The following is a 57,035-nucleotide window of genomic DNA, read 5'->3' on the forward strand; positions in this document are numbered from 1 at the left end:
GGGCGATCATGAAGCCCGAATTCACCCCGCCGTTGTTGACCAGGAAGGCCGGCAGACCGGACATGCGCGAGTCGATCAGCAGCGCCATGCGCCGCTCGGACAGCGACCCGATCTCGGCGATGGCCAGCGCCAGGTTGTCCGCGGCGAAGGCCACGGGTTCTGCGTGGAAGTTGCCGCCGGAGAGGATCTCTTCATCCTCGGCAAACACCAGCGGGTTGTCGGAGACCGCGTTGGCCTCGCTCGCCAATACCTCGGCAGCCTGACGGATCTGGGTCAGACAGGCGCCCATCACCTGTGGCTGGCAGCGCAGGGAGTAGGGATCCTGCACTTTCTCGCAGTTGTGATGAGACATGCCGATCTCGCTGCCATCCACCAGCAGGTGACGGTAGCAGGCGGCCGCGTCGATCTGGCCGCGCTGACCGCGCACCGCGTGGATGCGGGCATCGAACGGCCGGCGGCTGCCAAGGGCGGCCTCCACGCTCATGGCGCCGATGGTGATGGCACCAGCAAACAGATCCTCGGCGTGGAACAGCCCTTCCAGCGCGAAGGCGGTGCTCGCCTGAGTGCCGTTGAGCAGCGCCAGCCCCTCTTTCGGTGCTAGCGCGATGGGCTCCAGCCCGGCAATCTTCAGGGCAGTGGCGGCGTCGATCAGCTCGCCCTTGTGGCGAGCCTTGCCTTCACCGATCAGCAGACAGCTCATATGAGCCAGCGGCGCCAGATCGCCGGAGGCACCGACGGAGCCCTTCTTCGGTACCACCGGATAGACTTCGGCGTTGATGAGGGTCATCAGGGCCTCAAGCACCGCCAGCCGGATGCCGGAGAAGCCGCGCGCCAGCGAGTTGAGCTTGAGCACCATCATCAGCCGCACGGTGGCGTCATTCATGTACTCGCCAATCCCTGCCGCATGAGAGAGCACGATGGAGCGCTGCAACTCGTCCAGCTGCTCCACCGGAATGCGGGTGTTGGCCAGCAAGCCAAAGCCGGTGTTGATGCCGTACACCACCCGGTTTTGCTCGATCACCTTGGTGACTACGGCGGCGGAGGCGTGGATCCCCGCCAGAGCGACGGGATCCAGTGAAATGTGTACCGGCTCGCGGCTGACGCGACGCAGGGTGGCAAGATCCAGCTCGCCCGGGGTAATAGTCAATTCAAACATGGTGTTACACCTTTCCTTTGACACCGTTGGCGCCGTCAATCATCGGCAGATCCAGTTTCGCCTCGTGGGCGCAGTTGATGGCAATCTCGTAGCCGGCATCGGCGTGACGCATCACCCCGGTGGCCGGGTCGTTGCGCAGCACCCGACCGACCCGCTTGGCGGCATCATTGGAGCCATCACAGACGATCACCACGCCGGAGTGCTGGGAGAAGCCCATGCCGACCCCGCCGCCGTGGTGCAGGGAGACCCAGGTCGCGCCGCTGGCAGTGTTGAGCAGGGCGTTGAGCAGCGGCCAGTCGGAGACGGCATCGGAGCCATCCATCATCGACTCGGTCTCGCGGTTCGGGCTCGCCACCGAGCCGGAATCCAGGTGATCGCGGCCGATGACGATGGGGGCTTTCAGCTCGCCATTCTTGACCATCTCGTTGAAGGCCAGGCCGAGGCGTACCCGATCCTTGACCCCGACCCAGCAGATCCGCGCCGGCAGGCCCTGGAAGGCGATGCGCTCGCGAGCCATGTCGAGCCAGTTGTGCAGGTGAGGATCATCGGGGATCAACTCCTTCACCTTCTGGTCGGTCTTGTAGATGTCTTCCGGATCGCCGGAGAGCGCCACCCAGCGGAACGGGCCAATGCCCTCGCAGAACAGCGGGCGAATGTAGGCCGGGACGAAGCCGGGGAAGTCGAAGGCGTTTTTCACCCCCTCCTCCAGCGCCATCTGGCGAATGTTGTTGCCATAATCCAGCGTGGCCGCACCGCGGGCTTGCAGGGTCAGCATGGCTTCGACCTGACGGGCCATGGAGTGGCGAGCGGCCTGGTTCACTTCCTGGGGCGCGGATTTTTGCAGCGCGCGCCACTGGGCCACGCTCCAGCCCTGCGGCAGGTAGCCGTGCACCGGGTCATGAGCCGAGGTCTGGTCGGTCACCACGTCCGGGGTGATGCCACGGGCCACCAGCTCGGCGAACACATCGGCGGCGTTGCCGAGCAGGCCGACGGAGACGGCGCTGCCGCTCTGCTTGGCCTCTTCGATCATGGCCAGCGCCTCATCCAGGCTGTGGGCCTTCTTGTCCACGTAGCGGGTACGCAGACGAAAATCGATGCGGGTCTCGTCGCACTCCACCGCGATCATCGAGAAGCCGGCCATGGTAGCGGCCAGCGGCTGGGCGCCACCCATGCCACCCAGACCGCCGGTCAGGATCCAGCGCCCCTTGGGCTCGCCGTTGAAGTGCTGGTTGGCCACCGCGAAGAAGGTTTCGTAGGTGCCCTGCACGATCCCCTGAGTACCTATGTAGATCCAGGAGCCGGCGGTCATCTGGCCGTACATCATCAGGCCCTTTTTATCGAGCTCGTTGAAGTGCTCCCAGTTGGCCCAGTGCGGCACCAGGTTGGAGTTGGCGATCAGCACCCGCGGTGCGTCCTTGTGGGTCTGGAACACCCCGACCGGCTTGCCGGACTGCACCAGCAGAGTCTGATCCTCCTCCAGCCGGGTCAGCACCTCGACGATCTTGTCGAAGCAGGCCCAGTTGCGGGCGGCGCGGCCGATGCCGCCATACACCACCAGCGACTGGGGATGCTCGGCCACCTCGGGATCCAGGTTGTTCATCAGCATCCGCAGCGGCGCTTCGGTGAGCCAGCTCTTGGCGGTCAGCGTGGTGCCGCGCGGGGCGCGGATCACGCGATTGGGATCGTGACGGGGATCCTGGTGTTGCTGGGACATATACACTCCTTGTTTATCGATGCAGCAGGGTGGCGGCCGGCCGGTGGCAGGCCGCTACTTGGTTAACTGATGGACCAGCCGAGCGGCCACGCGGGCACTGCGGTTGTCCTGATCCAGACTCGGGTTGTATTCGGCCAGATCGGCGAGCAGCAGCTTGCCGCTGGCCCGGATATGGGCAATCAGGGGTTCGATGACCGCCAGCTCCACGCCGCGGGCGGCGGGGGCGCTCACTCCCGGCATCACGGCTGCCGGCAGCACGTCGAGATCGATGGTCAGATAGAGGTGATCGCAGCGGGCGATGAAGGCATCCAGCCCGCTGAGCAAGACCGGTAGCTCGGCCGGCGTCATCGCCTCGTCCAGCTCGTGCCACACTCCCAGCGCCTCGGCGCGCGCGAACAGCGCCCGGGTATTGGCGGTCTCGGCCACCCCGAGGCAGGCGTAGGTAAAGGGCGTGCCCTGGGCGGCGCACTGCTCGGCAATCTGGAAGAAGGGAGTGCCGGAGCTCGCCTGCTCCGGCTTCATGCGCAGGTCGAAGTGGGCATCGAAGTTGATAATGCCGACCCGGCCACGGCCAGCCAGATGACGATTGAGGCCGCTCCAGCTGCCAAAGGCCACCTCGTGGCCACCGCCCAATACCAGCGGGAAGTGCCCCTCGTCCAGCAAGCGGGCCACCCGTTCGGCCAGACGGCCGTGGGCGGCATCAAGATCCCCATCCTCGCAGTTCACGTCACCGCTGTCATAGACGGGTCGGCTCAGATGCCAGGCGCTGTTGGCCAGCAGTTTGCGCACCGCCAGCGGCGCACCGGCGGCCCCTACCCGCCCCTTGTTGCGGCGCACCCCCTCGTCACAGGCAAAGCCCACCAGGGCTACACCCGGGGCGGCGCTGCCGGCTTGTGACCAGGGTTGTACCTTGTCGTGCCAGCGCAGGGCCAGCTCGCCATCTTCCGGATCCTGGCGCCCCTGCCAGACCGACATGTCGACCGGGTTGAACTTATCCATGGAGGGTCTCCTCGCCGTTGAAGATGCGGCCTGCCAACTGATCGACGCCGATGAGGTAGCTGAGCTCGGCCGGATGGGCGCAGTGCCAGATCAGGAAATCGGCAGCCATCCCCACCCTAAGCTGGCCAAGGCGCTCCTGCTCGCCAAGCGCTTTGGCGGCGTGGCGGGTCACCCCTGCCATGGCCTCCACCGGGGTCAGGCCGAACAGGGTGCAAGCCATGTTCATGGCCATCCGCAGCGAGACGATGGGGGCCGTGCCGGGGTTGATGTCGGAGGAGACCGCCATCGGCACCCCCGCCTTGCGCAGCGCGGCGACCGGCGGCAGCTTGGTCTCCTTGAGGAAGTAGAAGGCGGTAGGCAGCAGGGTGGCCACCACGCCGCGATGGGCCAGCGCCTGGATCCCCTCCGGATCCAGGTACTCCAGGTGATCCACCGAGAGGGCGCCGAAGTTGGCGGCCAGCGTGCTGCCGCCCAGGTTGGAGAGCTGATCCATGTGCCCTTTCACCGCCAGACCGTATTGATCCGCCGCCAGATAGACCTGCTCGGTCTGGGCCAACGAAAAACCGATGTGTTCACAGAAAACGTCCACCGCATCGGCCAGGCCCGCATCGGCGGCGGCCGGGATGATCTCCTGACAGATGGTCTCGACCCAGGAGTCGGGATCGTCGCGATACTCCGGCGGCACCGCATGAGCTGCCAGCAGGGTGGTCTTGACCCGGATCGGCAGCACCTCCCCCAGTCGGCGGGCGACCCGCAGCATCTTGAGCTCGTCTTCCAGGGTGAGGCCGTAACCGGACTTGATCTCCACCGTGGTGACCCCTTCCCGGATCAGGGATTTCACCCTCGGCAGCGCCAGATCGAACAGCTGATCCTCGCTGGCGGCACGGGTGGCGCGTACCGTGCTGATGATGCCGCCGCCCTTGCGGGCGATCTCCGCATAGGGCACCCCCTTCTGGCGCAGTTCGAACTCTTCGGCGCGGCTGCCGGCGAAGATGAGGTGGGTGTGGCAATCGATGAGGCCGGGAGTGACCAGCTTGCCCTTCATATCCTGCCAATGGGCGGGATAGGGGCCCTTGAGATCCTGCATCGGCACTAGGGCGTGGATCCGCCCCTCGTGAACGCCGAGGGCATGGGGCTCCAGCAGACCGTAGTCGACCAGATCGGAGCGCAGGGTGGCGGGTGTCACGTTGAGCCAGACCCTCTCGCAGTTCAACAGTTCCTTGTTCATACCGACCTCTAAATGTATATACATTAACTTATATCCGATCTCTGACGGGAAAGAAAGGATCAAGTTCACATCTTGATAACATCGTGTTCATTAGAGCTTAAACACAAAAAAGCCCGCCAGAGGCGGGCTTTTTCAAAAATGATATGTATATACAATTAACTAAGGCTGGTCTTGGAGCTCAACTTGTAACGGGAGCCAGGCGACAGCAAACGGGCATAGGAGACCAGATAACCGTCGGACCAGGTACGCCGATGCAACAGCAGGCAGGGGGTGTCGACCCGCACCTGCAACAAGCCGGCCTCGCCGGCGCTCGGCAGCACCGCCTCTACCACGTGCTCCATCTCGGAGAGGGGGCAGACCTCCATCAGATAGCGGTTGGGGGTCTGGCTGGCAAAGTCCTGCTCACCGTACTGTGGCAACCGCTCGGCATCGACGAAGCGCTCTTCCAGCTGCAGCGGCTCGCCATCGGCCTGATGGACGATGAGACTGTGGAAGATGGGAGCGCCGACCCGCAAGCCCAGCTGCACCGCCACCTTCTCGTCGGCAGCCTGGCGTTGCAGCCGGATCACCCGGCCGCTGTACTCGCTGCCCCGTTCGGCGATCTCGTCGGCGATGTTGCGAATGGCCAGCAGCGGCGACTCGGTGCGCCTGTCCGCCACGAAGCTGCCGGAACCGGCGGTGCGCACCAGCCACCCCTCGGCCACCAGTTCGCGCAGCGCCTTGTTGACCGTCATCCGGCTCACGGCGAACTGCTCGCACAGGGCGGCCTCGGTCGGGATCCGGTCGCCCGCCTGATAGTGGCGTTCGCGGATCCCGTCCAGGATGTGCTGCTTGATTTGCATATAGAGGGCCGGTGCCAACGGGATGCTCCTCAGCGACGGCGGTGGGGCGGACGCATATCCGGCCAGGCGCGGTAGACGTCGGGGATCTGATCCGGCCCGCTGATACAAAGATCAAGGTCATGCAGCAGACCGTCCTTGATGCCGTAGATCCAGCCGTGTACCGCCAGCTCCTGCCCCTTGCGCCAGGCATTCTGGATGATGGTGGTGTGGCAGACGTTGGCGACCTGCTCGGCCACGTTCAGCTCGCACAGGTAGTCGAAGCGCTCGTGCTCATCCTCGATGGCATCCAGCTGCTCGCGATACTTGAAGTAGACATCCTTGATGTTGCGCAGCCAGTTGTCGATGAGCCCCAGCTCTTGGTTCTGCATCGCCGCCTTGACGCCGCCGCAGCCGTAGTGGCCGCAGACGATGATGTGCTTCACCTTGAGCACCTCGACCGCATATTGCAGCACCGAGAGGCAGTTGAAGTCGGTGTGTACCACCAGGTTGGCGACGTTGCGGTGGACAAACACATCCCCCGGCAGCAACCCCATCAGCTGGTTGGCAGGGACCCGGCTGTCGGAGCAGCCAATCCAGAGGTATTCGGGGGCCTGCTGGGCAGAGAGGGTAGCAAAGAATTCGGGATCCTCGGCCTTGATCTGCTCCGCCCACTCGCGGTTGTTGGTAAACAGGTCGTTCAACAGTTTCACTATCTGCTCTCCCTACAGTGGCAGTGGCGGCAACATACCATACACAAGGGTAACCAAGGCAAGGCCGACCAGCCCCCTGCAAAACAAAAACAGGGCCATTAGGCCCTGTTTTTATGAGAGGAAGCATCAGGCTTCCATGGCATCTTTCAGCTTCTTGAGCGCATTCTTCTCAAGCTGGCGCACTCGCTCGGCAGAAACGCCGTAGGTATCGGCCAGCTCCTGCAGAGTGGTCTTGCTCTCATCGTCGAGCCAGCGGGCTCGGATGATGTGCTGGCTGCGCTCGTCCAAAGTAGCCAGAGCCGAGCTCAGGCGACGGGTCGCATGGTCGTCCCAGTTGTCGTTCTCGATGGTCGCAGCCAGATCGGAGGATTTGTCCTCCAGATAGTGGACCGGTGCGAAACCACCCTCTTCGTCATCATCACCGACCAGGTCGAAGGCTTGATCATAGTTGCTCATGCGCGCTTCCATCTCGGTCACGTCAGCGGCAGAAACGCCTAGATCGGCCGCCACTGCCTGAACCTCTTCGTGGTTCAGCCAGCCCAGACGTTTTTTGGATTTGCGCAGGTTGAAGAAGAGCTTGCGCTGGGCCTTGGTGGTCGCCACCTTGACCATGCGCCAGTTGCGCAGAACATATTCGTGGATTTCGGCCTTGATCCAGTGCACGGCAAAGGAGACCAGGCGCACGCCGACACTCGGGTCGAAGCGCTTGACCGCCTTCATCAGGCCGATGTTGCCTTCCTGCACCAGGTCGGCCTGGGGCAGACCGTAACCGGCATAACTTTTGGCGACATGAACGACAAAGCGCAGGTGCGACATGACCAGCTGACGAGCAGCCTCAAGGTCGCCATCCTGCTGCAAACGCTCAGCCAGCTCACGCTCTTCCTCTGCGCTCAGCACCGGAATCGAGTTGACTGCCTGGATATAGCCTTCCAAACTACCTTGCGGAATCAAAGCCATAGTGCGCTGCAATGAAGTTCCCATCTGTTACCTCTTACTTTTCAATCGAATCAGTCTAACACCCAGATTGGGTCTGTCTACTGACCTGATGTCATTCTGCGGCGTCTATCAAAGAACATGTCCAGCTTTAGACCGGCTTATCTTATGCCTGCAGGATGAATCATGAATGAACAGTCAAAAAAAAGGGGTCACAATGAAGGACCCCCGAAAAGTAGCATGCTAAGTCCATTGTTGCGGAGCTCGCAACCTTCACATGCTTGCCAAGTCTGACGAGCAAGGCAGAGGGGCCACACTCGTATAAATGCTTCAGCCTAATAGACTGCTTATAAATCAGAAGGTTCCGTGGATCCATAAAAGATCCGAGAGATCTTATTTAATTCAGAATACTCTGACTAAGGGGGTCAAGCCAGAAACGGACCTTCTTTTACTTGATCCACCTCTCAAAATCCAGCGATTTACTTTGATAATAAATTAATCAGGATGGCTCTATATCGCGAATGTGACGATGAACTGAAAACCATGATGCGATCAGCCCCAGCAGAGCCCCCAGCAGGATCAGGTTCACCCCGTCCACCAGACCCATGCCAACCAACCGGAAGTTACTGTTATACAAGCCCGCAAGCTCCTTAACTACCCCTTCGCTCCAGATTACCATCACCTCGGTCAACCACCAGGCCAACATGCCACCAATCACCCCGAACCAGATGCCGGTATAGAGGAAAGGGCGATGGATGAAGGCATCAGTTGCCCCCACCAGCTTGAGCACCTCAATCTCTGAGCGCTGGTTGAGGATGTTGAGACGCAGGGTATTGCCGACGATCAGCAGCACGGCGGAGAGCAGCAGCACCGCGATGCCGGTAATGGTGTGGCGCAGCAGGTTCATGATCCCCTGCAGGCGAGTCAGCCACTGCAGATCCAGCTTGCCCTGCTCGACCCCATCCTCATTGTTTAGCTTGCCGAGCAACTCGGCGGCCCCTTCCGGATTCTGCCAGCGCGGATCCGGAATGACGCTCAACACTGGCGGCAGCGGGTTGCTGTCGAGGTAGTCGAGAGCATCGCCGAAGCCGGAGATCTCGCGAAACTCCCGCAACGCATCGTCACGGCTCAGGTAGGTGACCGAATCCACCTCGGGATAAAGCAGGATCCTGTGCTGCAGATCGAGAATGCTCTGCTCCGGCAGATCCTTGCGTAGGTAAAGGGAGATCTGGGAGCTGTTCTGCCAGCTCCCCTCCACCACCTCGGCGTTTTTCAACAATACGTGGAAGCAGGAGGGCAACGCCAGACTGACACCGAGCACCGCCAGCGTCATCAGGGAGGCGAGCGGATTTCGCCACAGCTCCCCGAGACTGGCAAACGCCTGCCGCACGTGGTCAACCCCGTACATCATCAGACGACGCAGCGGTGGTTGTTTATGACGAACAATAGCCATCAGAGCTCCTCCCCGGCCGAATACATGCGACCCGCCTTGAGGGTTAGAGTGCGATAGCGCATGCGGGCGATCAGCCCCAGATCGTGGGTAGCAATCAGTACAGAGACCCCAAAATTGTTGAACTCCTGAAATAGCCGCATGATATCCATGGAGAGCTGGGGGTCCAGGTTGCCGGTCGGTTCATCCGCCAGCAGCAGCGGCGGCTTGTTGACGATGGCACGGGCGATGCCTACCCGCTGCTGTTCACCACCGGAGAGCATCCGCGGCTGGTAACGCTCCTTGCCTAGCAGCCCCACCTTGTCCAGCGCCGCCGCCACGCGCTTGTTGATATCGGCGTGGCAGTAGCCATCGATCACCAGCGGCAGCGCCACGTTGTCAAACACAGTGCGATCCATCAACAGCCGGTGATCCTGGAAGATCATCCCGATCTGGCGGCGCACATAGGGGATCTGGCTACGCTGGATATGGCTGACATCGTCGCCATGAAAGAAGACGCGACCATCGGTCGGTCGCTCCATCACGCTGATCAGTTTGAGGAGGGTACTCTTGCCCGCTCCCGAGTGTCCGGTCAGAAAGGCCATCTCTCCCTTGCGCAGGTGAAAGCTGACCTTCTGCAGCGCCTGATGGCCGCCGCTGTATACCTTGCTGACCTTGTCAAAACGAATCATAACGGTTCCCTGACATTGACAAACCCCGACCGAAGTCGGGGCATGGGGTGTTTACTCATCGCGACTAAACAGGGCCTCGATAAAGTCATTGGCGACAAAGGGACGCAAATCATCGATCCCCTCGCCCACCCCGATATAGCGGATCGGGATCTGGAACTTGTCGGCCACCGCGAAGATGACACCGCCTTTGGCCGTGCCATCCAGCTTGGTCAGGGTGATGCCGGTCAGGCCTACCGCCTCGCTGAACAGCTTGGCCTGGCTCAGGGCGTTCTGGCCGGTGCCAGCATCCAGAGTCAACATGATCTCGTGGGGTGCCTCTTCATCCAGCTTCTTCATCACCCGCACTACCTTCTTGAGCTCCTCCATCAGGTTGCTCTTGTTCTGCAGGCGACCGGCAGTATCGGCGATCAGCACATCAGCCCCGCGGGAACGGGCAGCCTCGATGGCGTCATAAATGACGGAAGCGGAGTCGGCACCGGTATGCTGGGCAATCACCGGAATGTTATTGCGCTGACCCCACACCTGCAGCTGCTCGACCGCAGCGGCGCGGAAGGTATCGCCAGCTGCCAGCATCACACTCTTGCCTTCAGCCTGGAACTGCTTGGCCAGCTTGCCGATGGTGGTGGTCTTGCCGACGCCATTAACGCCGACCATCAGGATCACGTAAGGCTTCTTGCTGGTGTCGATCACCAGCGGCTGCTCGACTTTGGCCAGCATCTCGCCCATGTCCTGCTTGAGCAAACCGTAGAGCACCTCGGCATCCTTCAACTGCTTGCGATCCGCGTGCTGCACCAGCCCCTCGATGATGCGGGTGGTGGTGTCGACGCCGAGATCGGCGGTCAACAGCTGGGTCTCCAGCTCTTCAAACAGCTCATCATCGATCTTCTTGCCACGGAACAGGCCGAAGAAACCGGATCCGATATTCTCCTTGGTGCGCACCAGACTGCGCTTGAGGCGAGCAAAGAAGCCCTCCCGCTGCGGCTTGTCCTGGGTGTCATCGTCCACCTTGGCGGCCAGCGGCAGAGCGGCCAAGGCAGCAGCCTCAGCCTCCATCGCGGCGACCAGGCGCATATCTTCCGCTCGCTGGGCCTCTTTGGCGATACGGGCTTCTTCCGCAGCCTGAGCTTCGGCAACGATGCGAGCCTCCTCCGCAGCGCGAGCTTCGGCAGCAACACGAGCCTCTTCCGCAGCGCGAGCTTCGGCAGCAATACGAGCCTCTTCCGCAGCGCGAGCTTCGGCAGCAATACGAGCCCCTTCCGCAGCACGAGCTTCAGCGGCAATGCGAGCCTCTTCCGCGGCGCGAGCTTCGGCAGCCATGCGAGCCTCTTCCGCAGCGCGAGCTTCGGCAGCCATGCGAGCCTCTTGCGCAGCACGAGCTTCGGCAGCAATGCGAGCCTCTTCGGCTGCCTTGACCTCTGCGGTGACACGAACTGCTTCAGCGGCTTGCGCCTCTGCGGCGGCACGCTCCTCCTCAGCCATCAGGGATTCGTTGACGATCACCGGCTCCAGATCGGAGGCGCACTCCTCCACCACCAGCGGGCCGTGGTCGTCCAGCTCGGTCGGCAGGCAGCAATCATCTTGCAAAACGGGATTCTGTGCGCTGGCAGGCACTTCGGGGGCAACAGCCGGCGTACTATCGGAAACAGGAGCGGGGGTAGCAGTGACCTCAGGCCCAGCGGTAATCGGGGTGGCTTGGGGTGTCTGTGGTTGGACAGCCTCAGCCTCTTCTTTCTTGCGGCCGAAACCCAGCCAGGAAAACAAACCTTTTGCCATCTAAAAATACTCACATCAAAGGCTGACTGCTAAGATAGCCGTCCCTTGGCGGGTCGGCATAAAAATGAACCGCCTTATACTACCACTTTATTTTCTGACGATGAAACGCGATGCCCAGAGTGAAATCCAGCCGTAGCAACCCGAGCAAGAGTCCCGCCCCGCAAGGAAAATCGGGCTTTGTAAGAATCATCAGCGGCCAGTGGCGAGGCCGCAAATTGCCGGTCAAGGATGTGGAAGGGCTCAGACCCACCACGGATCGCGTCAAGGAGACCATCTTCAACTGGCTGGCTCCCCATATACGCGGCACCCGCTGCCTCGACCTGTTTGCCGGTAGTGGCGGGTTGGGACTGGAGGCGCTGTCGCGCTATGCCGAGCAGGTGACCCTGATCGAGATGGACAAAGGGGCCGCTGATCAGATCAAGAAGAATCTGACCGCCCTCGGTAGTAATCAGGGTCAGGTGATCCAGTCAGATGCAGTGAGCTGGCTGCAAGGCCCAGCCACGCCGTTTGATCTGGTGTTCCTCGATCCGCCGTTTCGCCGCGAGCTGCTGCCGCAAGTGTGCGAACTGCTGGAGCAGCGCGGCTGGCTGGCACCGGACGCCCTGATCTATCTGGAGCGGGAAAAAGAGATGGCCGATCTGACGCTGCCCGCCAGCTGGCAACTACTCAAGGACAAACGGGCAGGTCAAGTCTGCTACCAACTCTATCTACGGGAGGTAAACAATGAAGCGAGTCTTTAATCTGTTGGCGATGGGGCTGATACTGTTCTTCTGGTTTGGCGTACTGGTGAGCCTGATTGCCCCGCTACCCGGCAAACTCAACGGCTTTCTGCCGGTCTGTGGCGTGATTGTCGCCCTGCTGCACTGGCTGCAGGCCAGCATGATCAAGGCAGCTTGCAAACGCTACTTCGAGGTCACCAAGACCGAGTTTGTCACTGTGCTGATATTTGGCGTGTTTGGCATGGTCGACATTCGTCAGCGCCTGCAAGAGATCGTCAACGCCGCCCAGCGCGGCAATCTCTCGGGCAAACCATAAAAGAAAAGGGGACGGCGGTAGCCGTCCCCTAGAGTCGTGTCGTCCTGTCCTTAGAACTGCAATGCTCCCTGCAATCCCTGACTTTATCCTAATCCTTTGGAATATCCCCTTTCCAATCCGTTGGCATGTCCTGCGGCGTTCCTGGCCTGGCAATTCATCCTGAACTGCTTCACTGTCTCCATCCTGGAGGTGTCCATTACCACGTCCTGTGGGGGTCCTTGCGTCTTCCTGACAGATAACCATCCGGGTTATCTCACTTCATCCTGAAGTATTCCTCTCGCATCCGGCGAGGTCCTGTTCATCCTGAAGAACGAGGTTCCGTTCGTTCTGCTCTCATCCCGAGAGTGTCCTGCCGCGTCCTGCGGTGTTCCTTATTCATCCGTGGCGATAATCATCCTGATTATCGAGCTCATCCTGAGGTGTCCCTTGTCCACATCCTGCGGACTATTCCATCTTTATGCGCTGCCCTGCATCCTGCCGGACCAGCTCCGTCCTTGTGAGACCCATAGTAAGGAAATGCGCACCCCGAACAAGGGCCATCCGATGATAAAGATCTGATGCCGCTCCCATTTCAAAAAACAAACTTAAAAACTAACCCTTCAATATCAGCAAGTTAATTAGTTTCACAGGAAAGCTCGATCATTCTGGCATGGCTTCGCGTACGGTTCAAAGCGCCAGCCTCTTACAGTGGCTATGGCAGATCTCTTACACGGGATTCGCCCCCAAAAACGGGGCAGGAAAACGGTTCAATCCTGTCGTTAAGACTTAAAAATTAGTTGAATAAATATGCTTAAAAAAACAGCAAAAAAAGAGCCGAGACCAGGCTCGACTCTTCACATGCAATTTCTTAATCAGCTCAAGCGGTTGGCCGGATTGAGATAGGCCTTGCGCAGCGATTCCGGCGCCAGCACCTCCAGTTCACCGCTGATATTGTTCAACCAGCTGCGAAACTCCGGGGTGTCCTGCACTTCGGTCTCCACCACCACGCTGCGCTTGTCATAGCGGGTCATGCGCGGATTGTTGCCGGGGATCTGGTTATCCAGCAGCGACTGGCTGTTAGCATCGATCCGGCCGACGAAACGGATCGGGCCGCTCACATCCTGATAACCCTGATCTCGGATCAGCTTCTGAATATTGAAATCCTTCGGCTGGGTGGCGCTGAAGTTGGTCAGCTCCACATTCTTGATATGGTCAAACGGGATGCCGTAGACCTTGGGATCCAGCTCTGAGAGAGTGCAGAGCAGGATCGGACCGTCCGGCTGATTGAGAATGCCGAGCGGGTTGATACGGTCGTAGCAGAGCCACACGGTGCGCTCTTTGATCACGCGCTGGATCTCGGCACTGAACTTGCGACCACGCCAGAGCGCATCGCGGATCAAGGTGCTGCGGCGGATCTCCGGGTTGCCGGCAAACGGACGCGGTGACTGGTGGACACTCTCCAGCCAGCGTTCGGCCAGTTCGCTCTGGCTGTCGCGGATCACCTGACTCGCTTTGTCGACCAGCGGGTTCAATTCGGTCAATACACTCGCCGGTAACAGTTGGCTCGCCTGATCACTCCAGGTTTTCAGGGCCACTGCCAGCGAGAGGGGCATGATATTGGCAAAGTCATTGAGGCCGTGGCGCTCGAAGCACCAGCCATGGGGTTTACTGCGCTCGTCCGAGGTGAGGTCGAACAGTCCCATGCCGGACATCTCCTCCAGGTCCCGTTGCACGGTACGCAGACTGACGTGGATGCCTTCCTCTTCCAGTTTTACCTGAAGTTGGCTGGCGGTCAGCTTGTAAGGGCGGTGCGGGATGCAACGCGCCAAGGTCAGTTGTCGTAACAGCTTCTTACTCATGGTGCATGCCTTCACTGGTTTAGCGTTGATCGTATCCTAGTCGCAACTTGCGACAGTCTATGTCGCAAGTTTTGCGGCGACAACTGTCGCCATTTTCATACAAAGCAACTCATGTACATGATTTATAATATAAAAATCACTTAGCACGGCAAACTTAACACTTTAAGACAAGCTAACCATCACGAAGAAAACTAAGTGGAGAGGCAGGCTAACATCAAGGGGAATAGGATTTTTCTGAATCTGTTCTTTTGAAATAGCCGGAGGGAGGCAATCCTCCCTCCAAGCTCAATCACATCAGCCACGACCAGGCTGACTTGGTGATGGCCGCACCGACCATGTAGCCAAACACCGCCAGCGCCGCCACACCGGCCACCAGCTTCTGACCGCGGGCCGGGCGCTTGAGTGCCATGACACCCAGACCGATATAGAGCACCAGTGCCATCAGCTTGGCCATCAGCCAGGGTTGTTGACCCGGGCTCAACTGCAAGGCCACCGCCAGCAACACACCAAACAGCAGCAGGAAGGTGTCGTTGATATGAGGCAGGATCTTCAGCCACTTCTGCTGCAACCGATCGCTGCCGGCCAGCGCCAGACTCCAGCGATAGATAAAGAGCAGCAGACTGACCAGCGCCAGCGTCATATGCAGGTGTTTGAACATGGGATAATAGGCAATCATTTTGCTTCCTTGTCGTCGTCGGGTAGCCCGCTATTCCAGTTGTGGGCATGGATACGCTCCTGCCCCTCCTCGTCGTCTTGCAACAGATCGGAGAGGATCTCCCGGTATTGCAGGCTCTTGTTGATATAAGTGTGTTCGTCGTCCAGATAGTTGACCTGCTCGCGCAACAGCCAGTTATCGTGCTGCTTGAAGGTCTGCCCCGCCCGCCAGGCCTGGTTGGCCCGAAAACCGAGCTGGGTCAGGGCTTCCACCCCCAGATCGACCGCCGAACCCAGGGTTTCCCGGTGCACGCTCTCGACCCCGTGGCGCAGGATCTCGTGGGCATGGGGTCGATCCAGCGCTCGCGCCAGGATCTTCAGGTGCGGGAAGTGCTTCTGCACCATCTCGATCACCGCCAGCGAGGTAGCCGGATCGTTGATGGAGAGCACCAGCAGCTTCGCCTTGTGCGCCCCTGCGGCATGGAGCAGATCGATCCGGCTGGCATCGCCATAGAAGACCTGATAGCCATACTTGCGCAGGGTCTCTATCTGGCTGGCATCCTGCTCGAGGATGGTGGTGCCGATGCCGTGACCATGCAGCAGACGCCCCACGATCTGACCGAAGCGGCCGAAGCCCGCGATGATCACCGGATGCTCCACCAGCTCAGGTTGCTCATGCTGCGGTGCGTCGCTCTGGTTACGGTAATCGAACCAGGGCTGGATCACCCGATCGTTGAGGATCAGCAGCAGTGGGGTGAGCGCCATGGAGAGTGCTACTACCAGCGTCAGCAGCGAGATGGTCTCACCGGGCAGCACCCGGTTCTGGGCGGCAAACGAGAAGAGCACGAAGGCAAACTCACCGCCCTGCGCCAACGCCAGCCCGAAGGTCCAGCGCTGACTCGGCGAGATACGGATGATGAAGCCGAGCGCCATCAACACCAGCCATTTGAGCACCATCAGGCCAACCACCAGAGTGGGTATCAGGAAGGGGTGCTCGGCAAACAGCCCAAAGTCGATCCCCGCCCCCACCGACATAAAGAACAGGCCGAGCAGCAAGCCCTTGAACGGCTCTATGTCGGCCTCCAGCTCATGGCGATATTCGCTGTCGGCCAGCACCACTCCGGCGAGGAAGGAGCCGAGAGCGGGCGAAAGCCCCACCGACTCCATCAACACGGCGATGGCGATCACCAGCAGCAGAGCGGCGGCGACGAAGATCTCCCGCATATGGGACTGGGCGATGGCACGAAACACCGGCCGCATCAGGTAGTGGCCACCCAGCACTATGCCTGAGATGGCCGCGACCACCAGCAGACCATGCTGCCAACCCGCCAGCTCGGAGCCACCATTGCTGGCGACCGGCGCCATGGCCAGCAACGGCAGGATCGCCAGGATCGGAATGACCGCAATATCCTGAAACAGCAGCACCGCAAAGGCGGAGCGACCGCTCTCGCTCTGCATCAGCTTGCGCTCCTGCAGGCTCTGCAGAACTATGGCGGTGGAGGAGAGCGCCAGAATGAGGCCGATGGCCAGCCCCTGTTGCAGCGGCAGACCGATCAGGTGCGCCACGCCGGTCAGTGCCGCCGTGGTAAGCAGCACCTGCAGGCCGCCGGTGCCGAGGATCGGCCCCTTCAGCTGCCACAAGAGGGCCGGACGCAATTCAAGGCCGACCAGAAACAGCATCAGCACCACGCCAAACTCGGCGAAGTGCATCACATCCTTCTGCTCCCCCACCAGCCCCAGCAGAAAGGGGCCTATGATAATCCCCGCCAGCAGGTAGCCGAGCACCGAGCCCAGCCCCCAGCGCTTGGCCAGCGGCACCGCGATAACGGCGGCGGAGAGGTAGATAAAGGCATCAAACAGGATCCCGTGGCCCATCAGTCAGCCCTCCGTGTGAACATCTGGTCCGGCTCATAAGCTCGGCCAACAAGCTGCCCATGTGTCATCAGAGCACCTCCAGCAAGTCGCGTAGATAGGGGCGCCCGGCCAGTTGCTCTGGAGTCAGCTGATCATCACGCAGGGCGCAAAGCAGCTGGCGGTAATCCTGTCCACAGCGGCGCAGGGCGGCGGGATCCTTGACCTTGTGAAAGGAGTGCAGCACGAAAGGGGGCAGCCAGTTCATGCCGCACAAGGTGGCTGCCTGCTGAAATGGCAGCAAAAAATCGAGCAGCGGTCGGCTGTTGTAACCCTCGCTGCAGTAGGACTCCGGCGCCCCGCCGGTGGTGATGGCGCTCAGCCACTGCTTGCCCTTGAGGGCGTGGGCTTCAGGGCCGTAGGCGTAGCCATACTCCAATACCAGATCCATCCACTCTTTCATGATGGCCGGGCAGGAGTACCAGTAAAACGGGTGCTGGAAGACGATGATATCGTGCTCACAGAGCAGCGCCTGCTCCCGCTTCACATCGATAAACATGTCGGGATAGTGCTGGTAAAGGTCGTGAACCGTGACCCCCTCCAGCCCCTCAATCGCCTGCAACAGCTGCTTGTTGGCCCGCGAGCTCTGCAGCGCGGGATGGGAAAAAATAACCAGAATGCGTTTCATGACCACATCACCCGAACAAAGCCTTGCTGTGCAAGGCGCGGTAAACAGAAAAGGGGAGTCTGGGGAGCTGCATCGTAAAGGTGCACAGGAGAGCGACCTTATCAGGAAGCGCCATAGCCTGCCAACTCGGGGATCAGCTCCCGCAGCGCCGGATTGAGGGTCTGGTGGGCGGGATAGCAGAGCCCGATCCGGCGAAACATCCGCGGTCCGCTCACCGGCAGGGTACAGAGCCCCGCCTCATCCTCGACCAGCCCGTCCGGCAGAAAACTGATGCCGACCCCCGCCAGCACCAGCGCCATCACCAGCCCCTTGCTCTCGGCCTTGGCCACCAGATTGAGAGTAAGGCGGTCACAGGCCAGCAAGCCGATAGTCTGCTGATGGGCTTCGCAGGGCGGGCACTCAATAAAATCATAATGTTGCAGCTCGGCCAGCTCGATCCTTTCGCGACTGGCCAGGGGGTGATCGACCGGCACGCAGAGCACGTAATCCTCCTCCCACAGCGGCAGGAAGATCTCGTCCTCCCGGCGCAAGGCATCCAGCGTCAAACGGCAGTCGGCGGGTGTGGTGTAGTCGGAGAGGGTGAGATCCAGTTGCGGCAACACGCGCTGTACTTGCTGCAACAGCCCGGCCACCCGACGGCGACTCAAGTCCGGCATGATGGCGATATTGAGCCTCGCACGCGTCGCTTTCTGGCGAAACAGCTCCGGCAGACGGCGCGCCTCCTCCACCAGCTTGACCGCGTGAGGATAGAGATAGTGGGCCGGATCTTTCGCCACCACCCCCTTCTTGCCCCGGACAAACAGGCTGTCACCGAGCGCCTCTTCCAGCTGGCGTAGCCCCGCCGAGAGGGAGGGCTGGCTGACGTGGCAGCGCTCGGCCGCCGCCGTGATGTTCTTCTCTTCATAGATGGCAATGAAGAAACGCAGCAATCTCAAGTCCAGCATAAACCAACCATAGTTTTTTCAGATGATAACCAGCGGAAAACAATATTTATCATTTATAGATGCAGTGACTATAGTGATTGGGTTCCGTGCTGGCCAGCCACCTGTTTGCTCAAACCGACTCTTGAATCAGAAGGAAAGACCCATGTCCAAATCTCTCGTCGTGATCACCGGTGCCTCCGCCGGGATCGGTGCCGCCATCGCCCGTGCCTTCTCTGCCGCCGGTCATCCGCTGCTACTGCTGGCCCGCCGGGTCGAGCCGATGCAGGCACTGAACCTGCCCGATACCCTCTGCATCGGGGTCGATGTGACCGACACCGCCGCCATGAAGGCCGCCGTCCAGCAGGCAGAAGCCAAATTTGGCCCGGTCGGCTGCATGGTCAACAACGCCGGAGTCATGCTGCTGGGTCAGGCCGATGTGCAGGATCCCGCCGAGTGGCAGCAGATGCTCAACATCAACGTGATGGGGGTGCTGAACGGCGTCCACGCAGTGCTGGCAGGTATGAAGGAGCGCCGCAGCGGTACCATCATCAACATCAGCTCCATCGCCGGTCGCAAGACCTTCCCGAACCATGCTGCCTACTGCGCCACCAAGTTCGCCGTGCACGCCCTGACCGAGAACATCCGGGAAGAGGTAGCCGATGTCGGCGTGCGGATGGTGACCATTGCCCCGGGTGCGGTCGAGACCGAGCTGCTCAGCCACACCACTGACGAGAGCATCAAGGCCGGTTACCACGACTGGAAAGATCAGATGGGCGGCGTCATTGCGCCGGAAGTGATCGCCAATGCCGTGCTCTACGCCTGGAACCAGCCTGCCAACGTCTGCGTGCGCGAGATCGTGCTGGCGGCGACCCGTCAGCAACCTTGAATCCAGCTGACTGACACCATGGGGAGAGCTTGACCCTCCCCCGGGGCACAGGGTTACCATGTGCCCCTTATTTTTTCCGAGTCATTCCATGGTTCTCACCCGTCGCCAACTCGCTCACGCCCGTCGCTGGCTCCCCTTGTGGAGTCTGGTGCTGGTGTTGATGTCGTTTGGCAGCCGGGCCGCAACCGACCTCTGTACCCTGACTACCCACTGCAGCCAGAGCGAGCGCACCCTAGAAAAGGCGATGCCCTGCGGCAGCTTTACCACCGCCCTCTCGATGACGCTGGTAGGCAGCGACAGCCTGACGGTCGCCGTACTGGAACCGGATACCCCCGACTTCGCCTCCCCCTCTCTCTTTATGCCGGACGCCCCGTGCGAGCGGCTCGAACGCCCCCCACGCACCCGGATCTGAAACGCATCCCGTATCGGGCATCTTTTCTTTCAATCTGAGGTGAGTGATGTACAAACCCCTGTTACTGGCCATGCTGGCCGGTACCGTCAGCTTTTCGGCTCTCGCGGCCGAGAAGATGACTGTCTACAAATCCAAATATTGTGGCTGCTGCCAAAGCTGGAACGAGCACATGGAGCAGAATGGCTTCGAACTGGAAGTCATCGAAACCGAACAGCTCGGCGCAGTGAAGCAGCAATACGGTATCGCGCCGGAACTGGCCTCTTGCCATACCGGCATCGTAAATGGCTATGTGATCGAGGGGCATGTACCGGCCGCCGATGTGCAGAAGCTGCTCAGGGAAAAACCGGCGATCCGTGGCCTGACCATTCCGGGCATGCCCCAGAGTGCGCCGGGCATGGATATTCCGGGCCATCCCTATGAGGTACTGAGTATCAGCAACGAGGGCGCGACCAACCGCTGGTCGAGCTACCCCGGCTGACGAAAACTGGCCATGAGAGGGCACTCCCATATCATGTGAGGCACACCTGAGCGGACTCTTGCCGCTCATGGCCAGAAAGAGGGCCGCTATCGCGAGATAGCGGCTTTTTTTGATTACATTTCCTGCAATAACAAGGGATTGCTTGCAACCACCGGCAACAAGGGGCAGATTTAACGCCAATTCATGGAGCCGATGCTCAGGTCTACCAACCCTTTCCAGCGCCAAGGATGCGACATGTTTACCTTTTCCCGAGGAGTTCTGCTGCTAGCCTTTCTGACAGTTCTCCCCCCCACTTATGCCAATGAAGAGCCCGCCATGCTGACAAGCGAACATCCAATCCAGCCGCCCGTGGCCGCCAAACATCCCCGCACTCTGAAAAAACACGGGGATACCCGCATCGACAACTACTACTGGCTGCGTGACGACGAGCGGCAGAAGCCCGAGGTGTTGGACTATCTCAAGGCCGAGAACGCCTATACCGAGGCCATGCTCAAGCCAACCCAACCCCTGCGCGAGCAGCTTTACAAAGAGATGGTCGCCCGCATCCCCCAGCAGGATGAGTCGGTACCCTATGTGAAGAACGGCTACCGCTACCAGACCCGCTATGAGCCGGGCAAGGAGTACGGGATCTATTCGCGCACCAAGCTCGGTGAAGAGCAGGCGAGCCTGCTGCTCGACAGCAACCTGCGGGCTGAAGGGCACGAGTTCTATGCCCTCGGCGCCCTTGAGGTGAGCCGCAACAACCGCTGGCTGGCGGTGGCGGAAGATTTCCTCTCCCGCCGTCAGTACCAGATACAGTTCCTCGATCTGGGGAGCGGCCAGTGGGCCACCGACAAACTGGAAAATACCTCCGGCAATCTGGTGTGGGCCAACGACAACAAGACCGTCTTCTATGTGCGCAAGCACCCGCAGACCCTGCTGCCCTATCAGGTCTATCGCCATACGCTCGGGACGGATCCGGCCACGGACAAGCTGGTCTACGAGGAGAAGGATGACTCCTTCTACATCAGCCTCTACGCCACCACCTCGGAAGATTTCATCGTCATCGCCCTCTCCAGCACCACCACAGGCGAAGCGCGGCTGATCGATGCCAACCAGCCGGAGCACGCCCCACGCCTCTTCCTGCCCCGTCAGGTGGATCACGAATACAGCCTGGATCACTACCGCGGCCGCTTCTATGTGCGCTCCAACAAGGATGGCAAGAACTTCGGCCTCTACGAGACCAAGGAGAGCCCGGTCGATCGCTGGAAGGCGGTGATCGCCCCCAATCCGGAGGTACTGCTGGAGAGCTACGCCCTGTTCAAGGATTGGCTGGTACTGGAAGAGCGCAGCAAAGGGCTGACCCGACTGCGCCAGATCAACTGGCAGAGCGGTGACGAGAAGGAGATCGCCTTCGACGATCCCGCCTATGTCACCTGGCTCGCCTACAACCCGGAGCCGGATACCAGCGCCCTGCGCTATGGCTACTCATCCATGACCACCCCCGCCTCCACCTATGAGCTGGATATGGCGAGCGGCGAGCGCACCCTGCTCAAGCAGCAGCCGGTGGCCGGCTTCAAGGCCGATCAGTACGCCAGCGAGCGACTCTGGGTGACCGCCCGCGACGGTGTATCGGTGCCGGTGTCGCTGGTCTATCGCAAGGACAAGTTCAAGAAAGAGCAGGCAGATGCACCCAAGAATCCGCTGCTGGTCTATGGCTATGGCTCCTACGGCGCCAGCATGGATCCCGACTTCAGCAGCTCGCGCCTGAGCCTGCTGGACAGAGGCTTCGTCTACGCCATCGCCCATATCCGGGGTGGTGAAGAGCTGGGCCGTCACTGGTACGAAGATGGCAAGTTGCTGAAAAAGCAAAACACCTTCAATGACTTCATTGATGTCACCAAGGCGCTGGTTGAGCAAGGCTACGGTGCCAGGGATCAGGTCTACGCCATGGGCGGCAGCGCCGGCGGCCTGCTGATGGGGGCCGTCATCAATCAGGCACCCGAACTCTATCGCGGCGTGGTGGCACAGGTGCCGTTCGTCGATGTGGTCACCACCATGCTTGACGAGTCGATCCCCCTCACCACCGGGGAGTATGACGAGTGGGGCAACCCGAACCAGAAGCGCTACTACGACTACATGAAGAGCTACAGCCCCTACGATCAGGTCAAGGCGCAAGCCTACCCCAACCTGCTGGTCACCACCGGGCTGCACGACTCGCAAGTGCAGTATTGGGAGCCCGCCAAGTGGGTCGCCAAGCTGCGCGAACTGAAGACAGATGATAACAAGTTGTTACTGAACACCGACATGGACGCCGGCCACGGCGGCAAGTCGGGCCGCTTCAAAGCCTACGAGGATATCGCGCTGGAATACGCCTTTATCCTGGATCTGGCCACCCCGGCCAACTGATCCATTATGACCCCGGCCCTTGTCACACAAGGGCCGCATAAGAATCCCCTCCTAGTTTTTCCCTCTTCCATTTCCCTTCATATCAAATTAATCTTCGGCTAGAAAATGAATGATCAAGGTCATGTTTCTCAAGATTAAACTCCGTGATTTTGCCATTTCGTTTGATTTATGTTGGGTGAATGTGCTTAATCGGAGTGCTTGCAACTTTTTATTTGGCCCCTCAGGGGCCAATTTATCTTCGACCGACAGGAGGTCGGTAACCTCACCACAGGATGAGGGTGACCGCCGGAAAAGGGGGCAATCAACTCCCCCGCTTTCGCGCAACGAGAAGAGCGGGCAAGCCCGGCGCAGAACGGGATTGCCATCAATTTATCCGGGGATCGGATAAACAAAATCAAAGAAAAGGGAGAAAAAATGAAAGGATTAACTTTGGCATGCGCCCTGTCGGCGGCTCTGGTCGGTGTTTCATTCGGTGGTCCGGTACAAGCGCAGGAGCGCTTCGTGACCATAGGCACCGGCGGTCAGACCGGCGTCTACTATGTCGCTGGCCAGTCCATCTGCCGCTTCCTCAATCGCGGCGCCGCCGATCACCAGATCAAGTGCAACGCCCCAGCCAGTGGCGGTGGTGTTGCCAACGTCAACGGCATCCGCAGCGGTGAGTTCAACTTCGGCATCATGCAATCCGACCACCAGTTCAAGGCGATGAAAGGGCTGCCACCGTTCCAGGCCGAAGGGGCCATGGACGATATGCGCGCCGTCTTCTCCCTGCAGAGCGAGGTGTTCACCATCCTGGCTCGCCGCGATGCCAAGATCGCCAGCTTCGACGACCTGAAAGGCAAGCGCGTCAACATCGGCAACCCGGGCTCCGGCCAGCGTGACACCATGGAAGAGATCATGGCGGTCAAAGGCTGGAAGAAGGGTGACTTCGGTCTGGTCTCCGAGCTGAAGCCGGCCGAACAGGCCTCCGCCCTCGGTGACAACAACATCGACGCCATGAGCTACTTCGTCGGTCACCCGAACGGCGCCATTCAGGAAGCTTCCACCACCACAGATGCAGTACTGGTACCTGTGACCGGCGCCGACATCGACAAGCTGCTGGCCGAGAAGAGCTACTACAGCAAGGCCGAGATCCCGGGCGGCATCTACAAGGGCAGCGACAAGCCGACCCCCTCCATCGGTGGCAAAGCGGTGCTCTCCACCAGCGCCAAAACCGATCCGGAAGTGGTCTATCAGCTGGTCAAGTCGGTGTTCGACAACCTGGATCGCTTCAAGCGCCTGCACCCTGCCTTTGCCGACCTGAAAGAGGCCGACATGATCAAGGTGGGTCTCTCTGCACCGCTGCATGAAGGGGCTGCCCGCTACTACAAAGAGCGCGGCTGGATCTGATTGAAGGCCCCGGGGCCTTTGTCACTCTCTTCGACACCCGTCCGCCGCCTGATTGCGGGGGCGGGTGTCGCTCTTGTTGTACTCGTTGGCACAAGTTAACCCTATGCAAGATAAACAACTCTCTACCGAGGAACTGATCGCCCAGGATGTGGGCGCTCGCCTGCCGCTGGGCATCATGGGCTGGCTCATCACCGCGCTGGCGCTGGCCTGGTCCCTGTTCCAGCTCTGGATCGCCTCGCCACTCCCCTTCATGGTGGGGTTTGGCGTACTCAATGACACCGAAACCCGCTCCATTCACCTTACCTTTGCCCTGTTGCTCGCTTTTCTGGTGTTCCCGGCATTTCGCTCCTCGCCGCGGGATCGGGTCCCCCTCGGCGATATCGCCCTCGGTCTGATCGCTGCTGGTGCCGCCTCTTACCTGTTCGTGATGTATGAAGCGCTGGCGCTGCGTCCCGGCACCCTCACCACCGCCGATCTGGTGACCGCCTGCATCGGCATTCCGCTGCTGCTGGAAGCGGCGCGCCGTGCCCTGGGGCCGGCACTGGCGGTCATCGCTATCGTCTTTCTGATCTACAGCCTGGCGGGCCCCTGGATGCCGGGACTGCTGGCACATCGCGGGGTAGGCTTTACCGCGCTGGCCAACCACCAGTGGATCACTACCGAAGGGGTGTTCGGCATCGCCCTTGGCGTCTCCACCAGCTTCGTGTTCCTGTTCGTGCTGTTTGGCGCCCTGCTGGAGCGTGCCGGTGCCGGTCACTACTTTATCCAACTCGCCTTCAGCCTGCTCGGTCACCTACGCGGCGGCCCCGCCAAGGCGGCAGTGGTCGCTTCCGGCCTAACCGGTCTGATTTCCGGCTCGTCGATTGCCAACGTGGTGACCACCGGTACCTTCACCATCCCGATGATGAAGAAGGTGGGCTTCAGTTCAGAGAAAGCGGGGGCGGTGGAAGTAGCCTCCTCGGTCAACGGCCAGATCATGCCACCCGTGATGGGGGCTGCGGCTTTCCTGATGGTCGAATACGTGGGCATCCCCTATGTGGAGATCATCAAGCACGCCTTCCTGCCTGCCGCCATCTCCTACATAGCGCTGCTCTACATCGTCCATCTGGAGGCGCTGAAACTGGGCATGCAGCCCATCGGCAACCATCAACCCAAACCCTGGCTGCGCCGCCTGACCGGCTTTGCCTTTGGCGCGGCCCTCATCAGCGGCCTGTCACTGGCGGTCTACTATGGCCTCGGCTGGCTCAAACCTGCTTTGGGTGACTACGCCCTGCCGGGGATCTCGGTACTGCTGGCTGCCACCTATGTGGCTCTGTTGAAGATCGCCGCCAGCAATGAACCACTGCCTGCCGAAGATCCCGACAAGCCGCTCACCGAGCTGCCCAACACCCGCGCCGTGCTGCTCTCCGGCCTGCACTTCCTGCTGCCGGTGGTAGTACTGGTATGGTGCCTGATGGTGGAACGCCTCTCGCCGGGGCTGTCGGCCTTCTGGGGTACCGTGATGCTGGTGATCATCCTGCTGACCCAGCGCCCGCTGCTCAACTGGTTGCGCAAGGACGGCAAGCACGACTACGGCACCGTCGCTGACGGCGTGGTGGATCTGCGGGAAGGGCTGGTCGCAGGTGCCCGCAACATGATCGGTATCGGCATTGCCACCGCCACCGCGGGGATTATCGTGGGTGCGGTCTCCCAGACCGGGGTTGGTCTGGTGCTGGCGGATCTGGTGGAGTTCCTCTCCATGGGTAACCTGCTGCTGATGCTGCTGCTCACCGCTCTGCTGAGCCTGATCCTCGGCATGGGGCTGCCGACCACTGCCAACTACATCGTCGTCTCCAGCCTGCTGGCACCGGTGGTAGTGACGCTGGGGCAGCAAAACGGGCTGATCGTGCCGCTGATCGCGGTGCACCTGTTCGTCTTCTACTTCGGCATCATGGCGGATGTGACGCCGCCGGTGGGGCTGGCCTCCTTCGCGGCAGCGGCTGTCTCCAAGGGCGACCCCATCAAGACCGGGATCACGGCGTTTTACTACAGCCTGCGTACCGCGGCGCTGCCGTTCCTGTTTATCTTCAACACCGACCTGCTGCTGATCGACGTGGACTTCGCCCATGGGGTGCTGATCTTCATCGTGGCGACCATCGCCATGCTGATCTTCGCCGCCGCCACTCAGGGCTGGTTCCTGGTGAAGAGCCGCTGGTACGAGAGCGTGCTGCTGTTGCTGGTCGCCTTTACCCTGTTCCGCCCGGGTTTCTGGATGGACATGGTGCACGACCCCTATCGCGAGACCCCGCCTGCCCAGCTGGCCCAAACCATGGGTGAAGTGGAGGCGGAGAGCACCCTGCGGCTGCGGATCCTCGGTGAAGATGCAGTGGGCAAGCCACGCAAGTTCACCCTGCTGGTCGCCGTACCGGATGGGGCAAATGGCGAAGAGCGGCTGGCCAATCTGGGGCTGAGCCTCTATGAGCAGGATGGCAAGACGCTGATCGACAACGTCGCCTTTGGCAGCCCGGCCGCCACCATGGGGCTGGAGTTCGATCAGGAGATCCTCACCGTCAAGGCGCCGACCGAGCGCTGGACCAAGGAGTGGATGTGGATCCCGGGCTTCCTGCTGTTCGGGGCGATCGTCTGGCTGCAGCGTCGCCGCAGCGTCAAGGCCGGTTAATCCGCCAGGCAAATAAGACAGAGGGCCGCGATTGCGGCCCTCTTTTTATGGATATCGATCTCGCTGCAGCGGCGATCAGTGACCCGCCAGCTTCATATTCTCTACCAGCACCGAGCCGGTCTTGAGACTGGAGCGCTCATCCTCGTCACTACCCACCGCCACGATATGACTGAACATCTCGGCCAGATTGCCGGCGATGGTGATCTCCTCGACCGGATAGGCTATTTCGCCATTCTCGACCCAGAAACCGGCAGCGCCGCGGGAGTAGTCGCCATTGACGATATTGACCCCCTGCCCCATCAGCTCGGTCACCAGCAGACCGGTACCCATCTCTTTCAGCATGCCCTGAAAATCCTGGCCGGTATTGGAGACCTGCCAGTTGTGGATGCCACCGGCATGACCCGTAGTGGTCAGCCCCAGCTTGCGCGCAGAGTAGGAGGTAAGCAGCCAGCTCATCAGCTCGCCGTTACGGATGATATCCATGTCGCGGGTACGCACCCCTTCGCCATCGAACGGGGTACTGGCGAGCCCGCCCAGCAGGTGGGGGAACTCCTGAATGGTGAGCCACTCTGGCAGGATCTGCTTGCCCAATTTGTCGAGCAGGAAGCTCGACTTGCGATAGAGGTTGCCACCGCTGATGGCCATCACCAGATGGCCCCACAGGCCGGAGGCAGTATCGGGGTGGAACAGCACAGGGGCATGGCGGGTAGAAATCTTGCGGGCGCCGAGACGGGAGACGGTACGCTCCACCGCCTCGTCGGCGATGCGCTGCGCGCTCCAGAGCCCGTCGAGGGAACGGCTGGAGGAGTAGCCGTAATCCCGCTGCATGTCGCCATCCTGCTCGCCGATCAGCACGCAGCTCAGGGAGTTACGCGACGCCGCGTAGCCTTTGACGAAGCCGTGGCTGTTACCATAGACCTTGATGCCAAGATGGCTGGAGAAACCGGCACCGTCGGAGTGCTTGATACGGATATCGCGACCCAGAGCGAGTCGTTCGCACTCGATGGCCAGATCGATGCCGCGCTGGGGATCCAGCTCGATTTGGTGACACAGTTGCAGGTCGGGGGCATCCCAGGCCAGCAGCTCGGCGTCCGCCAGACCGGCGCAATCATCCGCCGAGGTGTGGCGGGCAATCTCGATGGCCGCTTCAACGGCGGCACGAATGGCGGGTTTGCTCAGATCGGTGGTCGAGGAAGATCCCTTGCAACCATCGCGATAGACGGCGATGCCGAGGGCGCCATCCTTATTGAATTCAATGCTTTCCAGTTCACAACCCCGGGTGTTCACCGACAACCCGGTCTGCTTGCTGATGGAGACTTCGGCCAGCGAGGCGCCCAGTCCTTTGGCTATCTCCAGGGCTTCGGCAACCACGGCCTCGAGATGGGCTTGATCCTGGCGGATTTGGTCTTGCTGATCCATAACTCACATCTGTATGAAAGAAGGAAAGGGGGGTAAGCATATCAGACCCCTGCGCCCAGCGGGAGAAGCTGGTAACATATCCGCCAAACGTGAATGACAGGAATCAAGAGACCGATGAGTCAATATCAAGACGACAACGAGTTCGAAGACTGGGGCCCCAGCAAGAGCCAGCTCAAGCGCGATGCCGAAGCATTGCAGAAAATGGGGGAAGAGATCGTCTCCCTCAGCCACAGCGAGCTGGAAAAAATCCCGTTGGATGAAGAACTTGCAGAAGCTGTCGAGCTGGGTCGCAAACTCAAGCCGAAGAAGGATGAGTCCTTCCGTCGCCATCTGCAGTTCATCGGCCGCCTGATGCGCAGCCGCGATATCGAGCCGATTGCCGAAGCGCTCTCCATCATCAAGAACCGTCACTCCACCGTGAATGCGCGCCTGCATCGCCTGGAGCAGTGGCGCGAGCGCCTGATCACCGAAGGTGACAGCGCCCTCAACGAGCTGATGTCCCAGTTCCACGAACTGGATCGCCAGAAGCTGCGCCAGCTGATCCGCTCCGCCAACAAGGAGCGGGAGCTGAACAAGCCGCCGGTCGCCTACCGCGAGATGTACCAGTATCTGCGCGGCGAGATCGAAGACCTGCTGTGATCCCCGAAACACGCCTCCCCTCGCGGAGGCGTGCTTCTATTGATGCCTTTTCCTCTCCACATCCCTGTGCGTTTAATATATCCACCATTTTTCTACCCCAGCCATAACGACCCATCTCAACAACCCCGTTAAATCGGCGCTTCAGAGCAGACCAAAACAGACACGTTAACAATTTGGTATCATTTTGTTTGACATATTGAACAGCCTTGGCAGACTGGGGAGAGGATCCAGGCTGTCGCTGCCGAGGCTGACCGACGATTCGATTCTGCCACCCGGTAAGACGCGGGATCCCATGACCATACCTTGAGGCATGCCCTTGCCCAGCCGATGTGCAAGGGTCTGCCCAAGGTGCAGGATGAGACTTCAACGCCAGGGATAATCAGGGTGTTCTATGCCAAATTCCATACTCGTCACCAACCGTAAACCCGTCGTGCTGATGACCATGGGGGCCCAGCCCCGCAATGGCCACGCCTATCAGGTAATGACCCACAAATACATCATGCCGCTGGTCGAGATCAGTGGCTGTGTCCCGCTGCTGGTGCCCACCTGCTGTGGCACCGCCGATCTGGAGCAGTATCTGGATCTGGCTGACGGCATCTATCTGAGCGGCGCCGGCTCCAACATCGATCCGGCGCTTTACGGACAGGAGAACCTCACGCCGGAGAAACAGCAGGACAGGGATCGCGACCTGTTCGATCTGCCCCTCATTAAGGGAGCCCTCGCCCGTGGCTTGCCGATCCTCGGGATCTGTCGCGGCATGCAGGAGATCAACGTGGCACTGGGCGGCGATATCCACCAGAAGGTCTACACCGAACCGGGTTATGACGATCATCGGGAAGATGCCGACGATCCGGTCGACGAACAGTATGGGCCAAGCCATCAGATTGAGCTGCTGCCGGGCAGCTGGTTTGCCGAACTGATGGGAGCTGAACAGATACCGGTCAACTCCCTGCATGGACAGGGGCTAAACCGTCTTGGTGATGGCCTAGAGCCGCTGGCCCATGCCGAAGATGGACTGGTCGAGGCCATCCATGCCCCTACCCTCTCCCCTTTCCTGCTGGCAGTACAGTGGCACCCGGAGTGGAAAGCCAGCGAGAATCCTCACTCCATCAAGATCTTCCAGGCCTTTGGTGACGCCTGCCGACGCCGTCAGAGAGATAATCGTTAACGCTTATTCACCAAATCCTCGCGCCTTGAGCTTGGGCAATCCGCCCCGCTCGGGGCGCAGGGTACGGCAAATATCCATCCCCTTGAGCCCACGCTGGATATGGTCAGGCGAATGGCCAAACACCATGCCGTTGCTGCGGTAGAGGTTGTTGTCATCCAGCTCGAACTTCTCGCCGCCGATCAGCAACTGCTCGCGGCCATTGACCGTATCACCCCGTTTGATGGGCACCTTCATATCGCTCAGCACCTCGCCGGTGGCACACCCCTCGCGCCAGCGCGCCTCGCTGGAGAAGGGGGTAATGGCTATTTCACGCCAGGAGCCATCCCGGAATTCGACCCGATACTTCTCGGCCAGCAGATCGCAGCCAGCCAATGGCAACAGAGCCATCAAACAGATGATTTTCTTTGAAAATTTCACTCAATCGCACTCCTTTGCCCGGTTCTGCACAGGATAAATAAATTGCCGCCCCAACGCACCATTTCCCCGCGCCGCAGCAGCTATGCTGGAAATAAAACCACAATAAGGTGCTGCTATGGCTGGCGAAAACCTCACCGCGCTACCGACGCTGATCTGGATTGGCGAACACCCGTTCTGGACCCTGCTCACCCTCTCCCTGATGCTGATCCACTTCTGGCGCCGCCCCGGGCAACGACGGGAGCTGCTATCTGAGCTCAGTTTCGTGATGATTAGCGCGGTGGTGATCCTGCTGATCCAGCTGGAAGGGGGCTGGTTCAAACTGCCGCTGCCCCATCAATTGCTGATCGAGATCTCCACCCTGCTGGCTGGCCTGATACTGGTGAAGATATGGGGGATCCTGCTGTTCGAATTTCTGCTCCCCCTCTGCCATGTGCGGATCCCTCGGATCATCGCCGATATCGTCATCACCATCGGCTATATCGGCTGGGGTCTGTTTCGCCTCTACGCCTCCGGCATGGCGCTCGGGGAGATAGTCACCACCTCGGCGGTCATCACCGCGGTCATCGCCTTCGCCATGCAGGACACCCTTGGCAACCTGTTGGCCGGGGTCTCCATTCAGCTCGACAACTCCATCGCCATCGGTGACTGGCTGCAAGTCGATACCACCCAGGGCAGGGTGGTGGAGATCAACTGGCGTGCCACCACCATCGAGACCCGCAACTGGGAGACAGTCGTCATCCCCAACAGCCATCTGCTCAAACAGCGCTTCACCGTGCTCGGGCGCCGCCGTGGCGAACCCTTGCAGTGGCGGCGCTGGGTCTGGTTCGATCTGACCCTGGATACCTTGCCGACCCAGATCATCGCGCTGATCGAGAAATCCCTGCGGGAGACCAAGCTCCCCTGTGTCGCCAAGCATCCGCAACCGGACTGCCTGCTGATGAATGTCGAGGGGGGCATCGCCCGCTATGCGGTGCGCTACTGGCTCACTGACCTGGCTCGCGACGATCCGACCGACTCCATGGTGCGCAGCCTGATCGATGCCGCCCTGCGCCGCAACGATCGCCGCCTCACCCCGCCGATCTTCAACGTCTTTATGGCCAAGGAGAAGCAGCATCTGGATGCCCGCCACAAGCGCCACACCGCCGAACGAACCGATACCCTGCGCAAGCTGCCGCTGTTTGCCATGTTGCAGGAGAACGAGCTGCTCCAGCTGGCCGATCAGGTGAAGTTCGCCCCCTTCGTCAGCGGCGACATCATGCTTGAGCAGGGAGAGGTCTCCAGCTGGCTGTTCGTGCTGGTCAAAGGGGAAGCCGAGATGGTGGTTAATGTCGAGGGGCGAGAGCTGAAGCTTGGTACGCTCAACGCGGGAGACTTCTTTGGCGAACTGAGCCTGCTCACCGGCGAGCCCAGCTCCTTCACGGTACGGGCGGTGGCCACCGTCGAAACCTATCGCATCAATCAGGCAATGTTTCAGGAGCTGGTGATGCAGCGCGAGGCGCTGGTCGAGCCCCTCTACCGGGTTCTGAGCGACCGCCAGCAGGAGCAGCGGGCCCTGCTGGAGCGGGAGGCGGAAGCCATGAAGCAACCACCACAACAGCTTGATCTGCTTGATAAACTGATGAAGCTGTTCGGCGGCAGATGACGTAGCATGGCACCGTATTGAGGACGTGATAGAGAGAACAGCAGCCATGTTACTGACCACCCTGGCCCTTGCCGCCAGCCTGCAATTTGATTGTCCCACCACCATCGAGACTCGCCAGCAGCTGCTGACCCCGCAGCAGGGCTGGCAGGCGTTCACCCGCAATGACGATGGCAAACCGGACGAAACCCTCAGTCACCGGCTCGATAATCTGGCCCTGTTCGATGGAGATCCTGCCGAACTGGCCCAACTCAAACCGGATAATGGCGACAGCGACGAGATCCACTACTGGAGCCAGCTCGATAGCAGCCTGCGCCCGCTCTATCTGGTCTGCCGCTATCAGAACAGCGCCATCACCCTGCAGCAGGCGCTGCCCGTCGGCATCAGTTACTGCCGCGTCAACCAGCGCGACCGCTACACCCTGCTCGGGTTGGTTTGTCGCAAATAGCGGGCGTAACCCCTTGCCATATATCGCTATTCGATGACAGCCATTACCGCCTGAGCGTGGCCACCCGCCAGCGCCATCAGAGCAGCAGTTCGGCCAGCTCCTCCAATGCCGTCAGCTCCACGTCCGGCAACAGTTGCAGCTGTTGCCACGGTTGCTGCCGTTCGTTGAGCCAGGCGGCGCGAAAGCCGTGCAAGCGGGCACCCAGCACATCGGTCTCGGGATGATCCCCCACATGGAGGATCCGCCCCGCTGGCAACTTGAGGGTGCTGCGGGTCTGCTCAAACATATCCGGTGCCGGTTTCATTCTGGCGCCCGCCCCCGCCTTGCAGACCAGCGTGAAGTAGCAATCCAGCCCTGCCTGCGCCAGATCCAGATTGCCGTTGGTGATGACCACCAGCGGATAGCGTTCGGCCAGTCTGGCCAGCAGCTGATGAGTGGACTCGCTCACCTCGATCTTCGAGCGCTCTGCCAGAAACGCAGCAAACACCTGCTCCGCCTCGCGGCTGGCCTGCTGGTCGGCCATCCCCCCCTCGACCATGGCGGCGTGGATGGTCTGCTGGCGCGCCAGGCTGACATCGTGGCGCAGCTCGGGCCTGGCCAGCAACACGGCGCGTTTTAACTCCAGCCAGCGCGGCTTGTCGAGCATGGCGGTGGCCAGATATTCGCTGCGCAGATGGTTCAGCATCCACTGCTCGGCACGCACGATGGCGGGGCCGTTGTCATAGAGGGTGTCATCGAGGTCAAACGAGATGGCAGCAACCGGCTGCCAGCGGCGATAGAAGTGCATGGACTCTCCTCTGCAACGGGGCTCAGGGCCCGTTATTCATCGTCCTGCGCATCCGGGTCACGCTTGGCCCTGGGGTGGGCGCTGTCGTAAACCTTGGCCAGATGCTGGAAGTCGAGGTGGGTATAGATCTGGGTGGTAGATAGGTCGGCATGTCCCAGCAGCTCCTGCACCGCCCGCAGATCGCCGGAGGACTCCAGCATATGGGTGGCAAAGCTGTGGCGCAGCTTGTGGGGATGAACGTGGGCGTTGAGCGCCTGCTTGTTGCCCCAGCCATCGAGACGTGCCTGCACCGAGCGGGCCGACAGCCGCTGCTTGCGGCTGGAGACAAACAGCGCCTCGCTCTCATCCCCGGCCAGCAGCGGGCGCACCTTGAGCCACTTCTGCAGCCACTCGACCGCCATCCGGCCGATGGGCAGCACCCGCTCCCGCGAGCCCTTGCCGGTCACCTTGAGCTGGCGGTCGTCGAGCTTCAGATCCACCAGATTGATCCCCACCAGCTCGGCCAGACGCAGCCCTGAAGAGTACATCAGCTCCATGATGGCGCGATCCCGCACCGCCAGCGGATCCTGCTCGTCGGTGATGTTGAGCAGCTGGTGCATCTCGTCCACATCGAGGTTTTTCGGCAGCGGCCGCCCCTGTTTGGGGGTGACGATGCCACGGGCCGGATTGGCGGTCAGCCGACCCTGCCGCACCTGCCAGTCGCAAAAGCTGCGCAGGGCAGAGACCTTGGTGGAAAGGGAACGAGGAGCAAGGCCCCCCTTGTGCATCCGGGTCACCAGAGTGCGCACCTGACTCGCCTCGAGCCGACCCCAGTCAGTGAGCCCCAGGGCCACCAGCTCGGCGCTCATCGCCTCCAGATGGGCTTGATAGTTATTGCGGGTATGAGGGCTGAGCTGACGCTCGACCCTCAGGTATTCGATAAAGGCCGCCAGCTCATCAGCCAGTGCCGCGGGCAGTGGCGGTGCGACGACGGAAGCTTTGGCAAGCACCCTGGCCGGTGTTCTAGCCATGAGTCAACTCGGGCAGACGCAGTTGCAGCAGGCGCCCCAGTTGGCCCAGCAGCAGGGTGTCGTTGTGGGGAGTAAAGTGGCCGGGATCCGAGCTGGCGAAGGCCAGCACACCGAGATCGCCGAGCCGCATCAGGGCCACCGAATTGACCAGCACATCGTGGCCAAACAGCGCCTGCTTCTCGCTCTGACTCAGTCGGCCAAAATAGTAATCCTGCCCCGGCAAACGCTGACCCAGCAGGGATTCGAGCTGCTTTCCCTGCGCCAGAAAACGCTGCTCGGGCCCGCTCAGGGCAAACTTCTTGGGGTTGAGCCAGAGCCGCAACCCGGTCAGGCGCAGCCGCTGGACAAAGGCCTTGCCCATCACGGCACTCACTTCGAACAGGGTCTGGCAACCGTACAGCTCGCCGTAGAGATCGGCATAGACCCGGAAGATCCGCTCGTTCTCGCTGGCGATCCCCATCAATTCGGTGATCTCCTGCTCCAGCTGTTCGATCCGCTCGCGCTGGCGCTCCAGCTGGCGCTCGACCAGCGAGACCGACCCTTTGCGTTCATGGGGAATGCGGATCCGGTCCAGCACGGCGGCATGGCGTTGGAAAAACTCGGGATAACGGGCCAGGTACTCCAGCACAGTGGCTTCATCCACCGATTGCTCCTGCCGTTTGAGTTCGCTCATAAATTGGTTGATCCATCAGAGAAATGGGGCTCGCTGCCCCGACATCATGGGCAAAGGGGGCCAACGCCCCCCGTACCTGAACCTTTATCGGCTAAACCTCTATCTGGCCGTCAAACACATGCTCGGCGGGACCTGTCATATAGACCGGCTGGCCCGGCCCCTTCCAGGCGATGGTCAGCTTGCCGCCCGGCAGACTGACGGTGACCCGCTCCTTGAGCTTGCCCTGACTGATGCCAATCACCGCCGCCGCACAGGCACCGGTGCCGCAGGCCAGGGTCTCGCCACAGCCCCGTTCGAACACCCGTAGCTTGATCTCGGTGGCATTGACCATCTCCATGAAACCGACGTTGACCCGCTCGGGAAAACGCTCGTGGCGCTCCATGATGGCACCGAGCGTCTCGACCGGCGCATCGGCGACCGAAGGCACCTCGATGACGCAGTGGGGATTGCCCATGGAGACCACGCCACACATCACGGTATGCTCCTGCGCCCGCAGCAGATAGGTTTTCTCTGCCTTCTGGGCCCGGAACGGGATCTTGCCCGGCTCAAACTGGGGAACCCCCATGTTGACCGTGACCTGATTCTCCCCCTCCAGCTGCAATACGATGCGACCCCGGGCGGTACTGACCGCGATGCGATCCCGGTTGATCAGCCCCTTGAGACGCACGAAACGGGCAAAACAGCGGGCGCCGTTGCCGCACTGCTCCACCTCGCTGCCATCGGCATTGAAAATGCGATAGTGAAAGTCGAGTTCAGGGTCATAGGGCGGCTCCACCAGCAGCAGCTGGTCAAAGCCGATCCCGAAGTGGCGATCTGCCAGCTTCTTGATGACGTCATTGCTGAAAAATACCTTCTGGGTGACGCCATCCACCACCATGAAGTCGTTGCCCAAGCCATGCATCTTGGAAAAATCTATCAACATCGTGCATTCCTGTGCTGTTAGGGCTGTAAAAATTCACCGAACCAAGGGTCGCCAAGCGCCATGAAGTCGTTGTCCAAAGCCCCATGCATCCTGGAACAATCTATCCACATCGTGCATTCCTGTGCTGTCAGGGCTGTAAAATTCTGTCATCTCTATCTACTGCATCAGGGCAGCAGGTGCTCACCACGCCAGAGATCGGCCAACTGCTCACGCTCGCGGATCAGATGTGCTTCGGCACCATCCACCAGCACTTCGGCAGCGCGCGGACGGGTGTTGTAGTTGGATGACATGGTAAAGCCGTAGGCTCCGGCCGAACGCACTGCCAGCAGGGAGCCCTCGGCAATGGCCAAGGTGCGCTCCTTGCCGAGGAAGTCGCCGGTCTCGCACACTGGGCCCACCACGTCATAGAGCGCGGGAGCATGACCGGCGCGGCTATCCACCTCGATGATGTTCATCCAGGCGCCGTAGAGCGAGGGGCGCAGCATGTCGTTCATGCCGGCATCGATAAGCGCGAAGTTGCGGGTCTCGCCAGGTTTCAGGTACTCGACCCGGGTCAGCAGCACGCCGGCATTGGCGACGATGGCGCGGCCCGGCTCGAACAGCAGGGTCAGATCCCGGCCCGCCAGCTTCTGCTTCAGCGCTTCGGCATACTCGGTCGGATGGGGTGGCTGCTCGGAACCGTAGTTGACCCCAAGGCCGCCCCCCACGTCCAGATGATGGATATGAATGCCTTCTGCAGCCAGACCGTCGATCAGCCGCAGCAGCTTGTCAGCCGCTTCCATAAAGGGATTCAATTCAGTGAGTTGGGAGCCGATATGGCAATCCACCCCGACGATTTCGATGTTCGCCATGGCGGCCGCCTTGCGATAGATGGCTGGCGCCAGCTCGATGGGAATGCCGAACTTGTTCTGCTTGAGGCCAGTGGAGATATAGGGGTGAGTACCGGCATCGATATCCGGATTGACCCGTACCGAAACGCGAGCTTTCTTGCCCATGCTGCCCGCTACCCGATTGAGGCGCTCCAGCTCGGCTTCCGACTCCAGATTGAAGCAGAGGATCTCTTTATCCAGCGCAAGGCGCATCTCCGCTTCACTCTTGGCAACACCGGAGAAGACCACCTTGGCCGGATCACCGCCCGCCGCAAGAACCCGCGACAGCTCGCCACCAGAGACGATGTCAAACCCCGAGCCCAGACGAGCCAGCAGGTTGAGCAGCGCCAGGTTGGAGTTGGCCTTCACCGCGTAGCAGATCAGATGGGGAATATCGCCAGCGGCCTTGTCAAAGGCGTGCCAGTGGCGCTCGAGGGTCGCACGGGAGTAGACGTAAAGCGGGGTACCGTACTGCTCGGCAAGCTGTTGCAGCGAGGTTTGCTCGGCATGAAGCTGGCCGTCGGCGTCGTAGTTAAAGTGATCCAAGGGGGCGGTTCCTTCCTAGAATGGGTGCGGCATTAGTGTGGCGCGGCCTCGGTGGCAGCCTCAGTGGTCGCAGGCGGCGCTGCTTGCGGTGTACTCTGGCTCTGTAGCGGCTCGGGGGGCGGCATATAGAGCGGCCCCTTCAGACCGCACGCGGCCAACCCGAGGGACAGAAGAGTGGCAAGCAGACACTTGGTGAACTGGGTGATCATAATGGTTCGCTGCGAAAAAATTTTTGGCCCTCTATAATCGCACTCACATTGTTAAAAGCAACAGGATAAACCGATGAAGGATCACGAGTATCACGCCCTGACCGACGCCTTTTTCCAATATGTGGAAGACACCCTCGACGAGGGGTATCCGGATATCGACTGCGAACGCAACGGCGGCGTATTGACCCTCTCTTTCGAGAACAAGACCAAGGTCATCATCAACAAGCAGGAACCACTGCACCAGATTTGGGTCGCCACCCGCGAGAACGGCTTCCACTTCGAACTGCAGGGTGACACCTGGATCGACAACCGTTTCGGCCACGAGCTCAAGGCGCTGCTGAGTAAATCCTGCACCGCCCAGGCTGGCGAAGAGGTGGTGTTCCCATGATCGACCTGCACCCGCAGGGCGCCCGCCACGCGGTGATCTGGCTGCACGGGCTGGGTGATTCCGGTGCCGGTCTCGCCCCGCTGGTGGACGCGCTGGACCTGCCCGCCGAGCTACCGGTGCGTCACCTGCTGCCGGATGCGCCGGAGCGCCCCATCACCATCAATATGGGCTACAAGATGCGGGGCTGGTACGACATCAGGAGCTTCGAGGATCCCGACGAGCGAGCCGTGGAATCCCATGTGCGGGAATCAGCCGACCAAATTGCCACATTGCTCGATCAGCTGGTGGCCGACGGGTTTGCCCCCGAGCGCATCGTGCTGGCAGGTTTCTCTCAGGGCGGAGTGATTGCCTCCTTCACCGCGCTGCGCTATCAGGCAACGCTGGCGGGCCTGCTCTGCATGTCCACCTATCTGGCTGCCCCCGACAAGCTGCTCGGCGAGATGAGCGAGGCTGCTCGCACCCTGCCCATCTGCTACATGCACGGCATCTACGACGATGTGGTGAGCCTGTCGCTCGGTTGGGATGCCAAGAACCGGCTTGAAGCTGCCGGGCTCGCCCCCGAGTGGCACGAGTACCCGATGCGCCACGAGATCTGCCGTCCGCAGCTCGGCGACATTCGCAGCTGGCTGCTGGCCCGCCTCGGCGCGTGAGCCCTTCCGGTAAAGCAAACGGCCTGCATCTGCAGGCCGTTTTTTATAGCGATTCCAACTGACGGGTCAGCCCACTTCTCGAGCGGGCGGCACCTGTTCGCGCAGGGAGCCCTGACTGCGATAGGGGATCACATCCAGCTCGCCATTCACCTGTACTATCTCGTAGTACTGGGGCAGGTTGAAGTTGATGAACTGCCCATCATCGCTGAACCGCTCGTGATTGGAGGTATAGAAGCGGTTGACCCCCGCCACCAGCTCATCCTTGTTGCCGGCAAAGTGCTGGTAGATCTCCACCCGGTTCGCCTCATCGAGGATATAGATGTTGGTGCCCGCATCACGGGTATCGAAGAAGAACTGCACCAGCCCTTCGCTGGCGTAGGCATCGACGATGCTCGGCAGATGCTGGCTGTGGGTCTTGTCGAGCCGCAGCGGCAGATGATCCAGCTTGTTGTGGGAGATGTGGCGGTAAAAATCGATGGCGTTTTCCAGCTTCTTCACCGACACCCCGCGCCGCTCGAAGAAGATGCCGTACTTTTCACGGCCGAGCGCCATGGTCTTGACCAGCTGCTGCTTGTCGCGGGCCAGGCGCAGATCGATACACTCCGCCACCAGGGTCTGGAAGCGGGAGCGCACCAGAGAACGGAAGTGCTGGCTATAGCAGAACACCTCGATCATCTCGGGGCCGGCGGCATCCTGATGCATCTTGCCTAGGATGGTGGTGAGGGCATCGACCACAGCTTCATCCCCCTGGAAGTGCAGGGTGCGGATCTCGCTCCAGGAGTTGCGGTAGACCAGATCCACCGAGCCAACCAGACACTCCTGATTGCGACCGAACGAGAAAACATCCACGGTGTTGGCGTCGAACTCGATCACCTGACCGACCCAATGGCTGGTCGGGTCCATCTCCAGATTGAGGAAGATGGAGAGCTGGCGGATCTCGCACGGGCGGCTGAGGGCCAGGTTGGTGGCAAGCGGGTACTTCTCGGGGAAGCAGCCGGAGAGATCGCGACAGAACTGGTGCAGATTGTCGATGTGCAGATCCGAGCCCTGATTGAACAGGTGCACCCGCGACTGGGGGGTCAGCAGATCGTTGAAGTAGGCCCAGGAGACCAGCTTGCTGATGTAACCGTTGAACTCGAGCGGCGCCCGGCCAATGATGTCCACCGGCTCCAGCGAATGTTTGTAGAGATACCAGCCGGCACGGTTGAGGCGACCGTGCGGCACCTGCACGAAGCTGAGATCAGGCTCGCTCAGATCCGGTGCGATCTTGAGGTTCACCCTCTGCACCTTGCCTGGCAGGCTCTCGAATGCGGCATAGAGTTTGCGCGACAGGATGCCGATATCTTCCGGGTTGATCGACTCGCTGATGTTGTTGCGACGGGCGAACTGGATCAGATTGCGGTAGCTCTGCATCAGAGCCTCCAGCAACTCGGCATGGGCGATCTTCACCTCCTCGACCTTCCACTCGTGGCGGTGATCGAGGTGGTACAGCTTGTCCTGGCTCCAACCCCAGTAGGAGACCAGCTGGCTCATCTGCTCGCGGCGCCACTCGGGGGAGTGATCATCCTTGGGATGACTGAGGCCGTCGCACACCTTGAGGTAGAAGCAGCGGCGCACCAGATCGAGTCGCGCCATATCGCCGATGGACTTGAGGTAGTTGGTGACCTTGTCCAGCATCAGGCAGTAGTTGTCGAGCCGGTAGTGCATCCCCTCGTTGTGCTGAAACCAGTCACGGCTGATCATCGAGAGCAAACGGGTGTTGGGGTACTCGTGGGAGTAAGCCTCCATCAACACAGACTTGAGCACCGCCTTATAGGGAGAGTCGATCCCCTTGTAGAGCTGCCACAGGGCAGAGCCGAAATACTCCTCCGCCGGAATACGGTCAAAACTGCCGAGATCAAGCCAATCATCCTGTTTGAGCTTGCCACTCTCAAACAACCCGTTCACATAGTCGTCGTAGTGATCATCACACTCGACAGGAACCAGATACCAGATGAGTCGCTTACCGGCGATGCGCATGGCACTGCGGTAGAACTCGTCAAGCAGCAGCAGATGCTGGGCGCTGCCACAGCTCTCTCCCTGCATCTCGGCATCGTTGGTCTGGCGAAACTTGTCTTCGGGGATCAGGAAGAAATTGAGATCGACCCCGCGCTGCTCCGCCCACTTGGAGAGCATCCGGCACTTCTGTTCCAGCAAGGCGAGCCGCTCTTGCGACAAACCGGCCACGTGGCAGACCCAGATATCGAGATCGGAGTGACAGCACTGGCCGATGGAGGAGGTGCTGCCCATGGAATAGAGCCCCTGAATGGCCCGATCATGGGTTGCCAGACCACTCTGACAGTTGGCATTGCGACAAAGGTCATCGATAAAGGCTTGCTGCTCGGCGGTGGCGCTGAAGCTCCAGATGCCATGAGGGACATCGCCGGAGACATAACCGGGCAGCAGGGGGTGATTGAAGTGCAGCATGACAGGCAGCAGTTGGAATACCTGCTGCCCATAGCGACTCATGAGGCCTAACGCCCGTTGCGTCTTGAGACGGGTAATGTCGTCATAACGCGCAACCAGCGTATCGATGTGTTCCTGCAATGCCCTGCCTATCACCTAGGTGAAAATGACGCACCAAAAGGGGGATACGTCAAAAAAGTGTGATCATGTTAACAATGCAAACAGCGGTGGTAAACAAGCCTACAGCTAAACGCCAGATTATTTCTGGTATGACCACATCAAGTATCAGGGGAAATCATTAAATTTCAATATATTCAATGAATTAATCAATAGCAATTGCTTAATGAAAATCATTTTCAGCATGCATTTTTGAGCTTGCCCCCGCTTTTGCGGGCTCTGCCATGAAAGCCCGGGCAAAGGGTGGTAATATCGATTTCCTTCTAAAAATGAAACAACTGATTGATATGGCAGCCCGAACCCTGAAAATTGCCACTCGCAAGAGCCCGCTGGCCCTGTGGCAGGCCAACTTTGTCAAAGACCGGCTCGAAGCCCTGCACCCACAGTTGCAGGTCGAACTGGTACCCATGAGCACTCAGGGTGACAAGATCCTCGATACCCCGTTGGCCAAGGTCGGTGGCAAGGGGTTGTTCGTCAAGGAGCTGGAGACCGCCATGCTGGAAGGACGGGCCGATATCGCCGTTCACTCCATGAAAGACGTGCCGGTGGAGTTCCCCGAGGGGCTCGGTCTGCACACTATCTGCGAGCGGGAAGATCCCCGCGACGCCTTTGTCTCCAACCGCTTCAAAACCATTGCCGAACTGCCGCAAGGGGCCGTGGTCGGCACCTCGAGCCTGCGCCGCCAGTGCCAGCTGCGCGCCGCCCGCCCGGACCTGGTGATCCGCGACCTGCGCGGCAACGTCAACACTCGCCTCGCCAAGCTGGATGCCGGTGAGTACGACGCCATCATCCTCGCCGCCGCCGGTCTGAAACGACTGGAGATGGCGCATCGCATCACCGCTTTTATCGAGCCGGAACAGAGCCTGCCCGCCAACGGTCAAGGCGCCGTCGGCATCGAATGCCGCCTCGACGATACTGAGCTGCACGCTCTGCTGGCGCCGCTGGAGCACGCCGAGACCCGCGCCAGGGTGCTGACCGAGCGCGCCATGAACCGCGCTCTGCAAGGGGGATGTCAGGTCCCCATCGGTGCTTACGCACTAGTCGAAGGCGAGCAGATCTGGCTGCGCGGTCTGGTGGGCAGTCCCGATGGCAACCAGGTGATCCGTGACGAGATCCGCGGTCCGCTGGCCGATGGTGAGGCCCTCGGCGAACAACTGGCCCAGCGCCTGCTGGCCGCCGGTGCCGACGAGATCCTCGCCGAGGTCTACCGCGCATGACCCCGCTGGTGGTGCGTCCGGCCATTCAGGCCGCCGAACTGGTGCAGTTGCTGCGCCAGCACGGCCATGCACCACTCTGCTGCCCGCTGCTGGAAACCGTGGCGGGCAGTGAACTCCCTCTCCTGCCCGACCTGCTGCGCAGTGCCGATGCGGTTATCGCCGTCAGCATCCATGCCGTTCATTTTGCACACGATTTTCTGTTGCAAACTGGTCAGACCTGGCCACATATTGAGTACTTTGCGGTGGGTCAGGCCAGCGCAGATGCGTTTGCCACCATCGGCATCACGGCAAGCTGCCCGGATGACCCGCGCAGCGAAGGGCTGCTGGCCCTGCCCGCCCTGCAGCAGGTAGCAGGCAAACGGGTACTGATCCTGCGCGGTAATGGCGGGCGGGATCTCATCGCCAGCACGCTGGCCTCACGCGGTGCTCTGGTGCACTATTGTGCGGCCTATGAACGCCACTACCCCGAGCTAGACGGGGACAGATTGACCCACCACTGGCAGGCAGCGGGGCTGGACAGCCTGCTTATTACCAGTGGTGAACTGCTGCAACGGCTGCTGGAGCTGGTTCCCGACCACCAGCGGCCCTGGCTTTTTGACCGCCTGCTGGTGGTCCCCAGCCCGCGCGTGGCCGAGATGGCCAGTGCTGCGGGCTTTATCCATATCACGATTGCCCAAGGTGCATCCAACCAGGCCCTGACGGCCGCACTGGAACTGAGGAAGATGGAATGACAGAACAACAAGAATCCCAGGTCAAACCCCAGCCGACAGCTGTGGTCAATGGCAGCAAGAGCCGCTCCGGTGCCGTACTGGGAGGGGTCGCCATCCTGCTGGCCCTTGGCCTGACCGGCGGTCTCTATCTGCACGGCCACAAGAACGCCGTGGCCCAGCAGGCCGAACTGGCCCAGCTCAAGCAGCAGCTGGCGAGCGCCCTGAGCAAGATCGACCAGACAAGCAGCAAGGATGCCGAGCAGCTGGCCGCACTGGATCAAACCCAGCAGCGACTGCAGGGGGAGATGCAGGGTCTGCAGAACCGGGTACTGGATCTGAATGACAAGCGCCCCAACGACTGGATGCTGGCCGAATCCGAGTATCTGGTACGGATGGCGGGCCGCAAACTGTGGCTGGAGCATGACCTCGTCTCCGCCATCACCCTGCTCGGCAACGCCGACGAGCGTATCGCGGCCCTCAACGACCCCAGCCTGATGCCGATCCGCAAGGCACTGGCCGAAGATATCGCCAAGCTCAAGGGGATGCCGCGCATCGACCGCGAGGGGCTGACCCTCAAGCTGGCGGCGCTGTCCGACCAGATCGAGCTACTGCCTCTCTCCACCGTCAGCATGCCGGAAGCCAAGGCCGAGCCGGATCAGACGGTCAGCACCAATCCCGACGAGTGGGAGAGCAACCTGAAGAAGAACTGGGTCAAGTTCACCGAGAACTTCGTCACCATCCGTCGCCGCGATGGCGCGGTCGAGGCGCTGCTCTCGCCGCAGCAGGAGATCTTCCTGCGTGAAAACCTCAAGACCAAGCTGTTGCAGGCCCAGCTCTCCGTCTATCGCGAGCAGCAGGCGCTCTACGAAGACAGCCTGGACAAGGCCCAACGCTGGCTGACCCAGTATTTCGACACCGACAACAGCGCCACCCGCTACATGCAAGGCGAGATCGACAAGCTCAAGGGTGAGCAGATCCAGATCGACTATCCGGCCCAGTTCAAGACCCAGGCCATGCTGGAGCAGGTGCTAACCGAACGCCTGCAACGCATTCTGGCTAGCAGCTGAGGAGGGCACCATGATCCGTATAATCATTCTGGTTGCCGTGATGGTCGCAGGGCTGATCTTTGGCCCGCAAGCCTCCGGCAACAAGGGCTACGTGCTGATTGCCCTTGGCAATTACACCATCGAATCCTCCGTCACCAGCGCGGTGATCCTGGCAGTGCTGTTCTACGGCGCCCTGCTGATCGTCGAGTGGCTGCTGGGTCGGGTATTCGGCCTGCGCCGCAAGACCCTCGGCTGGTACGGCTCGCGCCGCCGCCGCAAGGCCAATCAACAGACCGTCGCCGCCACCCTGGCAATGGCCGAAGGGCACTACAGTCAGGCTGAAAAGCTGATGATCAAGGGGGCCAGCAACAGCGACACCCCGCTGCTCAACTACCTGAGCGCCGCCAAGGCGGCACAGGCCCGTGGTGACGACGCCCGCCGGGATCAATACCTGCAAAAAGCGCAGGAGGAGAATCCCAAGGCCGAGCTGGCGCTCACCCTGACCCAGACCCATTTGCAGATCGAGCAGGGCCAGTACGATACCGCGCTGGCGATGCTGGAGTCGGTCTACGCCCTCAACCCGCGCCACCCCATGGTGCTGGATCAGCTGCGCCAGGTGCATTTGGCCCGTCAGGACTGGAGTGCCCTATGCGACCTGATCCCGACACTGCACAAGGTCGGCAAGCTGACCCCGAAACAGGAAGAAGATCTGCTGCAACAGGCCTGGTGTGGCCGCCTGCAACAGGCTGCCGGCAGCCTCGAGACCCTCAAAGCGGTATGGCAGGATCTGCCGCGCAAGCTGCGCCTCGAGCCAGAACTGCTGGCATGCTACGGCGATCTGCTGCGCCAGCTGGGCGCCGATGGCGAGGCCGCCACCCTGTGGCAGGAGGCGCTGCGCAAACAGCCGATGCCACAGCTGCTGGCTCGCCTGCCCAAGCTGAAACTCGACAGCTACCAGCCGCTGCTGACGCTGCTGCAAAAGCAGCAGGGGCAACCGGAGGTGGACACCGCACTGGCCCAGCTCTATCTGCTGGCAGGTCAACTGGACGATGCCCAGAAGCTGCTGGAGCAGGAGGTGGAGCGGGCGCCGAGCGCCGCCGCCTATCACGCTCTCGGCCAGCTGATGGACAAACGCCGCCTCACCAACAAGGCCAACGAGTACTATCGTCAGGCACTGGAGCTGGCGGGGATCTGATCCCCGGCAAACAGAAACGCGAGAGGCCGCATGATGCGGCCTCTTTTTTATCTTTTCGCCCTGCCCTCGTCAGGTGGTGAGCCGCTCCAGCTCGCCGATCAGCCAGATGGCCTCGGCGCGATGACTGCCGCACACATCCATCATGGGGCGAAAACCGCCGCACACCGCTGGCCGCTCCGGTTGACCGAAGATCTTGCAGCCAAGGGCGCTATCGAGCTGGATACAGGGGACGCCAGCCGGTTTGCCATCTGGCATACCGGGAATGGCACTGCTGATACTGGGGGCGATGCAACAGGCAGCGCAGCCGCTACGACACTCCATAGACTCCACTCCTTTGGGACGGTCTGAGCCACCATAGCCGAAGCGGCGGCACAAACGTAGCTGGCACACAACAAAAAGCCCGACCGCACGGGCGATCGGGCTTCAGACAACACAGCAGGTTCAGCGAGCCATCATCACAGGATGATATCGCGTACCACGCTGTCTTTGCGCTCAAGATAATGGATCGACTTGATACGACGAATGGTGCGCGACTTGCCACGGATCAACAGAGTCTCGGTGGTCGCCATCACGCCATCGCTGGTGATGCCATCCAGCAGATCACCCTTGGTGATGCCGGTGGCGGAGAAGATGACGTTGTCATTCTTCGCCATATCTTCCAGCTTGAGCACCTTGTTCACATCGATGCCGAGCGCTTCGCAGCGGGCAATCTCCTGCTCGCCCAGCGCACGCACTTCCGGGCTGTCGCCCTTGACGCGGTGACGCGGCACCAAACGGGCCTGCATGTCACCATCCAGCGCGCGGATCACCGCAGCGGAGATCACCCCTTCCGGTGCGCCGCCGATGCCATACAGCATGTCGACTTCGCTGTCCGGCAGACAGGTGAGGATGGAGGCGGCAACGTCACCATCAGGAATGGCGAACACCCGCACGCCCAGACCCTGCATCTCCTTGATTGCCTTGTCATGACGCGGCTTGGCCAGGGTAATGACGGTCAGACGGGAGAGCGGCTTGCCCAGCGCCTTGGCCACGGACTTCAGGTTCAGCTCGAGAGCCTGATCCAGGTCGATGGCGCCTTTGGCCTTGGGCCCGACGATCAGCTTTTCCATGTACATGTCAGGCGCTTTCAGGAAAGAACCCTTGTCGCCCACCGCCAGCACGGCCAGTGCATTGGCCTGACCCATGGCAGTCATGCGGGTACCCTCGATGGGATCGACCGCGATATCCACCGCGTCGCCGTGTCCGGTACCAACCTTCTCACCGATATAGAGCATCGGCGCTTCATCAATTTCACCTTCGCCGATCACAATCTCACCATCGATCTCGATCTGGTTGAGAATGTGGCGCATGGCCGCTACGGCCGCCCCATCAGCGATATTCTTGTCACCACGTCCGAGCCACTTGTAGCCAGCCAGTGCAGCCGCTTCCGTCACTCGGGAAAACTCGATTGCCAGTTCACGTCTCATCGCATATCCAACCTATGGAGCTCGAAAACGGGCGGCATTCTACCACAAGGGCAAACCTTTGCGCACAAAAGTAGCTGCCAGGTGCATAAATGTAGCCAATTCATCCAATTGCAACCCAATTGCCATCGACTCTTCATCCAGTTGTCACCCCGCTGTCATGCATCTTCCCTAGGATGGCCCCGTCTTCAAAACAAAAGCTTGCAACACAAGGGATTAAGATGAAAAAGCTGACTGTAGTGGCACTGGCTCTGACCGCCGCCTTCCAGGCGCAAGCCGTTGAGGTGTATAAAAATGATACCGCCATGCTGGACCTGTATGGCCGCATCTACGCCGGTCAATTCTTCGGCGACAAGAAAGAAAACGTCGATACCGCCAACCCGAATGGCACCAAGGATTACAGCGCCAAGCAAGGGGCTAACCAGTTTGTCCGCTTCGGTGCCAAGGCTGAAACCCAGATCCAGAGCGGTCTGAAGGCGCTGGCCCAGTACGAAGTTCAGATGTACATCAACGACAGCGAGAAGACCATCAGCGAGAGCTCCGACAACCTGCGTACCCGTCTGGCCTTTGCCGGTGTGGGCGCTGACTGGGGTACAGTGACCTTCGGTCGCCAGAAAGGTGCCCCGGGTTTCCTGGCGGACTGGACTGATGTCTCCCTCTCCGACGGCTACGGTAACGAAGCGCTGGGTGCAAAGACCGACACCTTCGCCACCAACCGCGCCGGTTCCGTACTGAAATACTCCGGCCTGTTCAATGGCTTCCAGCTCGACACCAGCTACAAGTTCGACGGTGGTGACACCGAAGAGACTACCAGCAAGGATAGCGACGCGGCCTACGGAGCAGCCGTGGCCTATACCTTCCCGTTCAACCTGTCGCTGGGTACTGCCTATAACGTCGGCCTGCGCGACAAGAGCGGTGAAGAAGATGCAAAACTGTGGCTGATCTCCGCCAAGTTTGACAACAAGGCCGCCTACGCCGCCCTCAGTTATGCCGATGGCAGCGACTTCCTGGCGACTGGCACCGATCACACCGGTTGGGAAGCCGCGCTGGGCTACAACTTCGAGAATGGCTTCGGTCTGATGGCGCTGTGGAACAAGCAGGAGCAGGACAAGGCTGGCACCAAGAAAGACAATGTGGATTACTACACCCTGGGAGCCCAGTACAAGTTCAACAAGAACCTGCGGGTGCTCGGCGAGTACCGCATCAACAATCTGGACAGCGTTGCCGGCAAAGCGACCGCCAACCAGGATGACTTCCAGCTGGCTGCTCGCTACGACTTCTAATCGAGGTTTTCTGATACCCAAAGCGCGATGGCTTGCCATCGCGCTTTTTCGTCGCTGTTGCTCAGAAAACCACAAACTGGCCTAGGCTCAACAGTAGATGTATCGCCGGAGAGATGATCATGGTCAGGCTGCTTTTCGTCCTGCTCTTGCTGCTGGCTCTTCCCGCTCACGCCCTCAATATCGCCATGGTACTGTGGCGTGGCGAAACCGCCGCCGAGGCGGGCTTTCGGGCCGAACTGACCCGACTTGGCTATCAGACCACCATCACCGTCTACAATGCCAATCAGGATCGCACGGCGCTGGCGACCATGCTACGTCAGCAGATGCTGCCGAAACTGGCCGAATACGACTACATCTACACCTTCGGTACCACAGCCACCACCATGACAAAGAGTTTGGTCGCCAATCGCAAGCCCATGATATTCAATGTGGTTTCAGATCCTGTCGGGGCAGGTTTTCTCTCTGAGGACAAGGCTCAGAACAGCATGGTCGCCGGGGTAAGCAATATGGTGCCGATGGCGCTGCAACTGGCCAATGCCAGCAAGTACCTCCCATCGGATAAGCGGCTGCTGCTACCCTTCAACCCGCGGGAGCAAAACACCCTGCTGGTGGCCGACATGCTGATCAACGCGGCCAAAGGTTACCAATGGCAAGTCGCAACCTGGCGTATAGCACCGGATCCAAAGCGACTGGAGAACGAGTTGAAGCGGCTGCAACAGGATGCCAAAAACGACATCGTCTTTCTGGCCGCAGACAGCTATCTGCTCTCCATCGCCCCCCGTTTGCTGAATGCACTCAACGCAGCTGCCATCCCTACCATCTGCAGTGCCGAGCTGTTCGTCGAACACGGCTGCAGCGTTGGCACCATCAGCAGCTACGAGGCACTGGGCAAGATGGCCGCCGGGATCATCCACCGCCACCAGCAGGGAACAGCACTGCAGGATATACCGCTGCAGACCGATCCCCATCCCAAACTGGTGTTGGGGCAACTGGGTAACGCCACCACGCAGGAGGCGAGCCCCGCAAAGCCGAAGCCTTGATAAAGATCTCGGCCAATCAGGCTCCGGGCGGGTATGCTGTTGACCCCCATCGCCCGAGAGCCCTTTCCCATGAGCACCACCGTCTTTTTTGCCGTCCTGCTGGCAGCCCTGCTTCACGCCAGCTGGAATGCGCTGGTCAAAATTGGCGAAGAGCGGCTGGTGGTCGTGTCACTGGTGGCGATCTTCTCAGGGCTTATCGCCGCCGTGGCGCTGCTGCCCATGGGGCTTCCCTCTGCTGCCGAGCTGCCTTGGCTCGGCCTCTCAGTCCTGCTCCATATCGGTTACTGCCTGTTTCTCAGTCATGCCTACAATCAGGGCGATTTTGGCCAGATCTATCCGCTGGCCCGTGGCAGTGCCCCGCTGCTCGCCATGGCGTTAAGTGCCATATTGCTAGGGGACTACCCCGGTTACGGCGGCATCATCGGCGCCTGCGTGCTGATCATGGGAGTCTTGCTGATGGCCTGGCGAGGTGGGCAGCAGCGCCTTGCCAGCAAAGCGGTTCGGGCAGCACTGATCACGGCCATGTTTACGGCGACCTATACCCTCTCGGATGGTGCCGGCGCCCGCGCAGGGGGTGAACCGGTACGCTACACCCTCTGGCTCTTTGCCTGCACCGGGCTGGCGATGCTGCTGGTGCTGATCGTCCACCAGAAACGCAACGCATGGCGCCAGATCCGTCAATATGCACTGGTTGGCGCCACCGGGGGTGCCATGTCACTGCTCGCCTACGGGATTGTTATCTGGGCCATGACCCAAGCCCCCATTGGCGTGGTCGCGGCTCTGCGCGAAAGCAGTGTGCTGTTTGCCATGCTGCTCTCGGTCTGGCTGCTGAAAGAGCCGCTCGGGCGCATGCGGCTGACGGCGGCGGCCATTATCACCGGCGGCGTGCTGCTGACCCGGCTGGGAGGATAAGCGCTGTCGCCATTGGTGCGGATTTATCTGACAGGATGGCGTAATTCACTCCGGCAAATATGCCGAATACGAATAATGGAAATAAGTGTCAGCCCGGGCGTAAATGTTTACATCCGCAACGTATCAATTAACTGGCAGGTCTGTTTATTTCAACCACAGCTTCATTCGGGAAACTTACCTGCCCAGCAGCATTAATGATAAAATCGTTCACAGTTAATTTTCGGCAACGCTGACCAATACCGCGCATGGCACAGACCATGCCGCTCCGCCCATACATTCATTGACCGCCTGACGGGTAAGCCAGCCCGGTCAGAGATGACCCGATCGCGCCCGCCACAACAAGATGGCATGGCGCTACCGCGTTATTAATGGGTCCGGTTTCGTCTGTTTAATTTTTGATTATTTTAAATCCAGCACCATCAGGGAGTTTTTAATATGTCAGCAAAAAAGCTGAAGTTGGGCGCCTTTATATTGATGATATTAACATCGGTATTTGGCGTCACTAATATCGGGATCGGTTTTTACCGAATGGGATATGCCGCCATTCCGATGTTCGTGATCGGCGGTCTGTTTTTCTTCATCCCGTTCATTTTGATGATGATCGAATTCGGTACCGGTTTTCGCAAAGAGGCGGGCGGCATCTTTACCTGGATGCGCCACTCGGTCTCGACCCGATTCGCCTTTATCGGTCTGACCATGTGGTTCGCCTCCTACGTCATCTGGATGTTTGGCAAGGCGCTCTCCATGTGGGTGCCCCTCTCCTTCATGCTGTTTGGCCGCGACATCACCGTCATCCCGGTCACCCTGGACACCGGCATCGACTTCGGCCCCTTTATTCTGGGAGTTGTCGCCATCGCGCTGGTTGCCACCGTCACCAAGCTCATCACCCTGGGCAGCGCCCGCTTCGCCAAAGTGGCGGCTATCGGCGGTCTCTCCGTGGTGGCACTCAACGTGTTGCTGCTGGTCGGTGGCGTCTTCACCTTCGCGGTGAGCGGCATGACTCTGCAGGAGCCCTTCACCCAGGCATCGCTGACGGCGTCTCCCAATGCCGCGTTCAACGACATCATCCCCTTCCTCGGCTTCATGGTGTTCGCCATCTTCGCCTACGGCGGGGTCGAGGCGATGGCCGGGGTGGCTGACGAGCTGGAAGATCCCGAGCGTGACCTCAAGCGCGGCATCTTCCTCTCCGGCGCCTTCATCGTACTCTGCTACATCATCGGCTTTCTGGCGGTCGGCTCAATCATGCGCTGGAGCGACTTCCCGGCCGAGGGGATCACCTCTCTCTCCGCCCTCTTCATCATCATGTTGGAGCTGGGGCGCCATCTCGGTGGCGAGTGGCTGGGACAGGTGTTCATGCGCTTTGCTGGCCTTGGCATGTTCCTGAGCTATCTGGGCGCCTTTATCGCCCTCTCATACGCGCCACTGCGCCAGTTCATCACCGGCACCCCGAGCTACTTCTGGCCGGAGCGTTTCCAGCGCGAGAACGAGAATGGCGTGCGCATTGAAGCCCTCAAGGTGCAAGCCTGGGTGGTCTGTCTGTTCATTGCCGCCAAGTCCATCTTTACCCTGATCAACCCGGAAGGGGCCGCCGCCCTCTACGAGCTGATCATCACCATGACCAACGTCGGCATGACCCTGCCCTACATGTTCCTCATCTACGCCTGGTATCGCTATCGCAACAACTCGGCGCTGGGCAAGGACCTGATCTTCTTCAAGAGCGCGGGCTCGGTACTGCTTGCCACCATCATCAGCCTGATCCTGGTCGCCTTCGGCAACGTCTTTACCGTGGTCGCCCCCTTTATCTCCGGCGATATCTCCACCGGCGTCTGGACCATCATTGGCCCGCTGCTGTTCGTGGTGATCGCCATGCGCTTCAAGATCAAGCAGGAAGATGCCCACTAACCGGCAGGCAATGCTCCATGCCAATCGGGACCGTTCTGGTCCCGATTTTTTTAGCGCCGGCTTCCGCTCGCCATCACAACCAGCCCATAGTTTCAATGTAAAAGAAGACTCCATGGAGACCATTTTTACGCTCTCCTCGTCGTCAGAGCGCGCTCAACGTCGTAAATTATCAATATCAAGGTGAGAATGATTGTGAAGCGCCAGTTCACGACATATAACTTAGCGAGATGTCCCTGTATTTCGTCCGGTAGAGCTGATCATGATGATGCGTTCCCTCCTTCCCCTGTTGCTTGGCGCAGTAATGCTGCCGGCCACTATGGACAGTGCCCATGCCAATCCCTTTTCCGCCAGCAGCAAGAGCAGCAGCGGCTTTCTCGAGCGACGGGATGTGCCTAACCTCAGCTCGGCCGCTTTCGTGGTGGCCAACCACAGAACCGGCGAGGTGATCTCCGAGCGCAACGGCAACCGGGTAATGCCCATCGCCTCCCTCACCAAGCTGATGACGGCGCTGGTAGTGCTGGATGCCAACCTGCGCCTCAATGAAATGCTCACCGTGACCAATGCCGACATCGACCGCATCAAGGGAACCGGATCGCGCCTAGCCATTGGCTCGAAGCTCAGCCGCGCCGAAATGCTCCATATCGCCCTGATGTCCTCTGAAAACCGCGCAGCCTCGGCGCTGGCCCGCCACTATCCCGGCGGCCAGCGTGCCTTTGTCGAGGCGATGAACGCCAAAGCCCGCATGCTGGGGATGTGGAATACCCACTACGCCGACAGCACCGGGCTCAACCCGCGCAATGTCTCCACCGCGCAGGATCTGGCCAAACTCGCCGCAGCAGCAGCCTCCTATCCGCTGATCCGCCAGTACTCCACCGACGAGCAGAGCTATGTGCGTACCAACAAGCGCCAGCTGCACTACCTCAACTCCAACCGGCTGATCCGCGAGGGGCAGTGGGAGTTCACCCTCTCCAAGACCGGCTATATCCGCGAAGCGGGCCGCTGTCTGGTGCTGGGCACCAAGGTCAATCACGAACCGGTGATCATGGTGCTGCTCAATGCCGAGACCACCAACGATCGGGTCGCCGATGCCAAACGGATCAAAACCTGGCTGGAGAGCTCGGGCAGAACCACCCTTGCCGCCAACCAGAGCAGCATGCTGACTCACCAGTAAGCTCGAGATCCCCAACCAAGCGAGGTGCCAGCCTCGCTTTTTTTATCTGCATGAGTGCGCCCAAAAAACGGGAGCTTGCTCCCGTTACAGGTAACACCTTCCGCCATCCCGTTACAAAACGTAACTACTCAACAGCGTGATTCACACTAATAGAATCAATTGGTTGTAACCTGTCAGCAAGAATTTTAGCGTGCCATCACAACCCCTGTAACGACGAGCCACCATGCGAATTTCCAGTATCGAGTGCGGGCGGGTACTGGCCATTCTGGCCGTGATGACCATTCATGTATCCCCTTTCGCCAACCCCTTCAATCCCGCCCTGTGGGGAGGCGAATCCTGGCTCTGGCTAAGCGGCACCATCAACCAGTTATGCCGCTTTGCCGTGCCGCTATTTTTCCTCTGTGCCGGTTATTTTCTGCAGCCGAGACTGAGTCGCGAGGCGCCGCTGACCGTGGCCTGGCGCTACTGCCGCCCCTTGCTGCAGCTCTGGCTGGTGTGGAGTCTGGTCTACCTGCTGGTGGCGTTCAATCCGCTGGATGCCGTGCAGCAAGGCTATCTGGCCTCCCTGCGCGGGCAGTGGCAATTCCAGCTCGGCGACCCCCTCAATGGCTGGCTGGTGGGCGGCATGATCCACCTCTGGTTCCTGCCAGCCCTGATCATGGCGGTGACCCTGCTGGCACTCTGCTACCGGCTTGGCAGACCAGCGCTCGCCCTCTGGCTGGGTCTTGGCCTCTACCTGCTGGCGCTGCTGGGGGGCTCCTATGCCAAGCCGCTGCTGGGTGCCGAGTGGCCACTGCTCACCCGTAACGGCCCCTTCTTCTCCCTGCTGTTTGTGGCGCTTGGTGCCCTGCTGCGCCAGCGTCAGTGGCAACCGGATGCCCGCACCGGCTGGCAACTGCTGCTGGCTGGGGTGACGCTCTATGGCTGTGAAGCCTGGGCGCTGCAGCACTTTGCCGCAGTGCCGCTCACCCGCCACGACTTCCTGCTCGGCTCCCTTCCCTGGGCTATCGGCCTGTTTGGCCTGCTGCTGGCCAACCCCGAGTGGGGCAAGGGCAGCTGGCTTGAGCGCCAGGCCCCCAAAGTGCTCGGGATCTACTGCCTGCACATGATGCTGGTAGTCTGGCTCTTCGTGTTTGGCCCGCAGGGCGCATCCATCCTGTGGGAGATCGCCAAGGTGCCGCTGCTGCTGGGAGCGTCTCTGCTGGCCTATCGCCTGCTGGCGGCCCAGCCCCTCACCCGCCTACTGCTGCGTACTCGCTGAGTCCGGTATCCAGCCCGTCCTATCGGGCCGGATACCTCTTCACGTTTAGCCCCTTTCTCTTCCGCTACGCCCTTTTTGCTCTCGCTTCATTACCGCAGTTTGCTGCAATGGTTCTACTTTTCAGCCGCGCTTCCCCAACCGTAAAACCTGCCCCCACAGCCCCCCTCTATTTTCACCTTGCCAGACAAATGAAAATCAATATCATTGGCATCCCGCTTAAGCGGGTCAGGCTAATTATAATTAAATCAATATGTTCGAGCCGTCAGGTCGACATCCAAAGAGTCAATATTGAATATGCAGCACCCTCACTTTCGCAGAACGCTGGTCTCGCTGGCACTGCTGGGCACCGGCTTCACTGCCCAGGCCACCGATGAAACCATGACTGTGGTTGGCAAACGCTCCCAGCATCAGGAAGTTGCCACCGCAACCCGTACCAATACGCCAGCCAAGCTGGTTCCCCAGACCATCGACAGCGTCAAGGTCAGCGAGCTGACCGCCTTCGGCCAACCAACGCTGAGTGAGGCCCTGAGCGGCATTCCCGGGGTCAACGCCAGCGGTGACACCCGCTTCGATGGGGTCAATATCCGCGGCTTCAGCGCCAGCAACGACTTCTATCTCGACGGGTTCCGCGACGACATGCAGTACACCCGGGATCTCGGCAACATAGAGCGGGTGGAAGTGCTCAAGGGCCCGGCTGCCGTGCTCTACGGCCGCGGCAGCACGGGGGGCATCGTCAACCGGGTCAGCAAGAAGCCGCAAAAAGGGCAGGAGTCCAGCGTCACCGCCCGGGTCGGCAGCTTTGACAGCCAGCGGCTGGCCGCCGACCTCAATGGCGAGGCGAGTGAGCAGGTGCAACTGCGCCTCAATATGGCGCAAGAGGACAAAGATAGCTTCCGCAACGGCGTGAAGAGCAAACGCACCCTGCTGGCCCCCTCCGCCAACTGGGAGATCAGCGACAACCTCAACTGGCTGGTGCAGTACGAGCGCAACGAACATGACCGCACCCCGGATCGCGGCATTCCCGGGGTCAATGGCCGTCCGGCCGATGTGCCGCGAGAGTATGTCTACAGCGATACCAGCCGCGACTTCATCGATGACGTGGCACAATCCACCCGCTCACGCCTCTCCTGGGATATCAACGATCAGTGGCAGTTGCGCCAGCAGCTCGGTTACTCCACCCTCGACAGCCAGTTTGACAACACCTATGTCACTAGCGTCAAAGGGGATCAGGTGACCCGCTCCCGCTGGCAGCAGGATCTCAAAGCGAAGAACCTGATCAGCAACACCGAGGCCGAGGGCCTGTTCCAGACCGGCCCGGTGGAACATCGCCTGCTGGTTGGCTTCGAGCAGAACTGGCAGGAGCGCACACCCAAGCTCTATCAAAACGCCACCGCCATCCCGTCTGGCAATCTCTACGATCCGGGCTCACTGCCTACCTACAATGGCGCCATGAAGCTCTCCAGCGACGCCAAACACAAGGTGCGCGGCAATGGCCTCTATCTGCAGGATCAGCTCAGCCTGGGTGACTGGCATCTGGTGGGCGGGCTGCGCCGTGACGACTTCACTGTCACCAGTCGCCGCTACGACCTCAACAAGGAGGAGAGCGTCTCGGTCAACAGCCTGAGCCCGCGCCTTGGTCTGGTGTGGAATCCCCTCGAGGATCACGCCTTCTACACCTCCTACAGCAAGACCTTCACTCCGGTGGGCGGCGAGCTGATCGGCATCACCCCGGGTGACAAGAACAACGGGCTGGAACCCCAGCACACCCGCCTCTACGAAGGTGGTGTGAAGAGTGACTGGCTGAACGGCAAGCTGGCGACCACTCTCTCCCTCTATCGACTGGAGATGTACAACAAGCGCACCAAGGATCCGCTGGATCCCACCAAGGTGATCCTCACCGGCCTGCAGCGTACCGAGGGTGTCGAACTGAGCGCCCGCGCCGAGCTGACCGACGAGATCTATCTGCGTGGCGGCTTTGCCATTCAGGATGCCGAGCAGGTCAAGGCGGATGCGGATCTGCAGGGCAAGCGCCCGATGAACGTCTCCCGTCAGAATGGCCAGTTCTATCTCGGCTACAAGAGTGGCGAGCAGGGCTGGTTCGGTGAAACCGGCGTAACGGCGGTGGGCGATCGCTTCGCCGACAACGCCAACACCACCACACTACCCGGTTACGCCCGCTTCGATGCGCGCGTCGGTTATCGCTGGCAACAGTGGGAAGCCGAGCTGAGCACCGAAAACCTGACCGACCACGAGTACTTCGTCAGCGCCACCAGTGCCAACCAGATCATGCCGGGCACACCCCGTCAGCTGAGTCTGACCGGTACCTACCGCTTCTGATCTCTGTGACAACCACCCCGACTGGCCAGCCCTTGCTGGCCAGTTTTTTTATGAAGCAACCACGATGAAACGCAGAAGAGTTCCCCTTCACAACAACAAATGGGTACGCCGCCTCCATGCCTGGGCCGGTTTTTTTACCCTAGCCCTGATGCTGATGTACGGCATCACCGGCCTCTGGCTACAACACCGAGCCGTGTTGCCCATCCCCGGCCCCCACACCGACAAATCGAGTGAAGAGATAGTGCTGGAGGCGCCGCTCGCCAGCCCGGAGCAGCTGAAAAGCCTGCTGCAACAGCGCTATCCCGATATCTTTGCCGATGGGCGAACCATGATCACCACGGCCCAGACCCTGCCCACCCCGAACGGTCCGCTCACCCTGCCCGCCAAGTGGGAGATACGCGGTGTCACCCTCAGCCAGAGCGTGGCCGCCAGCTATGTC

Annotated in this window: 52 protein-coding genes (2 of these 52 only partly in view); 26 read left to right on the plus strand and 26 right to left on the minus strand. The window is 60.5% G+C overall.

All coding sequences use genetic code 11. The annotated features are described in order from the left end of the window. From hutH to ftsY, 10 genes are all read right to left on the minus strand, one after another. Positions 1-1,156 carry the 5' portion of a histidine ammonia-lyase gene (gene hutH / locus I6L35_RS04315; RefSeq protein WP_216979632.1) on the minus strand. It extends 377 nt beyond the left edge of the window, so only the first 1,156 of its 1,533 coding nucleotides appear in the window; its start codon is at positions 1,154-1,156; the stop codon falls past the left edge of the window. A gap of 4 nt (positions 1,157-1,160) precedes the next feature. Continuing rightward, complete coding sequence (hutU, locus tag I6L35_RS04320) at positions 1,161-2,870, minus strand: urocanate hydratase (RefSeq protein WP_216979633.1); 1,710 nt, start codon at positions 2,868-2,870, stop codon at positions 1,161-1,163. Between the two features lie 54 nt (positions 2,871-2,924). Then, a complete protein-coding gene (gene hutG / locus I6L35_RS04325; protein WP_216979634.1) occupies positions 2,925-3,869 on the minus strand; it encodes a formimidoylglutamase in 945 nt (314 codons plus the stop codon). Further along, positions 3,862-5,097, minus strand: coding sequence for an imidazolonepropionase (gene hutI, locus I6L35_RS04330; RefSeq protein ID WP_216979635.1), 1,236 nt, complete (start codon positions 5,095-5,097; stop codon positions 3,862-3,864). Before hutI ends, hutG begins: the two co-directional genes overlap by 8 nt. 155 nt (positions 5,098-5,252) lie before the next feature. Further along, positions 5,253-5,957, minus strand: a complete 705-nt coding sequence (gene hutC, locus I6L35_RS04335; protein WP_216979636.1) for a histidine utilization repressor — start codon at positions 5,955-5,957, stop codon at positions 5,253-5,255. Between the two features lie 11 nt (positions 5,958-5,968). Next, complete coding sequence (can, locus tag I6L35_RS04340) at positions 5,969-6,628, minus strand: carbonate dehydratase (protein ID WP_005342864.1); 660 nt, start codon at positions 6,626-6,628, stop codon at positions 5,969-5,971. A gap of 126 nt (positions 6,629-6,754) precedes the next feature. Next, positions 6,755-7,609, minus strand: a complete 855-nt coding sequence (gene rpoH, locus I6L35_RS04345; RefSeq protein WP_005342862.1) for an RNA polymerase sigma factor RpoH — start codon at positions 7,607-7,609, stop codon at positions 6,755-6,757. Between the two features lie 451 nt (positions 7,610-8,060). After that, a complete protein-coding gene (gene ftsX, locus I6L35_RS04350) occupies positions 8,061-9,014 on the minus strand; it encodes a permease-like cell division protein FtsX (RefSeq protein WP_005342860.1) in 954 nt (317 codons plus the stop codon). Next, on the minus strand, positions 9,014-9,682 hold the full coding sequence (gene ftsE, locus I6L35_RS04355; RefSeq protein WP_216979637.1) for a cell division ATP-binding protein FtsE: 669 nt from the start codon (positions 9,680-9,682) through the stop codon (positions 9,014-9,016). Before ftsE ends, ftsX begins: the two co-directional genes overlap by 1 nt. A 51-nt stretch (positions 9,683-9,733) precedes the next feature. After that, positions 9,734-11,455, minus strand: coding sequence for a signal recognition particle-docking protein FtsY (gene ftsY / locus I6L35_RS04360; RefSeq protein ID WP_216979638.1), 1,722 nt, complete (start codon positions 11,453-11,455; stop codon positions 9,734-9,736). A gap of 110 nt (positions 11,456-11,565) precedes the next feature. On the opposite strand from ftsY, the gene rsmD reads away from it, so the two are divergent. Beyond that, positions 11,566-12,195, plus strand: a complete 630-nt coding sequence (gene rsmD, locus I6L35_RS04365) for a 16S rRNA (guanine(966)-N(2))-methyltransferase RsmD (RefSeq protein WP_216979639.1) — start codon at positions 11,566-11,568, stop codon at positions 12,193-12,195. Further along, the gene (locus tag I6L35_RS04370; protein WP_127007419.1) at positions 12,179-12,490 is read left to right on the plus strand and encodes a DUF1145 domain-containing protein; all 312 of its coding nucleotides are present in this window, start codon (positions 12,179-12,181) and stop codon (positions 12,488-12,490) included. Before rsmD ends, I6L35_RS04370 begins: the two co-directional genes overlap by 17 nt. An 851-nt stretch (positions 12,491-13,341) precedes the next feature. Here I6L35_RS04370 and I6L35_RS04375 read toward each other — a convergent pair. From I6L35_RS04375 to I6L35_RS04395, 5 genes are all read right to left on the minus strand, one after another. Continuing rightward, a complete protein-coding gene (locus tag I6L35_RS04375) occupies positions 13,342-14,328 on the minus strand; it encodes a YafY family protein (protein WP_005342851.1) in 987 nt (328 codons plus the stop codon). A gap of 289 nt (positions 14,329-14,617) precedes the next feature. Further along, positions 14,618-15,004 (minus strand): SirB2 family protein, encoded by a 387-nt coding sequence (locus tag I6L35_RS04380; RefSeq protein ID WP_111900333.1) that lies wholly within the window; start codon positions 15,002-15,004, stop codon positions 14,618-14,620. Continuing rightward, positions 15,001-16,857 (minus strand): monovalent cation:proton antiporter-2 (CPA2) family protein, encoded by a 1,857-nt coding sequence (locus I6L35_RS04385; RefSeq protein WP_158110892.1) that lies wholly within the window; start codon positions 16,855-16,857, stop codon positions 15,001-15,003. Before I6L35_RS04385 ends, I6L35_RS04380 begins: the two co-directional genes overlap by 4 nt. Positions 16,858-16,924: 67 nt before the next feature. Beyond that, the gene (locus I6L35_RS04390) at positions 16,925-17,521 is read right to left on the minus strand and encodes an NAD(P)H-dependent oxidoreductase (protein ID WP_181269669.1); all 597 of its coding nucleotides are present in this window, start codon (positions 17,519-17,521) and stop codon (positions 16,925-16,927) included. Positions 17,522-17,622: 101 nt separating this feature from the next. Continuing rightward, positions 17,623-18,465, minus strand: a complete 843-nt coding sequence (locus I6L35_RS04395; RefSeq protein WP_005339957.1) for a LysR family transcriptional regulator — start codon at positions 18,463-18,465, stop codon at positions 17,623-17,625. Between the two features lie 142 nt (positions 18,466-18,607). On the opposite strand from I6L35_RS04395, the gene I6L35_RS04400 reads away from it, so the two are divergent. The 6 genes from I6L35_RS04400 to I6L35_RS04425 all read left to right on the plus strand — a co-directional run bounded on the left by I6L35_RS04400 (position 18,608) and on the right by I6L35_RS04425 (position 26,653). Then, on the plus strand, positions 18,608-19,330 hold the full coding sequence (locus I6L35_RS04400) for an SDR family oxidoreductase (RefSeq protein ID WP_216979640.1): 723 nt from the start codon (positions 18,608-18,610) through the stop codon (positions 19,328-19,330). A gap of 88 nt (positions 19,331-19,418) precedes the next feature. After that, positions 19,419-19,742: a hypothetical protein gene (locus I6L35_RS04405; protein WP_005339955.1), complete on the plus strand. Its 324-nt coding sequence runs from the start codon at positions 19,419-19,421 to the stop codon at positions 19,740-19,742. 46 nt (positions 19,743-19,788) lie between these two features. Continuing rightward, on the plus strand, positions 19,789-20,220 hold the full coding sequence (locus tag I6L35_RS04410; RefSeq protein WP_005339953.1) for a DUF411 domain-containing protein: 432 nt from the start codon (positions 19,789-19,791) through the stop codon (positions 20,218-20,220). Between the two features lie 234 nt (positions 20,221-20,454). Beyond that, a complete protein-coding gene (locus I6L35_RS04415) occupies positions 20,455-22,608 on the plus strand; it encodes a S9 family peptidase (RefSeq protein WP_216979641.1) in 2,154 nt (717 codons plus the stop codon). Between the two features lie 414 nt (positions 22,609-23,022). Next, positions 23,023-23,994: a TAXI family TRAP transporter solute-binding subunit gene (locus I6L35_RS04420; RefSeq protein ID WP_204382487.1), complete on the plus strand. Its 972-nt coding sequence runs from the start codon at positions 23,023-23,025 to the stop codon at positions 23,992-23,994. A gap of 103 nt (positions 23,995-24,097) precedes the next feature. Further along, a complete protein-coding gene (locus I6L35_RS04425) occupies positions 24,098-26,653 on the plus strand; it encodes a TRAP transporter permease (RefSeq protein ID WP_005357644.1) in 2,556 nt (851 codons plus the stop codon). 75 nt (positions 26,654-26,728) lie between these two features. Here I6L35_RS04425 and pmbA read toward each other — a convergent pair whose 3' ends face one another. Then, positions 26,729-28,072: a metalloprotease PmbA gene (gene pmbA / locus I6L35_RS04430; RefSeq protein ID WP_216979642.1), complete on the minus strand. Its 1,344-nt coding sequence runs from the start codon at positions 28,070-28,072 to the stop codon at positions 26,729-26,731. Positions 28,073-28,186: 114 nt separating this feature from the next. On the opposite strand from pmbA, the gene yjgA reads away from it, so the two are divergent. Both yjgA and I6L35_RS04440 read left to right on the plus strand, forming a co-directional pair. After that, a complete protein-coding gene (gene yjgA / locus I6L35_RS04435; protein WP_005336359.1) occupies positions 28,187-28,711 on the plus strand; it encodes a ribosome biogenesis factor YjgA in 525 nt (174 codons plus the stop codon). Between the two features lie 391 nt (positions 28,712-29,102). Then, positions 29,103-29,879 carry a gamma-glutamyl-gamma-aminobutyrate hydrolase family protein gene (locus I6L35_RS04440; RefSeq protein WP_216979643.1) on the plus strand — a complete coding sequence of 259 codons (777 nt, stop codon included), beginning with the start codon at positions 29,103-29,105 and terminating at the stop codon, positions 29,877-29,879. 3 nt (positions 29,880-29,882) lie between these two features. Here the strand turns inward: I6L35_RS04440 and I6L35_RS04445 are convergent, their stop codons facing one another. Continuing rightward, the gene (locus I6L35_RS04445) at positions 29,883-30,266 is read right to left on the minus strand and encodes a hypothetical protein (RefSeq protein WP_216980240.1); all 384 of its coding nucleotides are present in this window, start codon (positions 30,264-30,266) and stop codon (positions 29,883-29,885) included. Between the two features lie 145 nt (positions 30,267-30,411). Between I6L35_RS04445 and I6L35_RS04450 the strand changes: the two genes are divergently transcribed. After that, complete coding sequence (locus tag I6L35_RS04450; RefSeq protein ID WP_216979644.1) at positions 30,412-31,938, plus strand: mechanosensitive ion channel domain-containing protein; 1,527 nt, start codon at positions 30,412-30,414, stop codon at positions 31,936-31,938. Positions 31,939-31,984: 46 nt separating this feature from the next. Then, positions 31,985-32,383, plus strand: a complete 399-nt coding sequence (locus I6L35_RS04455) for an STY0301 family protein (protein WP_216979645.1) — start codon at positions 31,985-31,987, stop codon at positions 32,381-32,383. 76 nt (positions 32,384-32,459) lie between these two features. On the opposite strand, the gene I6L35_RS04460 is transcribed toward I6L35_RS04455, so the two are convergent. The 6 genes from I6L35_RS04460 to I6L35_RS04485 all read right to left on the minus strand — a co-directional run bounded on the left by I6L35_RS04460 (position 32,460) and on the right by I6L35_RS04485 (position 37,399). Beyond that, positions 32,460-33,170, minus strand: coding sequence for an HAD-IA family hydrolase (locus I6L35_RS04460; RefSeq protein WP_216979646.1), 711 nt, complete (start codon positions 33,168-33,170; stop codon positions 32,460-32,462). Positions 33,171-33,202: 32 nt separating this feature from the next. Continuing rightward, complete coding sequence (gene xerC / locus I6L35_RS04465; protein WP_216979647.1) at positions 33,203-34,180, minus strand: tyrosine recombinase XerC; 978 nt, start codon at positions 34,178-34,180, stop codon at positions 33,203-33,205. Then, a complete protein-coding gene (locus I6L35_RS04470) occupies positions 34,173-34,853 on the minus strand; it encodes a DUF484 family protein (protein WP_005336370.1) in 681 nt (226 codons plus the stop codon). The genes xerC and I6L35_RS04470 overlap by 8 nt, the downstream gene beginning before the upstream one ends. A gap of 91 nt (positions 34,854-34,944) precedes the next feature. Next, the gene (gene dapF / locus I6L35_RS04475; RefSeq protein WP_005336371.1) at positions 34,945-35,775 is read right to left on the minus strand and encodes a diaminopimelate epimerase; all 831 of its coding nucleotides are present in this window, start codon (positions 35,773-35,775) and stop codon (positions 34,945-34,947) included. A gap of 164 nt (positions 35,776-35,939) precedes the next feature. Continuing rightward, positions 35,940-37,190, minus strand: a complete 1,251-nt coding sequence (gene lysA / locus I6L35_RS04480; RefSeq protein WP_216979648.1) for a diaminopimelate decarboxylase — start codon at positions 37,188-37,190, stop codon at positions 35,940-35,942. A gap of 32 nt (positions 37,191-37,222) precedes the next feature. Next, on the minus strand, positions 37,223-37,399 hold the full coding sequence (locus tag I6L35_RS04485) for a lipoprotein (protein WP_216979649.1): 177 nt from the start codon (positions 37,397-37,399) through the stop codon (positions 37,223-37,225). Positions 37,400-37,472: 73 nt separating this feature from the next. Between I6L35_RS04485 and cyaY the strand changes: the two genes are divergently transcribed. Both cyaY and I6L35_RS04495 read left to right on the plus strand, forming a co-directional pair. Further along, complete coding sequence (cyaY, locus tag I6L35_RS04490; protein WP_216979650.1) at positions 37,473-37,787, plus strand: iron donor protein CyaY; 315 nt, start codon at positions 37,473-37,475, stop codon at positions 37,785-37,787. Beyond that, the gene (locus I6L35_RS04495; protein ID WP_216979651.1) at positions 37,784-38,437 is read left to right on the plus strand and encodes an alpha/beta hydrolase; all 654 of its coding nucleotides are present in this window, start codon (positions 37,784-37,786) and stop codon (positions 38,435-38,437) included. Before cyaY ends, I6L35_RS04495 begins: the two co-directional genes overlap by 4 nt. Positions 38,438-38,503: 66 nt before the next feature. Here I6L35_RS04495 and I6L35_RS04500 read toward each other — a convergent pair whose 3' ends face one another. Then, positions 38,504-41,023, minus strand: a complete 2,520-nt coding sequence (locus I6L35_RS04500; protein WP_216979652.1) for a class I adenylate cyclase — start codon at positions 41,021-41,023, stop codon at positions 38,504-38,506. 323 nt (positions 41,024-41,346) lie between these two features. Between I6L35_RS04500 and hemC the strand changes: the two genes are divergently transcribed. Genes hemC through I6L35_RS04520 form a run of 4 tightly spaced genes read left to right on the plus strand, consistent with a single transcriptional unit; the run spans position 41,347 to position 45,227 of the window. Continuing rightward, complete coding sequence (gene hemC / locus I6L35_RS04505) at positions 41,347-42,276, plus strand: hydroxymethylbilane synthase (protein WP_216980241.1); 930 nt, start codon at positions 41,347-41,349, stop codon at positions 42,274-42,276. After that, positions 42,273-43,007 (plus strand): uroporphyrinogen-III synthase, encoded by a 735-nt coding sequence (locus I6L35_RS04510; RefSeq protein WP_216979653.1) that lies wholly within the window; start codon positions 42,273-42,275, stop codon positions 43,005-43,007. The genes hemC and I6L35_RS04510 overlap by 4 nt, the downstream gene beginning before the upstream one ends. Next, complete coding sequence (locus I6L35_RS04515; RefSeq protein ID WP_216979654.1) at positions 43,004-44,053, plus strand: uroporphyrinogen-III C-methyltransferase; 1,050 nt, start codon at positions 43,004-43,006, stop codon at positions 44,051-44,053. The genes I6L35_RS04510 and I6L35_RS04515 overlap by 4 nt, the downstream gene beginning before the upstream one ends. Before the next feature lie 10 nt (positions 44,054-44,063). Continuing rightward, complete coding sequence (locus I6L35_RS04520; protein WP_216979655.1) at positions 44,064-45,227, plus strand: heme biosynthesis HemY N-terminal domain-containing protein; 1,164 nt, start codon at positions 44,064-44,066, stop codon at positions 45,225-45,227. A gap of 69 nt (positions 45,228-45,296) precedes the next feature. Here I6L35_RS04520 and I6L35_RS04525 read toward each other — a convergent pair whose 3' ends face one another. After that, the gene (locus I6L35_RS04525) at positions 45,297-45,548 is read right to left on the minus strand and encodes a YkgJ family cysteine cluster protein (RefSeq protein ID WP_005336384.1); all 252 of its coding nucleotides are present in this window, start codon (positions 45,546-45,548) and stop codon (positions 45,297-45,299) included. Between the two features lie 134 nt (positions 45,549-45,682). After that, complete coding sequence (gene glpX, locus I6L35_RS04530) at positions 45,683-46,693, minus strand: class II fructose-bisphosphatase (protein WP_005336386.1); 1,011 nt, start codon at positions 46,691-46,693, stop codon at positions 45,683-45,685. A 218-nt stretch (positions 46,694-46,911) separates the two neighbouring features. Between glpX and I6L35_RS04535 the strand changes: the two genes are divergently transcribed. From I6L35_RS04535 to I6L35_RS04570, 8 genes are all read left to right on the plus strand, one after another. Beyond that, positions 46,912-47,973: a porin gene (locus I6L35_RS04535; RefSeq protein WP_216979656.1), complete on the plus strand. Its 1,062-nt coding sequence runs from the start codon at positions 46,912-46,914 to the stop codon at positions 47,971-47,973. A 119-nt stretch (positions 47,974-48,092) separates the two neighbouring features. Beyond that, positions 48,093-49,013 carry an ABC transporter substrate-binding protein gene (locus I6L35_RS04540; RefSeq protein ID WP_216979657.1) on the plus strand — a complete coding sequence of 307 codons (921 nt, stop codon included), beginning with the start codon at positions 48,093-48,095 and terminating at the stop codon, positions 49,011-49,013. Positions 49,014-49,046: 33 nt separating this feature from the next. Further along, entirely contained in the window at positions 49,047-49,925 is an 879-nt protein-coding gene (locus I6L35_RS04545; RefSeq protein ID WP_216979658.1) for a DMT family transporter, read from the plus strand. A gap of 435 nt (positions 49,926-50,360) precedes the next feature. Continuing rightward, positions 50,361-51,827 (plus strand): glutamate/gamma-aminobutyrate family transporter YjeM, encoded by a 1,467-nt coding sequence (gene yjeM, locus I6L35_RS04550; RefSeq protein WP_216979659.1) that lies wholly within the window; start codon positions 50,361-50,363, stop codon positions 51,825-51,827. A 259-nt stretch (positions 51,828-52,086) separates the two neighbouring features. Beyond that, on the plus strand, positions 52,087-52,998 hold the full coding sequence (pbpG, locus tag I6L35_RS04555; RefSeq protein ID WP_005342802.1) for a D-alanyl-D-alanine endopeptidase: 912 nt from the start codon (positions 52,087-52,089) through the stop codon (positions 52,996-52,998). Positions 52,999-53,221: 223 nt separating this feature from the next. Beyond that, a complete protein-coding gene (locus I6L35_RS04560) occupies positions 53,222-54,259 on the plus strand; it encodes an acyltransferase (RefSeq protein WP_216979660.1) in 1,038 nt (345 codons plus the stop codon). A 294-nt stretch (positions 54,260-54,553) separates the two neighbouring features. After that, positions 54,554-56,596: a TonB-dependent siderophore receptor gene (locus I6L35_RS04565; protein WP_216980242.1), complete on the plus strand. Its 2,043-nt coding sequence runs from the start codon at positions 54,554-54,556 to the stop codon at positions 56,594-56,596. A gap of 64 nt (positions 56,597-56,660) precedes the next feature. Then, a protein-coding gene (locus I6L35_RS04570; protein ID WP_216979661.1) for a PepSY-associated TM helix domain-containing protein crosses the window boundary here: on the plus strand, positions 56,661-57,035 show its 5' portion. It continues 249 nt past the right edge of the window; only the first 375 of its 624 coding nucleotides appear in the window; the start codon lies at positions 56,661-56,663; its stop codon lies off the right edge, out of view.

The sequence above is a fragment of the Aeromonas sp. FDAARGOS 1405 genome, from assembly GCF_019048265.1.
Classification (GTDB): Bacteria; Pseudomonadota; Gammaproteobacteria; order Enterobacterales; family Aeromonadaceae; genus Aeromonas; species Aeromonas veronii_A.

Bases quoted from the DNA above. Each gene is read 5' to 3' on its own strand.
- hutU (WP_216979633.1), bottom strand. From the start codon at position 2,870: ATGTCCCAGCAACACCAGGATCCCCGTCACGATCCCAATCGCGTGATC.
- hutG (WP_216979634.1), bottom strand. From the start codon at position 3,869: ATGGATAAGTTCAACCCGGTCGACATGTCGGTCTGGCAGGGGCGCCAG.
- hutI (WP_216979635.1), bottom strand. From the start codon at position 5,097: ATGAACAAGGAACTGTTGAACTGCGAGAGGGTCTGGCTCAACGTGACA.
- rpoH (WP_005342862.1), bottom strand. From the start codon at position 7,609: ATGGGAACTTCATTGCAGCGCACTATGGCTTTGATTCCGCAAGGTAGT.
- ftsX (WP_005342860.1), bottom strand. From the start codon at position 9,014: ATGGCTATTGTTCGTCATAAACAACCACCGCTGCGTCGTCTGATGATG.
- ftsE (WP_216979637.1), bottom strand. From the start codon at position 9,682: ATGATTCGTTTTGACAAGGTCAGCAAGGTATACAGCGGCGGCCATCAG.
- ftsY (WP_216979638.1), bottom strand. From the start codon at position 11,455: ATGGCAAAAGGTTTGTTTTCCTGGCTGGGTTTCGGCCGCAAGAAAGAA.
- rsmD (WP_216979639.1), top strand. From the start codon at position 11,566: ATGCCCAGAGTGAAATCCAGCCGTAGCAACCCGAGCAAGAGTCCCGCC.
- I6L35_RS04370 (WP_127007419.1), top strand. From the start codon at position 12,179: ATGAAGCGAGTCTTTAATCTGTTGGCGATGGGGCTGATACTGTTCTTC.
- I6L35_RS04375 (WP_005342851.1), bottom strand. From the start codon at position 14,328: ATGAGTAAGAAGCTGTTACGACAACTGACCTTGGCGCGTTGCATCCCG.
- I6L35_RS04380 (WP_111900333.1), bottom strand. From the start codon at position 15,004: ATGATTGCCTATTATCCCATGTTCAAACACCTGCATATGACGCTGGCG.
- I6L35_RS04385 (WP_158110892.1), bottom strand. From the start codon at position 16,857: ATGGGCCACGGGATCCTGTTTGATGCCTTTATCTACCTCTCCGCCGCC.
- I6L35_RS04390 (WP_181269669.1), bottom strand. From the start codon at position 17,521: ATGAAACGCATTCTGGTTATTTTTTCCCATCCCGCGCTGCAGAGCTCG.
- I6L35_RS04395 (WP_005339957.1), bottom strand. From the start codon at position 18,465: ATGCTGGACTTGAGATTGCTGCGTTTCTTCATTGCCATCTATGAAGAG.
- I6L35_RS04400 (WP_216979640.1), top strand. From the start codon at position 18,608: ATGTCCAAATCTCTCGTCGTGATCACCGGTGCCTCCGCCGGGATCGGT.
- I6L35_RS04405 (WP_005339955.1), top strand. From the start codon at position 19,419: ATGGTTCTCACCCGTCGCCAACTCGCTCACGCCCGTCGCTGGCTCCCC.
- I6L35_RS04410 (WP_005339953.1), top strand. From the start codon at position 19,789: ATGTACAAACCCCTGTTACTGGCCATGCTGGCCGGTACCGTCAGCTTT.
- I6L35_RS04415 (WP_216979641.1), top strand. From the start codon at position 20,455: ATGTTTACCTTTTCCCGAGGAGTTCTGCTGCTAGCCTTTCTGACAGTT.
- I6L35_RS04420 (WP_204382487.1), top strand. From the start codon at position 23,023: ATGAAAGGATTAACTTTGGCATGCGCCCTGTCGGCGGCTCTGGTCGGT.
- I6L35_RS04425 (WP_005357644.1), top strand. From the start codon at position 24,098: ATGCAAGATAAACAACTCTCTACCGAGGAACTGATCGCCCAGGATGTG.
- pmbA (WP_216979642.1), bottom strand. From the start codon at position 28,072: ATGGATCAGCAAGACCAAATCCGCCAGGATCAAGCCCATCTCGAGGCC.
- yjgA (WP_005336359.1), top strand. From the start codon at position 28,187: ATGAGTCAATATCAAGACGACAACGAGTTCGAAGACTGGGGCCCCAGC.
- I6L35_RS04440 (WP_216979643.1), top strand. From the start codon at position 29,103: ATGCCAAATTCCATACTCGTCACCAACCGTAAACCCGTCGTGCTGATG.
- I6L35_RS04445 (WP_216980240.1), bottom strand. From the start codon at position 30,266: ATGGCTCTGTTGCCATTGGCTGGCTGCGATCTGCTGGCCGAGAAGTAT.
- I6L35_RS04450 (WP_216979644.1), top strand. From the start codon at position 30,412: ATGGCTGGCGAAAACCTCACCGCGCTACCGACGCTGATCTGGATTGGC.
- I6L35_RS04455 (WP_216979645.1), top strand. From the start codon at position 31,985: ATGTTACTGACCACCCTGGCCCTTGCCGCCAGCCTGCAATTTGATTGT.
- I6L35_RS04460 (WP_216979646.1), bottom strand. From the start codon at position 33,170: ATGCACTTCTATCGCCGCTGGCAGCCGGTTGCTGCCATCTCGTTTGAC.
- xerC (WP_216979647.1), bottom strand. From the start codon at position 34,180: ATGGCTAGAACACCGGCCAGGGTGCTTGCCAAAGCTTCCGTCGTCGCA.
- I6L35_RS04470 (WP_005336370.1), bottom strand. From the start codon at position 34,853: ATGAGCGAACTCAAACGGCAGGAGCAATCGGTGGATGAAGCCACTGTG.
- dapF (WP_005336371.1), bottom strand. From the start codon at position 35,775: ATGTTGATAGATTTTTCCAAGATGCATGGCTTGGGCAACGACTTCATG.
- I6L35_RS04485 (WP_216979649.1), bottom strand. From the start codon at position 37,399: ATGATCACCCAGTTCACCAAGTGTCTGCTTGCCACTCTTCTGTCCCTC.
- cyaY (WP_216979650.1), top strand. From the start codon at position 37,473: ATGAAGGATCACGAGTATCACGCCCTGACCGACGCCTTTTTCCAATAT.
- I6L35_RS04495 (WP_216979651.1), top strand. From the start codon at position 37,784: ATGATCGACCTGCACCCGCAGGGCGCCCGCCACGCGGTGATCTGGCTG.
- hemC (WP_216980241.1), top strand. From the start codon at position 41,347: ATGGCAGCCCGAACCCTGAAAATTGCCACTCGCAAGAGCCCGCTGGCC.
- I6L35_RS04510 (WP_216979653.1), top strand. From the start codon at position 42,273: ATGACCCCGCTGGTGGTGCGTCCGGCCATTCAGGCCGCCGAACTGGTG.
- I6L35_RS04515 (WP_216979654.1), top strand. From the start codon at position 43,004: ATGACAGAACAACAAGAATCCCAGGTCAAACCCCAGCCGACAGCTGTG.
- I6L35_RS04520 (WP_216979655.1), top strand. From the start codon at position 44,064: ATGATCCGTATAATCATTCTGGTTGCCGTGATGGTCGCAGGGCTGATC.
- I6L35_RS04525 (WP_005336384.1), bottom strand. From the start codon at position 45,548: ATGGAGTGTCGTAGCGGCTGCGCTGCCTGTTGCATCGCCCCCAGTATC.
- glpX (WP_005336386.1), bottom strand. From the start codon at position 46,693: ATGAGACGTGAACTGGCAATCGAGTTTTCCCGAGTGACGGAAGCGGCT.
- I6L35_RS04535 (WP_216979656.1), top strand. From the start codon at position 46,912: ATGAAAAAGCTGACTGTAGTGGCACTGGCTCTGACCGCCGCCTTCCAG.
- I6L35_RS04540 (WP_216979657.1), top strand. From the start codon at position 48,093: ATGGTCAGGCTGCTTTTCGTCCTGCTCTTGCTGCTGGCTCTTCCCGCT.
- I6L35_RS04545 (WP_216979658.1), top strand. From the start codon at position 49,047: ATGCTGTTGACCCCCATCGCCCGAGAGCCCTTTCCCATGAGCACCACC.
- yjeM (WP_216979659.1), top strand. From the start codon at position 50,361: ATGTCAGCAAAAAAGCTGAAGTTGGGCGCCTTTATATTGATGATATTA.
- pbpG (WP_005342802.1), top strand. From the start codon at position 52,087: ATGATGATGCGTTCCCTCCTTCCCCTGTTGCTTGGCGCAGTAATGCTG.
- I6L35_RS04560 (WP_216979660.1), top strand. From the start codon at position 53,222: ATGCGAATTTCCAGTATCGAGTGCGGGCGGGTACTGGCCATTCTGGCC.
- I6L35_RS04565 (WP_216980242.1), top strand. From the start codon at position 54,554: ATGCAGCACCCTCACTTTCGCAGAACGCTGGTCTCGCTGGCACTGCTG.